This window comes from Cytobacillus sp. BC1816 (assembly GCF_051353635.1).
Classification (GTDB): Bacteria; Bacillota; Bacilli; order Bacillales; family Cytobacillaceae; genus Cytobacillus; species Cytobacillus oceanisediminis_C.
In genome coordinates this window covers 3993580-4051250 of record NZ_CP195611.1, presented here as the reverse complement: position 1 = coordinate 4051250, position 57671 = coordinate 3993580, and the positions used below count along the sequence as shown (strand labels likewise).

At 40.5% G+C, this 57671-nt stretch carries 63 protein-coding genes and 1 tRNA gene (2 of these 64 only partly in view); 50 read left to right on the top strand and 14 right to left on the bottom strand.

The features are described 5' to 3' along the window. The 12 genes from glyQ to ACR42H_RS20610 form a co-directional block, all read left to right on the top strand. Positions 1–473 carry the 3' portion of a glycine--tRNA ligase subunit alpha gene (gene glyQ, locus ACR42H_RS20665; protein WP_113882800.1) on the top strand. Its footprint begins 418 nt before the window's first position, so 473 of the gene's 891 nt are visible here — the last part of the coding sequence; the start codon falls outside the window, past its left edge; its stop codon occupies positions 471–473. Then, positions 466–2538, top strand: a complete 2073-nt coding sequence (glyS, locus tag ACR42H_RS20660) for a glycine--tRNA ligase subunit beta (RefSeq protein ID WP_436372992.1) — start codon at positions 466–468, stop codon at positions 2536–2538. The genes glyQ and glyS overlap by 8 nt, the downstream gene beginning before the upstream one ends. 256 nt (positions 2539–2794) lie before the next feature. Beyond that, positions 2795–3430, top strand: a complete 636-nt coding sequence (locus ACR42H_RS20655) for a helix-turn-helix transcriptional regulator (protein WP_113882802.1) — start codon at positions 2795–2797, stop codon at positions 3428–3430. A gap of 28 nt (positions 3431–3458) precedes the next feature. Continuing rightward, a complete protein-coding gene (locus tag ACR42H_RS20650; protein ID WP_436372988.1) occupies positions 3459–4277 on the top strand; it encodes a pyruvate, water dikinase regulatory protein in 819 nt (272 codons plus the stop codon). A 401-nt stretch (positions 4278–4678) separates the two neighbouring features. Beyond that, positions 4679–5116 carry a YaiI/YqxD family protein gene (locus ACR42H_RS20645; RefSeq protein WP_436372985.1) on the top strand — a complete coding sequence of 146 codons (438 nt, stop codon included), beginning with the start codon at positions 4679–4681 and terminating at the stop codon, positions 5114–5116. A gap of 39 nt (positions 5117–5155) precedes the next feature. Further along, the gene (dnaG, locus tag ACR42H_RS20640) at positions 5156–6976 is read left to right on the top strand and encodes a DNA primase (RefSeq protein ID WP_113882805.1); all 1821 of its coding nucleotides are present in this window, start codon (positions 5156–5158) and stop codon (positions 6974–6976) included. Between the two features lie 111 nt (positions 6977–7087). Beyond that, complete coding sequence (gene rpoD, locus ACR42H_RS20635) at positions 7088–8212, top strand: RNA polymerase sigma factor RpoD (RefSeq protein ID WP_009332988.1); 1125 nt, start codon at positions 7088–7090, stop codon at positions 8210–8212. Positions 8213–8285: 73 nt separating this feature from the next. Then, positions 8286–8813 carry a hypothetical protein gene (locus tag ACR42H_RS20630; RefSeq protein ID WP_436372981.1) on the top strand — a complete coding sequence of 176 codons (528 nt, stop codon included), beginning with the start codon at positions 8286–8288 and terminating at the stop codon, positions 8811–8813. A 104-nt stretch (positions 8814–8917) separates the two neighbouring features. After that, positions 8918–10057: an acyl-CoA dehydrogenase gene (locus ACR42H_RS20625; protein ID WP_436372979.1), complete on the top strand. Its 1140-nt coding sequence runs from the start codon at positions 8918–8920 to the stop codon at positions 10055–10057. 232 nt (positions 10058–10289) lie between these two features. After that, positions 10290–10655: a cytochrome c550 gene (cccA, locus tag ACR42H_RS20620; RefSeq protein WP_113882808.1), complete on the top strand. Its 366-nt coding sequence runs from the start codon at positions 10290–10292 to the stop codon at positions 10653–10655. A 156-nt stretch (positions 10656–10811) separates the two neighbouring features. Then, on the top strand, positions 10812–11519 hold the full coding sequence (locus ACR42H_RS20615; RefSeq protein ID WP_113882809.1) for a tRNA (adenine(22)-N(1))-methyltransferase: 708 nt from the start codon (positions 10812–10814) through the stop codon (positions 11517–11519). Then, positions 11516–12631, top strand: a complete 1116-nt coding sequence (locus ACR42H_RS20610) for a Nif3-like dinuclear metal center hexameric protein (RefSeq protein ID WP_436372974.1) — start codon at positions 11516–11518, stop codon at positions 12629–12631. Before ACR42H_RS20615 ends, ACR42H_RS20610 begins: the two co-directional genes overlap by 4 nt. Before the next feature lie 41 nt (positions 12632–12672). On the opposite strand, the gene ACR42H_RS20605 is transcribed toward ACR42H_RS20610, so the two are convergent. Both ACR42H_RS20605 and ACR42H_RS20600 read right to left on the bottom strand, forming a co-directional pair. Then, positions 12673–13623, bottom strand: coding sequence for a 4-hydroxy-3-methylbut-2-enyl diphosphate reductase (locus tag ACR42H_RS20605; protein ID WP_436372971.1), 951 nt, complete (start codon positions 13621–13623; stop codon positions 12673–12675). A gap of 170 nt (positions 13624–13793) precedes the next feature. Then, positions 13794–14366: a YqfQ family protein gene (locus tag ACR42H_RS20600; protein WP_243856047.1), complete on the bottom strand. Its 573-nt coding sequence runs from the start codon at positions 14364–14366 to the stop codon at positions 13794–13796. 319 nt (positions 14367–14685) lie between these two features. Here ACR42H_RS20600 and ACR42H_RS20595 point away from each other — a divergent pair, with 319 nt between their 5' ends. Further along, positions 14686–15996, top strand: coding sequence for a DEAD/DEAH box helicase (locus ACR42H_RS20595; RefSeq protein ID WP_113882813.1), 1311 nt, complete (start codon positions 14686–14688; stop codon positions 15994–15996). Between the two features lie 204 nt (positions 15997–16200). Further along, positions 16201–17094 carry a deoxyribonuclease IV gene (locus ACR42H_RS20590; protein WP_113882814.1) on the top strand — a complete coding sequence of 298 codons (894 nt, stop codon included), beginning with the start codon at positions 16201–16203 and terminating at the stop codon, positions 17092–17094. Between the two features lie 70 nt (positions 17095–17164). On the opposite strand, the gene ACR42H_RS20585 is transcribed toward ACR42H_RS20590, so the two are convergent. Continuing rightward, positions 17165–17419: a DUF2624 domain-containing protein gene (locus ACR42H_RS20585; protein ID WP_019382849.1), complete on the bottom strand. Its 255-nt coding sequence runs from the start codon at positions 17417–17419 to the stop codon at positions 17165–17167. A gap of 159 nt (positions 17420–17578) precedes the next feature. On the opposite strand from ACR42H_RS20585, the gene ACR42H_RS20580 reads away from it, so the two are divergent. Genes ACR42H_RS20580 through ACR42H_RS20570 form a run of 3 tightly spaced genes read left to right on the top strand, consistent with a single transcriptional unit; the run spans position 17579 to position 19672 of the window. Continuing rightward, positions 17579–18367: a metal ABC transporter ATP-binding protein gene (locus ACR42H_RS20580; RefSeq protein ID WP_113882815.1), complete on the top strand. Its 789-nt coding sequence runs from the start codon at positions 17579–17581 to the stop codon at positions 18365–18367. Next, positions 18364–19206, top strand: coding sequence for a metal ABC transporter permease (locus ACR42H_RS20575; RefSeq protein ID WP_436372965.1), 843 nt, complete (start codon positions 18364–18366; stop codon positions 19204–19206). The genes ACR42H_RS20580 and ACR42H_RS20575 overlap by 4 nt, the downstream gene beginning before the upstream one ends. Positions 19207–19258: 52 nt before the next feature. Next, positions 19259–19672, top strand: coding sequence for a Fur family transcriptional regulator (locus ACR42H_RS20570; RefSeq protein WP_113882817.1), 414 nt, complete (start codon positions 19259–19261; stop codon positions 19670–19672). 252 nt (positions 19673–19924) lie between these two features. Here ACR42H_RS20570 and ACR42H_RS20565 read toward each other — a convergent pair whose 3' ends face one another. Next, positions 19925–20527 (bottom strand): hypothetical protein, encoded by a 603-nt coding sequence (locus ACR42H_RS20565; protein ID WP_113882818.1) that lies wholly within the window; start codon positions 20525–20527, stop codon positions 19925–19927. 416 nt (positions 20528–20943) lie between these two features. On the opposite strand from ACR42H_RS20565, the gene ACR42H_RS20560 reads away from it, so the two are divergent. After that, positions 20944–21273, top strand: a complete 330-nt coding sequence (locus ACR42H_RS20560) for a hypothetical protein (protein WP_395858180.1) — start codon at positions 20944–20946, stop codon at positions 21271–21273. Positions 21274–21349: 76 nt separating this feature from the next. Here the strand turns inward: ACR42H_RS20560 and ispG are convergent, their stop codons facing one another. The 3 genes from ispG to ACR42H_RS20545 all read right to left on the bottom strand — a co-directional run bounded on the left by ispG (position 21350) and on the right by ACR42H_RS20545 (position 23843). Beyond that, a complete protein-coding gene (ispG, locus tag ACR42H_RS20555) occupies positions 21350–22462 on the bottom strand; it encodes a flavodoxin-dependent (E)-4-hydroxy-3-methylbut-2-enyl-diphosphate synthase (RefSeq protein WP_181782308.1) in 1113 nt (370 codons plus the stop codon). 117 nt (positions 22463–22579) lie between these two features. Continuing rightward, positions 22580–22906, bottom strand: coding sequence for a hypothetical protein (locus ACR42H_RS20550; protein ID WP_113882821.1), 327 nt, complete (start codon positions 22904–22906; stop codon positions 22580–22582). Positions 22907–23075: 169 nt separating this feature from the next. Continuing rightward, positions 23076–23843, bottom strand: coding sequence for a DUF1189 domain-containing protein (locus tag ACR42H_RS20545; RefSeq protein WP_113882822.1), 768 nt, complete (start codon positions 23841–23843; stop codon positions 23076–23078). Positions 23844–24077: 234 nt separating this feature from the next. On the opposite strand from ACR42H_RS20545, the gene ACR42H_RS20540 reads away from it, so the two are divergent. The 10 genes from ACR42H_RS20540 to phoU all read left to right on the top strand — a co-directional run bounded on the left by ACR42H_RS20540 (position 24078) and on the right by phoU (position 35455). Continuing rightward, on the top strand, positions 24078–25709 hold the full coding sequence (locus ACR42H_RS20540) for a Na/Pi cotransporter family protein (RefSeq protein WP_436372961.1): 1632 nt from the start codon (positions 24078–24080) through the stop codon (positions 25707–25709). A gap of 60 nt (positions 25710–25769) precedes the next feature. Beyond that, positions 25770–26252 carry a DUF456 domain-containing protein gene (locus ACR42H_RS20535; protein WP_436372959.1) on the top strand — a complete coding sequence of 161 codons (483 nt, stop codon included), beginning with the start codon at positions 25770–25772 and terminating at the stop codon, positions 26250–26252. A 209-nt stretch (positions 26253–26461) separates the two neighbouring features. Next, positions 26462–27070, top strand: coding sequence for a superoxide dismutase (locus tag ACR42H_RS20530; protein WP_113882824.1), 609 nt, complete (start codon positions 26462–26464; stop codon positions 27068–27070). Positions 27071–27219: 149 nt separating this feature from the next. Continuing rightward, positions 27220–28437: an MFS transporter gene (locus ACR42H_RS20525; protein WP_113882825.1), complete on the top strand. Its 1218-nt coding sequence runs from the start codon at positions 27220–27222 to the stop codon at positions 28435–28437. Positions 28438–28568: 131 nt separating this feature from the next. Next, complete coding sequence (locus ACR42H_RS20520) at positions 28569–30749, top strand: peptidoglycan D,D-transpeptidase FtsI family protein (RefSeq protein WP_436372954.1); 2181 nt, start codon at positions 28569–28571, stop codon at positions 30747–30749. Positions 30750–30948: 199 nt separating this feature from the next. Beyond that, positions 30949–31908, top strand: a complete 960-nt coding sequence (locus tag ACR42H_RS20515; RefSeq protein WP_113882827.1) for a PstS family phosphate ABC transporter substrate-binding protein — start codon at positions 30949–30951, stop codon at positions 31906–31908. A gap of 133 nt (positions 31909–32041) precedes the next feature. Next, positions 32042–32998, top strand: a complete 957-nt coding sequence (gene pstC, locus ACR42H_RS20510; protein ID WP_009332963.1) for a phosphate ABC transporter permease subunit PstC — start codon at positions 32042–32044, stop codon at positions 32996–32998. A gap of 1 nt (position 32999) precedes the next feature. Next, the gene (gene pstA, locus ACR42H_RS20505; RefSeq protein WP_436372951.1) at positions 33000–33884 is read left to right on the top strand and encodes a phosphate ABC transporter permease PstA; all 885 of its coding nucleotides are present in this window, start codon (positions 33000–33002) and stop codon (positions 33882–33884) included. Positions 33885–33929: 45 nt separating this feature from the next. Further along, positions 33930–34730 (top strand): phosphate ABC transporter ATP-binding protein PstB, encoded by an 801-nt coding sequence (pstB, locus tag ACR42H_RS20500; RefSeq protein WP_181782312.1) that lies wholly within the window; start codon positions 33930–33932, stop codon positions 34728–34730. 65 nt (positions 34731–34795) lie between these two features. Further along, a complete protein-coding gene (phoU, locus tag ACR42H_RS20495) occupies positions 34796–35455 on the top strand; it encodes a phosphate signaling complex protein PhoU (protein WP_436377036.1) in 660 nt (219 codons plus the stop codon). A 69-nt stretch (positions 35456–35524) separates the two neighbouring features. Here phoU and ACR42H_RS20490 read toward each other — a convergent pair whose 3' ends face one another. Beyond that, positions 35525–36010 (bottom strand): endolytic transglycosylase MltG, encoded by a 486-nt coding sequence (locus ACR42H_RS20490; RefSeq protein WP_436372948.1) that lies wholly within the window; start codon positions 36008–36010, stop codon positions 35525–35527. Continuing rightward, on the bottom strand, positions 36003–36395 hold the full coding sequence (locus tag ACR42H_RS20485; RefSeq protein WP_243856046.1) for a hypothetical protein: 393 nt from the start codon (positions 36393–36395) through the stop codon (positions 36003–36005). Before ACR42H_RS20485 ends, ACR42H_RS20490 begins: the two co-directional genes overlap by 8 nt. Before the next feature lie 326 nt (positions 36396–36721). Here ACR42H_RS20485 and ACR42H_RS20480 point away from each other — a divergent pair, with 326 nt between their 5' ends. The 15 genes from ACR42H_RS20480 (at position 36722) to ACR42H_RS20410 (ending at position 50209) form a co-directional block, all read left to right on the top strand. Further along, a complete protein-coding gene (locus tag ACR42H_RS20480) occupies positions 36722–37360 on the top strand; it encodes a DUF4912 domain-containing protein (protein WP_436372945.1) in 639 nt (212 codons plus the stop codon). Beyond that, a complete protein-coding gene (locus ACR42H_RS20475) occupies positions 37357–38592 on the top strand; it encodes a glycosyltransferase family 4 protein (protein WP_436372942.1) in 1236 nt (411 codons plus the stop codon). The genes ACR42H_RS20480 and ACR42H_RS20475 overlap by 4 nt, the downstream gene beginning before the upstream one ends. A 290-nt stretch (positions 38593–38882) precedes the next feature. Then, positions 38883–39524: a hypothetical protein gene (locus ACR42H_RS20470; RefSeq protein ID WP_113882834.1), complete on the top strand. Its 642-nt coding sequence runs from the start codon at positions 38883–38885 to the stop codon at positions 39522–39524. A 77-nt stretch (positions 39525–39601) separates the two neighbouring features. Then, positions 39602–39751: a 50S ribosomal protein L33 gene (gene rpmG / locus ACR42H_RS20465; RefSeq protein WP_009332954.1), complete on the top strand. Its 150-nt coding sequence runs from the start codon at positions 39602–39604 to the stop codon at positions 39749–39751. Between the two features lie 116 nt (positions 39752–39867). Continuing rightward, positions 39868–40443, top strand: coding sequence for a 5-formyltetrahydrofolate cyclo-ligase (locus ACR42H_RS20460; protein WP_436372937.1), 576 nt, complete (start codon positions 39868–39870; stop codon positions 40441–40443). Beyond that, entirely contained in the window at positions 40436–41218 is a 783-nt protein-coding gene (locus tag ACR42H_RS20455) for a DUF92 domain-containing protein (RefSeq protein WP_436372934.1), read from the top strand. Before ACR42H_RS20460 ends, ACR42H_RS20455 begins: the two co-directional genes overlap by 8 nt. 51 nt (positions 41219–41269) lie before the next feature. Beyond that, positions 41270–42220: an L-lactate dehydrogenase gene (locus ACR42H_RS20450; RefSeq protein WP_436372931.1), complete on the top strand. Its 951-nt coding sequence runs from the start codon at positions 41270–41272 to the stop codon at positions 42218–42220. 93 nt (positions 42221–42313) lie between these two features. Further along, entirely contained in the window at positions 42314–42514 is a 201-nt protein-coding gene (locus ACR42H_RS20445) for a hypothetical protein (protein ID WP_113882837.1), read from the top strand. A gap of 137 nt (positions 42515–42651) precedes the next feature. Continuing rightward, positions 42652–44172 carry a rhomboid family intramembrane serine protease gene (locus tag ACR42H_RS20440; protein WP_436377034.1) on the top strand — a complete coding sequence of 507 codons (1521 nt, stop codon included), beginning with the start codon at positions 42652–42654 and terminating at the stop codon, positions 44170–44172. A 171-nt stretch (positions 44173–44343) separates the two neighbouring features. Then, a complete protein-coding gene (locus tag ACR42H_RS20435) occupies positions 44344–45804 on the top strand; it encodes a spore germination protein (protein ID WP_113882839.1) in 1461 nt (486 codons plus the stop codon). Positions 45805–45958: 154 nt separating this feature from the next. Further along, entirely contained in the window at positions 45959–46171 is a 213-nt protein-coding gene (locus ACR42H_RS20430; RefSeq protein WP_113882840.1) for a YqgQ family protein, read from the top strand. 6 nt (positions 46172–46177) lie between these two features. Further along, the gene (locus ACR42H_RS20425) at positions 46178–47140 is read left to right on the top strand and encodes an ROK family glucokinase (RefSeq protein ID WP_436372927.1); all 963 of its coding nucleotides are present in this window, start codon (positions 46178–46180) and stop codon (positions 47138–47140) included. A gap of 163 nt (positions 47141–47303) precedes the next feature. Continuing rightward, positions 47304–48491, top strand: a complete 1188-nt coding sequence (locus ACR42H_RS20420; RefSeq protein ID WP_113882842.1) for a M14 family metallopeptidase — start codon at positions 47304–47306, stop codon at positions 48489–48491. Positions 48492–48769: 278 nt separating this feature from the next. After that, positions 48770–49879: a hypothetical protein gene (locus ACR42H_RS20415; RefSeq protein WP_436372923.1), complete on the top strand. Its 1110-nt coding sequence runs from the start codon at positions 48770–48772 to the stop codon at positions 49877–49879. 15 nt (positions 49880–49894) lie between these two features. Continuing rightward, entirely contained in the window at positions 49895–50209 is a 315-nt protein-coding gene (locus ACR42H_RS20410; RefSeq protein ID WP_113882843.1) for an MTH1187 family thiamine-binding protein, read from the top strand. Between the two features lie 98 nt (positions 50210–50307). Here the strand turns inward: ACR42H_RS20410 and ACR42H_RS20405 are convergent, their stop codons facing one another. Together ACR42H_RS20405 and ACR42H_RS20400 are read right to left on the bottom strand one after the other, a co-directional pair. After that, positions 50308–50481 (bottom strand): DUF2759 domain-containing protein, encoded by a 174-nt coding sequence (locus ACR42H_RS20405; RefSeq protein WP_009332942.1) that lies wholly within the window; start codon positions 50479–50481, stop codon positions 50308–50310. A gap of 127 nt (positions 50482–50608) precedes the next feature. Beyond that, the gene (locus ACR42H_RS20400) at positions 50609–51088 is read right to left on the bottom strand and encodes a hypothetical protein (protein ID WP_436372919.1); all 480 of its coding nucleotides are present in this window, start codon (positions 51086–51088) and stop codon (positions 50609–50611) included. A gap of 86 nt (positions 51089–51174) precedes the next feature. Between ACR42H_RS20400 and ACR42H_RS20395 the strand changes: the two genes are divergently transcribed. Both ACR42H_RS20395 and ACR42H_RS20390 read left to right on the top strand, forming a co-directional pair. Next, positions 51175–51810 (top strand): MBL fold metallo-hydrolase, encoded by a 636-nt coding sequence (locus ACR42H_RS20395; protein ID WP_113882845.1) that lies wholly within the window; start codon positions 51175–51177, stop codon positions 51808–51810. Positions 51811–52014: 204 nt separating this feature from the next. After that, positions 52015–53085: a class I SAM-dependent methyltransferase gene (locus ACR42H_RS20390; protein WP_436372916.1), complete on the top strand. Its 1071-nt coding sequence runs from the start codon at positions 52015–52017 to the stop codon at positions 53083–53085. Between the two features lie 36 nt (positions 53086–53121). Here ACR42H_RS20390 and ACR42H_RS20385 read toward each other — a convergent pair whose 3' ends face one another. After that, complete coding sequence (locus ACR42H_RS20385) at positions 53122–53367, bottom strand: DUF2626 domain-containing protein (RefSeq protein WP_009332938.1); 246 nt, start codon at positions 53365–53367, stop codon at positions 53122–53124. A 151-nt stretch (positions 53368–53518) separates the two neighbouring features. Then, complete coding sequence (locus tag ACR42H_RS20380) at positions 53519–54217, bottom strand: helix-turn-helix transcriptional regulator (protein WP_436372911.1); 699 nt, start codon at positions 54215–54217, stop codon at positions 53519–53521. Between the two features lie 246 nt (positions 54218–54463). Between ACR42H_RS20380 and ACR42H_RS20375 the strand changes: the two genes are divergently transcribed. Next, positions 54464–54817, top strand: a complete 354-nt coding sequence (locus ACR42H_RS20375; protein ID WP_113882848.1) for a Spx/MgsR family RNA polymerase-binding regulatory protein — start codon at positions 54464–54466, stop codon at positions 54815–54817. An 83-nt stretch (positions 54818–54900) separates the two neighbouring features. Here the strand turns inward: ACR42H_RS20375 and ACR42H_RS20370 are convergent. Continuing rightward, positions 54901–54972, bottom strand: a tRNA-Gln gene (locus tag ACR42H_RS20370). Positions 54973–55119: 147 nt separating this feature from the next. Here ACR42H_RS20370 and comGA point away from each other — a divergent pair. The 4 genes in view from comGA to comGD are tightly spaced (each overlapping or abutting the next) and all read left to right on the top strand, a layout consistent with a single transcriptional unit that may run on beyond the window. Beyond that, positions 55120–56190 carry a competence type IV pilus ATPase ComGA gene (gene comGA / locus ACR42H_RS20365; protein WP_436372907.1) on the top strand — a complete coding sequence of 357 codons (1071 nt, stop codon included), beginning with the start codon at positions 55120–55122 and terminating at the stop codon, positions 56188–56190. Continuing rightward, positions 56177–57208 (top strand): competence type IV pilus assembly protein ComGB, encoded by a 1032-nt coding sequence (gene comGB, locus ACR42H_RS20360; RefSeq protein ID WP_113884368.1) that lies wholly within the window; start codon positions 56177–56179, stop codon positions 57206–57208. Before comGA ends, comGB begins: the two co-directional genes overlap by 14 nt. Further along, on the top strand, positions 57208–57531 hold the full coding sequence (gene comGC / locus ACR42H_RS20355) for a competence type IV pilus major pilin ComGC (protein ID WP_113884369.1): 324 nt from the start codon (positions 57208–57210) through the stop codon (positions 57529–57531). The genes comGB and comGC overlap by 1 nt, the downstream gene beginning before the upstream one ends. Next, positions 57528–57671 carry the beginning of a competence type IV pilus minor pilin ComGD gene (gene comGD / locus ACR42H_RS20350; protein ID WP_436372903.1) on the top strand. The gene runs 297 nt beyond the window's last position, so 144 of the gene's 441 nt are visible here — the first part of the coding sequence; the start codon lies at positions 57528–57530; its stop codon lies off the right edge, out of view. Before comGC ends, comGD begins: the two co-directional genes overlap by 4 nt.

Sequence of the window (57671 nt, the reverse complement as noted above, 5' to 3'; positions counted from 1 at the left end):
CATATTTCCAGCAGGTAGGCGGATTGGAATGTAAGCCTGTGTCGGTTGAGATTACATACGGAATTGAAAGGCTTGCATCCTACATTCAGGACAAGGAAAATGTCTTTGACCTTGAATGGACTGACGGGTTTACGGTTAGAGATATCTTCCTGCAGCCTGAGTTCGAGCATTCAAAATACACATTTGAAACATCAGATCAGGAAATGCTCTTCAATTTGTTCAATATTTATGAAAAAGAAGCACATCGGCAAATGGATGAGGGACTAGTACACCCGGCATATGACTACGTATTAAAATGCTCTCATACTTTTAATCTGCTTGATGCAAGGGGAGCGATTTCTGTAACAGAAAGAACCGGCTATATCGCCCGATGCCGAAATCTGGCCAGAAAAGTAGCCAAAACTTTTTATGAAGAGAGAGAAAAACTCGGCTTCCCAATTTTAAAGGATAAGGAGGAAGGATCTCATGAATAAGAAAGATCTTCTGCTGGAAATTGGACTTGAAGAAATGCCTGCCAGATTTGTCACTAATTCAATGAATCAGCTTTCAGATAAAGTGAAATCATGGCTTTTGGAAAAGAAAATATCTTTTGACGAGATCAGCGCTTTCTCTTCTCCCCGCCGTTTGGCTGTTCTTGTAACGGGAGTAGATACCGCCCAGGAGGACATAAATGAGGAAGCGAAAGGACCTGCAAAAAAAATTGCCTTAACCGATAATGGAGAATGGTCTAAAGCTGCTGTTGGATTCAGCCGGGGCCAGGGAGCTTCTGTTGAAGATATATTCTTTAAAGAAATTAATGGGGTTGAATATGCCCATGTCAGCAAATTTATTAAAGGTAAGGAAACAGCAGCACTGCTGCCGGAACTCCAGCAGATTGTCACCTCGCTATCATTCCCGAAAAATATGCGCTGGGCAAACCAGGAGCTGCGCTTTATCAGGCCGATCAAATGGCTTATGGCATTATTCGGAAATGAAGTCATTCCTTTTGCAATTACAAATGTTCATACTTCTAACCTTACAAGGGGCCACCGGTTTCTGGGCGAAGAGATTGTAATTAACAATCCTTCTGATTATGAGAAGGCCCTGCTGGCGCAATATGTGATAACTAATCCGCAGGAAAGAAAAAGTGCTATTCTATCACAATTGGAAAAAATTGAAGAAGAAAAAGACTGGGTGATCCCTGTAGATGAAGATTTATTGGAAGAAGTAAACAATCTGGTTGAGTATCCGACAGCATTATATGGCCAGTTTGAAGAAGAATACCTGGAGCTTCCGGAAGAGGTTTTAATTACATCCATGAAAGAGCATCAGCGTTATTTTCCGGTAAAGTCCAAAGAGGGCAGGCTGCTTCCTTACTTTGTAACTGTCCGAAATGGATCCCATGAACATTTGGAGAAAGTGGCTAAAGGAAATGAGAAAGTATTGCGGGCAAGACTTTCTGATGCAGCTTTCTTCTACAGGGAGGACCAGAAAACGGAAATCGCGGCATCACTGGAAAAACTTAAAAACATTGTTTATCATGAAGAAATTGGAACTCTTGCTGAAAAGGTGGACCGTGTTCGCCATCTGGCAAGTAAATTGAGTGAAAATCTTCATTTCAGCGATGAGGCAAAGGCAGTGACAGACCGGGCTGCTGAAATCAGCAAGTTCGACCTTGTTTCACATATGGTTTATGAATTTCCAGAGCTGCAAGGCTTTATGGGGGAAAAATACGCTCTGCAAAAAGGTGAAAAAGAAGCTGTGGCGCGTGCAATCAATGAACATTATATGCCGCGCAATGCAGAGGACAAGACGCCTGCAAGTAATGCTGGTGCAGTGCTTTCCATTGCTGAAAAGCTCGACACAATTGTGTCTTCCTTTGCAATAGGGATTATCCCAAGCGGTTCCCAGGATCCATATGCCTTAAGAAGACAGGCAACGGGTGTTATCCAGACGCTGCTGGCAAAAAATTGGGATTTGAAACTCGAAGAATTGATTGCATTATCTTCTGAGACTGTTCTTAATTCGAAGATTGGAAAGAAATCAAAGAGTGAATTGATGCAGGAACTAGTTTCATTCTTTAAATTAAGAATCAAATATTTGCTGCAGGAGAAGACAGTTCGCTATGACTTAATTGAAGCCGTTTTAGGCAGTGAAATCGGTTCGGTGCCTTCACTTGTAAAAAGAGCTGAAGTATTGGAGTCCCATAAGGATGCTGCAGGCTTCAAGGAAAGCATTGAAGCTCTTAGCCGAGTTATCAACATTGCTTCTAAAGCAGAGGTCAAAGGGGATATAGACAGCAGCTTATTTGAAAATGATTACGAAAAATCTCTATTCAACAAATATTTATCAGTGAACGAGGAATTAAGAAAAGAGGTTGCAGAAGAAGCTGCCTTTAACCTGCTAATTAGCCTGAAACCAGAAATTGATCAATACTTCGAGCATACTATGGTTATGGATGAAAATCAGGAAATTCGCAGCAATAGGCTGCACCAGATGGCGAATTTGGCTGATGTGATTAAGAAATTTGCAAACATGAACGAAATTATTGTTAAATAACGAGCTTAAATTTTGCGTTTTTTTCTGGAATAGGATTAAATTTTAAGAGAGAGGACAGCAGCTTTGGCTGTCAGGAAAGAGCCTGTTATATTGCTGACGGGCTCTTTCATATTTTGGACATATTAGGCGAAGTAAAGAAAAACTATATAGGAAACACATCTTTTCATTTATGGCAAATAGTATATAATAATTATATAAAAGTATAACCTTATTATTGTGGGAAATGAGTATCATTAAAATACCCTGTTCAGATTAGGTGGTGAGGAAAATCGAATTAAATAAAAGGCAGGAAAAGATCATAGAAATCGTAAAAGAAAACGGGCCGATCACTGGTGAGAGTATAGCGGAACAGCTTAACTTAACCAGGGCAACACTTAGGCCGGACCTGGCTATATTAACGATGGCAGGCTATTTGGATGCCCGTCCGCGTGTAGGCTATTTTTATACAGGGAAAACCGGGGCACAGCTGTTGACAGAAAATCTTCAGAAGCTTTATGTAAGAGATTATCAATCCATTCCTGTAGTCGTTAATGAAAATGTATCGGTATATGATGCAATTGTGACTATGTTTCTGGAAGATGTCGGCACGCTATTTGTAGTAGACCAGAATTCGCTGCTTGTAGGGGTTTTGTCAAGGAAGGATTTGCTTAGGGCAAGTATTGGCAAGCAGGAGCTTAATTCCATCCCTGTTAATATCATTATGACAAGGATGCCTAATATTACGATGTGTGAAAAAGATGATTTGCTCATAGAAGTTGCTAAAAAGCTGATTGAAAAGCAAATCGATGCCCTGCCTGTTGTAAAAAAGACGGAGAAAGGGTTCGAAGTAAACGGCAGGATAACCAAAACAAACCTGACAAAAGCATTCTTGGCCCTGGCCGGGGAAAAGTAGCAAAGTAAGAAGGAGATGGTGTTGAAGAATGGAAAAATTGCCGATTATCTACGTCGTTTCGGACTCTGTGGGAGAAACGGCCGAACTTGTAACAAAAGCTGCCACGAGCCAGTTTAATGGCAGTGATATAACTATTAAGCGCTTTCCATATGTTGAAGAAAAAGTACATATTGATGAAGTCATTTCGCTGGCAAAGCTGGATAATGGGATGATAGCCTATACAATGGTTAAGCCGGATATGAGGAAGTATATTAACCAGAGGTCTGCAGAAGAAGGGATATATGCTTTTGATATCGTTGGCCCTTTAATGGATCAAATCCAAAGAGCATGCGGCATTACACCCCTTTTTGAACCTGGACTGGTCAGAAAGCTTGATGAGGATTATTTTAAAAAGATTGAGGCTATCGAGTTCGCTGTAAAATATGATGATGGCCGAGACCCTCGTGGAATATTAAAAGCGGATATAGTGTTAATAGGCGTTTCAAGGACATCAAAAACACCTCTTTCTCAATATCTTGCACATAAGCGCCTTAAAGTGGCTAACGTTCCCCTTGTTCCTGAAGTCGATCCTCCAGAAGAGCTGTTTCTTGTCCCGCCGGATAAGTGCTTCGGCCTGAAAATCAGTCCTGAGAAATTAAACTTTATCCGCAGAGAACGTCTAATATCGCTAGGTTTAAGCGATAATGCCAGCTATGCTAATATTGAGAGAATTAAAGAAGAAATAGGTTACTTTGAAAAGATCGTATCCAAAATTAAATGCCCGGTTATAGATGTTACCAATAAGGCAGTAGAAGAGACAGCCAATATGATCTTAAATCAATACCGTAAAAACTTTCCAAAAAGCTAGCACATAAATTTTTTATGTGCCTTTTCTTTTTTTATACTAGGCATTCATGCTGTTTAGCTTGCGGTAAAAGAGGGAGCGGGAGACCCGCTGTAACCCGGGAATAAACCTCCATTCCAAGGATGGCTTTTTTTCAGGGGAAAACCTGTAAATTAAATTATATTCATCCCAGATAAATTAATGGCAAAATAGAGATTAATGTACTATAATAAAAAATTGTGATAAAAATGTACCTGAATAGGTTTAGAGTTCATTGCGAAGGAATAAACTATTTATTGTGGCATGTCAAGCTTTCGACCAAGAAAAAATTCGACATATCTCACAATGCAAAAGTTATTCATGCAAAGAAGGATTATGCGGAGTGATGTAGAATTATTAGAACATCAGGCAAACCAAACATTATTGTGGATGCTGATTCCTGTCCCGTTAAAGAAGAAATTGTCGAAATAGCCAATTCCTTTACGATGGACGCAGTGTTTGTTGCTTCTTATGCCCATATGAAAAATGACCTGAATGGGGCTGTCTGGAAATTCGTTGACAGCAGTAAGGAAGCTGCTGATTTATTCATAATGAATTATGTGAAATCAGGAGATGTAGTTGTAACTCAAGATATTGGATTGGCATCAACTCTTTTGCTCAATGGTGTTTATGTCCTTTCTCCCAGGGGAATTTTATTTGAAGAAAATGAAATTCAGACCGCGCTTGAAGTGAGGCATCTTTCAGCGAAAGCGCGAAGAAGAGGAGTTTATGGGAAAGGACCAAAACCATACAGCAAAGAGGACAGATCCATGTTTGTGCAGCAATTGACAAAGATTTTGTCGAATCATGAAGGAATTCAGTAACGTTTATCGAATACCTGAGTAAGTAATGGAGTTGTTCATATGGCAGAACGGATCGCCGAAGAGAAAGTAAATGAGATTCGGCAAGCTGTAGATATTGTTGATGTCATTGGCGACTATATTCAATTAAACAAGCAAGGACGCAACTATTTTGGGCTTTGTCCTTTTCATGGCGAAAATACTCCTTCCTTTTCTGTATCGCCCGAAAAGCAAATCTATCATTGCTTTGGATGCGGAGCGGGAGGCAATGCCTTTTCTTTCTTAATGGAATTAGAAGGATATTCCTTTCAGGAAGCAGCCTTGAAGCTCGCTGAAAAAGGAAATGTCAAGCTTGAAATTGATGCGGCATCTGCAGCATCAGCAAAATCAATGCCTGTAGATTTACAGCAGATGATGGAAGCTCATGAGCTTCTACGTAAATTTTATCACCATCTGCTCGTAAACACAAAAGATGGTCAGCATGCACTTGAATATTTGCTTAATAGAGGCTTTACAATGGAATCGATTGAAAAATTTCAAATCGGCTATTCATTGAAGTCCTGGGATTTTGTCTTCAAGTTCCTGACTAAAAGAAAATTCCCGGCAGATGTTATGGAAAGAGCAGGACTGATCATCAAAAGGGAGAAAGATGGGAACTATTTTGACCGCTTCAGAGATAGAATCATGTTCCCGATTTTTGACCGCAGCGGAAATACGATTGCTTTTTCGGGAAGATCACTTGGGGACGATGAGCCCAAATACTTAAATAGCCCTGAAACTGCAATCTTCAATAAAAGCAAAACTTTATATAATTTTCATTTGGCAAGACCACAGATTAAAAAATTGCAGAGGGCCGTTCTTTTTGAAGGGTTTGCAGATGTAATCGCTGCTGATCGTGCGGGTGTCGGCAATGGCGTTGGTACGATGGGAACTGCTTTAACTGATGAACATGTTGCTTCTTTAAGAAGAAATGTTCAATCAATCACGATCTGCTATGATTCCGATAATGCGGGTATTGAAGCCGCATACCGGGCAGCAAACCTGCTAATGGAAGCAGGCTGCCAGATCAGAGTGGCGCTCATGCCTGACGGATATGATCCGGATGATTATATCAATGAGTTCGGCGAAGAAAAATTTCGTCATGATGTAATCGAATCCAGCATAACCTTTATGGCATTTAAGCTTCTTTATCTCCGCAGGGGCAAAAGGCTTCAAAATGAAGGAGATCGTCTCCTTTATATCGAAGAGGTATTAAAGGAAATCAGCCAGCTGGATAAAGCGGTTGAAAGAGATCATTATCTGCGCCAGCTTGCAAATGAATTCTCACTTTCTCTGGAAGCCTTGAAAGAGCAGCAAAAACAGGTCTATTATACGGAGAAGAAGCGAAGGAACACACATAAGGGGAAAGGTGCTTTCGAACCTCAAAAAAGGCTTCAAACACCAAAAAGGGCTGACAGTCTTAAACCCGCCTACCATACAGCGGAGAGAAGGCTAATCGCCCACATGCTCAGGAATAGTGACATAGCATTTAAAGTCCAGGATATGCTTCAGGGAAATACATTTAACATCGATGAACACCAGGCAATTATTACCTATCTTTTAGGTTTCTACGAAAAAGGCCATACGCCTGATCCGAGCGCATTTATAAATTTTATTAAAGATGAAAAGCTGAAGCGTATTGTGGTGGATATAGAAATGATGTCCATAAACGATGAAATAAGCGAACAGGAATTATCAGATTATCTTAAACAGGTGTTGAATTATCAAAAGATGTTAAAAATAAAGGAAAAACTAAATGAAGAAAAAGAAGCAGAGCGACAAAAGGATTATGCTAAAGCGGCTTTAATCGCAATGGAGATCCTTCATTTGCGAAAGTCACTATAAGAAGGCTGTGTGCCTTAAATAAATGTTTTTGGGGATTAAGCGTCTCCTAGGAATAGTCCCATTTGCAAGATGTATTAAGAATGTGTTTGATTTTTGGAAGGAGGGGGACATATGGCTGAAAAGTCGGCCCGTTCAAAAGAGGTTGATACAGAGTTGACCCTTGAACAAGTGAAAGATCAATTAGTTGAAATAGGAAAAAAGACAGGTGTCCTTGCCTATGATGATATAGCAGAAAGATTGTCTCAATTTGAAGTTGATTCCCACCAGATGGATGAATTCTATGAATTCCTGGGAGATCAGGGTGTTGAATTAGTCGGAGACAATGAGAATGAGGATCCGAATGTTCAGGAGCTTGCAAAAAATGAAGAGGAATTTGACCTTAATGATTTAAGTGTCCCTCCAGGTGTGAAAATTAATGATCCTGTTCGTATGTACCTAAAAGAAATTGGACGTGTTGACTTACTCTCTGCAGAGGAAGAAATCGCACTTGCCAATCGAATTGAGGAAGGCGACGAAGAAGCAAAAAGACGACTCGCTGAAGCTAACCTCCGATTGGTTGTAAGTATTGCTAAAAGGTATGTGGGACGCGGAATGCTCTTCCTTGACCTTATTCAGGAAGGAAATATGGGACTGATAAAAGCGGTTGAAAAATTTGACTACCGCAAAGGATTTAAGTTCAGTACGTATGCAACATGGTGGATACGCCAGGCCATCACGAGAGCCATTGCTGACCAGGCCAGGACCATTCGTATTCCTGTCCATATGGTTGAAACCATCAATAAGCTGATCCGTGTCCAGCGTCAGCTTCTTCAGGATCTTGGCCGCGAACCAACACCGGAAGAAATTGCTGAAGATATGGATTTAACTCCAGACAAAGTAAGAGAAATTCTTAAGATTGCACAGGAACCTGTTTCATTAGAAACACCTATTGGTGAGGAGGATGACTCTCACTTAGGTGACTTTATTGAAGATCAGGATGCCACTTCTCCATCAGAGCATGCGGCATATGAACTCCTGAAAGAACAGCTTGAAGATGTTCTTGACACACTTACTGACCGGGAAGAAAATGTTCTTCGTCTTCGATTCGGACTGGATGACGGCCGAACCAGGACTTTAGAAGAAGTTGGCAAGGTATTTGGCGTTACCCGGGAGCGTATACGTCAAATTGAAGCCAAAGCCTTAAGAAAACTGCGTCATCCCAGCAGAAGCAAGCGTTTAAAAGACTTCTTAGAATAAAAAAGAATTGCCAGTGGATAGTTTACTTCTTAAAATAGAAGTAAACTATTTTTTTTGACTGGATGTGCTTTGGTTGGATGAAAACAGAAAAAAGGTCATTGTTAACGAACTTCTGTATTGGAAGAATAGCCGAATGCTCCCTGATCGATATTGTGACTACCTGCTGGCTCTTTATACGGAAGGAAGTCAGCCGAAGGAAATAAAAAAGCATAAAAGTGTAATGGTTTTTTTTCTTGCCAACCTTATTTTCTTGCTGCTTATTCCAATTTCTGCTTTATTAATTTATTTTACTGAATTGTCTATTATTTTGCAAACTGCCATTTTGATTCTTTTTATTTTCCCATGTATTTTCTTTGGTTTTTATTTTTCCAGAAAAGCAAAATTGATGCATATTCCCATCATATCAGCAGCTTTGAATTTATTGATGGGTTCTGTTGGGCTTGTATCGGAAGTATATCCCGAAAACCAGAAAGCTCTCTATGCGGCCCTAGTAATTAATTGTGTTCTTTGGCTGTTTGCGGGTTTAAAGTTGAAGTTTCAATATTTTTGGATTTCCGGAGCAATAGGATGTGCATTAATAGTTATTTCTATATTCGTATAATAAAATATTTTAAAAAGTTTTTAAATGTTGAGAAAACTCTTGCATCCCTTATATAATAGTAATGAAAGCGTATACAACAACTTTTGTGTTTAAGGGGGATGCAAATGAATTTTGATTTGACGGCCGAACAGAATATGATCTATAAAACCATAAGGGAATTTGCCCAGGAAGAAGTGGCACCGGGGGCTTCGGAAAGAGACCGTACAAAAGAATTTCCGATAGAAGTTTTTAAAAAAATGGCAGACCTTGGTTTAATGGGACTTCCTTTCCCTGAAGAGTATGGCGGCGCAGGGGCAGATACTGTAAGTTTCGCTATTGTAACAGAAGAATTGAGCAGAGCGTGCGCTTCTACCGGAATCACATACTCGGCTCATATTTCTCTTGGCGGAGCACCGCTTTATTTATTTGGAACCGAAGAGCAGAAGCAAAAATATCTGGTGCCAATTTGTACAGGTGAGTCATTTGGAGCTTTCGGTCTGACAGAACCAAATGCAGGCTCTGATGCAGGCGGCACGAGGACAACAGCCGTTGAAAAAGATGGAGAATATATCATTAACGGAAATAAGTGTTTCATTACAAATGCAAGCTATGCTAAGCATTTAGCATTGACTGCTATCACCGGGGAAAAAGATGGCAAAAAAGAAATAAGCGCAATTATTGTTCCAACGGATGCAGAAGGATTTACAGTGATCGATAATTACGAAAAGATGGGACTCAATGCGTCAAATACTACTGAACTTGTCCTTGAAGACGTGCGCGTTCCGACTGAGCACTTGCTCGGCAAAAAAGGAGAGGGCTTTAAACAATTTTTAATTACATTGGATGGAGGCCGTATTGGAATTGGAGCCATGGCTCTGGGAATAGCACAGGCTGCCTATGACAAGGCACTCCAGTATGCAAAGGAACGCAAGCAGTTTGGCCGTTCACTATCAGATTTCCAAGCTATTCAATTTAAACTTGCAGATATGGCAATGAAAATTGAACTGGCAAGGAATCTGGTTTACAAAGCTGCATGGCTGAAAGACCAGGGTAGACCTTTCGCAAAAGAAGCATCCATGTGCAAGCTCTATGCTTCAGAAATCTGTATGGAAATCGCCGATCAGGCCGTCCAAATCCACGGAGGATACGGCTATATGAAAGACTACCATGTAGAACGCTACATGAGAGACGGAAAGCTCACAGAAATAGGTGAAGGTACCTCAGAGGTGCAAAGAATGGTCATTGCCCGCCTTATTGGGTGCTAAACACACTGAATACGAAACAGTATGCAACTTTGTTTTTGTATGGCTACCCGCTAAATTTATTATAATATGAATGACAAAAACTCCACCCTCAGGTTGGAGTTTTTGTCCATTTTATGAACAAGATTTGACAAAGTTTACAATAGGGCTTTTCCTTCTGACTTTTTTAAAGTAAAATAGAGATTGTTTGTATACTTACTTAAACTGAATGTGCTTACATAAGGGAGGTTAAATCATGAATCGCAATCCAATCATTCCATTTGTGTTAATTATGGTTTTTGGTGTGGTAGCAATGTTCCTTGTTTCTTTTAAAGGTCTTGGCGATATGGAAGAGCTTGCTAAAGAACAGGAAGGCGGCGGTGCTGAAACTGAAGAAACTGCAGCTGCAACCCCTGAAGAAATTTATCAGAAGAGCTGTATCGGATGTCACGGTGACCAGTATCAAGGTGGAGTTGGTCCTGCACTAACAGGTGTAGGCGATCGTTTATCACAAGATGAAATCGCAAATATCGTAGTAAACGGTAAAGGCTCAATGCCTCCAGGATTAGTGCCTCAAGACAAAGCTGCCGAAATGGCTGAATGGTTAGCAGGCCTTAAGTAATACCTATAATGAAAGTCCTTTGCATATGTAAAGGACTTTTTTTATACTATAAGAGAGGCTGTCGCAAATTACGATAGCTTTTTAGCTTTTCTCTCAGGAGGAGCAGATAGGCAGGCGCTCTGCGCTTGTTACAATACATATATAAGTGGTGACAGAATGAATACAGAGAAATTATCAAATCGGCTTGAAGCTGTAACAAATTATATCCCACCTGGCTCACGAGTTGCTGATATAGGCTCAGATCATGCGTATTTGCCATGCTACGCAGTAAAGAAAGGCATTGTCCCTTTTGCTGTTGCTGGTGAAGTGGTGGAAGGGCCGTTTCAATCAGCCAAAAAACAGGTGAAAATGGAAGGGCTCGAAAAACAGATTTCTGTTAGAAAAGGCAGCGGCCTTGAAGTAATTGAACCAGGTGAAGTTGACTGTATAACCATTGCGGGCATGGGAGGCGCTTTAATTGCGAGCATTCTTGAAGATGGGAAGAGGAAGCTTGCTTCTGTGCAGAGGCTTATCCTCCAGCCGAATTTAAGTGCCATCTCGATTAGAACCTGGCTGATTGCAAATGGCTGGGAGCTAATCGCTGAAGAAATTCTTGAAGAAGACGGAAAGATTTATGAAATCCTTGCAGCTGAAAAAGGAGAGCCTTTAAAACCTTATAAGAATAAAGAACAAGGTTTGCTGATGGGCCCGTTTCTTATGGAACAAAAATCCGAAGTATTTCGAAACAAGTGGATTGGTGAAAGGGAGAATTGGGAGAGAATCCTTTTGCAGCTTGGTAAAGCCGCATACTCCAGCGAAACAGAAAAGAGAAAACAGGAGCTGAAGGAGAAAATCAAAATGGCAGAGGAGGTACTCGAAAAGTGAAAAAAATAAATGGACATGAAATTATCCAATTATTTGAGCAGTTCTCCCCAAAAGGATATGCGATGGAAGGAGACAAAATCGGCCTCCAGATTGGCAGGCTTAACACCCCCGTCGAAAATGTCATGATTGCCCTTGATGTGCTGGAAGAAGTCGTTGATGAGGCAATTGAAAAGGAGGTACAGCTGATTATTGCTCATCATCCGCTAATCTACAGGCCGCTGCAAAAAATTTCAACGGATACTCCATCAGGAAGAATTATTGAAAAGCTTATCAAACATGATATAGCCGTATATGCAGCACATACCAATTTGGATATCGCCAAAGGCGGGGTCAATGATATGCTTGCTGATGCACTGAAGCTTACCGAAACAGAGGTATTATATCCAACATATGAAACTGAATTGAAAAAGCTCGCTGTGTTTGTACCTGAAGAAAATGCTGAGTCACTAAGGCAAGCGATTGGGAAAGCAGGGGCAGGTTCAATTGGCAATTATAGTCATTGTTCGTTTGCCTCCCGTGGAACAGGGCAGTTTAAGCCTAATGGGGAGGCCAATCCGCATATCGGCCAGCAGGGTAAGCTTGAGACAGTTGAAGAAGTCTGCATTGAGACCATTTATCCTGAACATATAGAAAAGAAAGTGCTTTCGGCTATGTTCAAAAACCATCCTTATGAAGAAGTTGCTTATGATATTTATAAGCTGGAAAACAAGGGGGAAGTTCTGGGGCTTGGCAAAATTGGAAAAATCAGCGAGATGACTCTAGAGGAATTTGCAGAGCATGTAAAACGTACACTCCAAGTGGATGGGGTTCGGGTAGTAGGTGATCTCTCATCCAAAATCAGGAAAGTTGCTGTTCTTGGCGGAGATGGAAATAAATACTTCATGTCAGCAAAAATGAAGGGGGCTGATGTGTATGTTACGGGTGACATGTATTATCATGTGGCACATGATGCCATGATGATGGGCCTCAATATTGTTGATCCAGGACATAATGTGGAAAAAATAATGAAAAAGGGAGTTACCCAAAAATTAGTACAGATGTGTTCTGACAAAGGGTATAGCGTATCCATTTTCCCTTCTGAAATTCATACAGATCCATTTAAGTTTGTTTGACTCAAAAAGAACCGGTCTCCAATTGGGACCGGTTCTTTTGATTATAGCTTTGCAGGCTTCTTCACTTTAGGAAGTATTTTATTTAATGGCACTTTTTTCTCGCGTGACCATGTGGATTCATCAATGGGATTAAATTGTTCCAGGAACGTGATGACTTCCTTTGTGATCGGTGTCGGTGTAGAGGCTCCTGCTGTGACTGCAACTGTCGTTGCATCTTTTATCCAATTTACATCCAGTTCAGTTATATCAGCAATGCGGTAGGCTTTTGTACCGGCAATTTCTTCTGATACCTGTGCAAGACGATTGGAGTTATTGCTCATCGGATCCCCTACAACGATTAAAACGTCAGCCTGGCCAGCTTGTTCCGCAACAGCTTCCTGGCGCACCTGGGTAGCCATGCAGATTTCTTTGTGGAACTCTGCGTGTGGATACTTTTCCTTTATCTGATCCATCACATGTACGACATCCCATTGGCTCATTGTAGTCTGATTAGTCACCAGTATTTTATCAGCCTGTATGCTAAGTTCATTTACATCCTCAATGGTCTGCACTAAATGGACTGCATGAGGAGCTACACCTACTGCACCTTCAGGTTCTGGATGGCCTTTTTTGCCAATGTAAATGATTTGAAAACCTTCCTTTTCCATTTCCCTGATTAAATCATGTGTTCTTGTTACGTCAGGGCACGTAGCATCGATTGTCACAAGGCCTTTTTGTTTGGCTGCTTCACGCACTTCAGGCGAGATGCCATGTGCTGTAAAAATGACAGTGCCTTTATCGACTTTATCTAAGATTTCTTTCCGGTCTTTCCCATCAAGTGTAATAATGCCTTCCTCTTCAAAAGCATCTGTTACATGTTTGTTATGAACGATCATACCCAAAATATAGATGGGTCTTGGCAATGACGGATCAAGTGCAGCGTTTCTGGCAATAACCATTGCATCCACCACACCGTAACAATACCCCCGAGGAGAGATTTTTATGACATTCATCTGCTTATCCTCCCTAATGAAAGCTTATATCTGAATTGAAGTGAGTTCTATTTCAATTGCGGAAAAATCCCATATTGCATTTCTATTATATAAGAGATAAACCGATATTACAAAAGGAGTAATTCTTCTTAAAAGAAAAGCAAAAAAAGAATGCCTCAGCATCCTTTTCTTTAAATATATAATTTCGGTTTGGAAATACCTTCTGCTGAAGATGATTTGACGGCTGGTTTTTCAGAGACAGGTGCCTTTTTGGTTTTTTTGCTCTGAGAATCTGGTTTCTTTTTTTCTGCTTTCGTCTGATTGGATTCCTCTTTAGATTCAGAAGCAGCCTCATCAGCTTCAGGGGCATCTTTCAAACCTCTATAAAGTTTCCACATAGCAGGAAGATTTCTGACCAGCGGACCATACTGCTGAACCATTGGTCCAATTTGCTGTGCTGTATTTAGAACCTTTTGAGTGTTCGTTAAAAAGCCGTTTATGGAAGAAGGATTGCTTATTGCCTGCAATATGCCTCCTCCGCCTGCGGGGGAGCCTCCTGCTGCTCTTGCTGCCCCCATTCCAGCTGCAGGCTGTGCATTGCCTTTTCCCAATATTTTAGAGAGCAATCCTCCCCTGCCTCCACCGCGTTTCATTCCCGGGGGACCGCTCATCATTGGCCCCATGGGAGGTCTTCCCTGCATCGGTGTCATAAAAGGATGGGGAGGCATTCCTCCGCGCATAGGGGGTCTTGATCCTGGCATCATATCTATTGGCCTCCTTTCTTTGCACATTTCTGCTTCTTAATAAAATTTCATATAATAAAGTATGCTTTTATCCCATTTTGGTTTAGGCATAAAGCAGAAGAAACTAATTTATTTATTAAAATCGCCCAAAAAGCTTATCATAAAAATATAAATGCCTGTATGAGTGGTTATTTCCAGGAAACTTTATTATAATAACAGGATGTAAGAAAAGCTCGGAACCAGCAAGTTGTCAGTTGATGCTAGTAGATCTTACTTCACTAATATATGTTTCGGATGCAGCCTGAACAGGGGTGAATCTGAATAATTGAGGAGTTTTAATATGAACGAAACGAAATTTGACCGATTTAATTTAAAGCCATTTATTATAGAAGCGGTTAAAGACTTTGGCTTTTTTGAGCCGACAGAAATTCAGGAAAGAATGATCCCTGCAGTGCTGAAGGGTGAAAGCGCCATTGGCCAGTCACAGACAGGGACAGGAAAGACTCATTCATACGTACTGCCTATTCTTCAAAAAGTTGATCCATCCCGCCAGGAGGTTCAGGCCATTATTACGGCACCGACACGTGAGCTGGCCAACCAGATTTATCATGAAATTCTCAAAGTTACAGAGCATTGTCCTGAAGGAGAAGAGATAACTGCCCGCTGCTATATCGGCGGAACAGATAAGCAAAGAACGATTGAAAAACTGAAAAGACAGCCTCATGTGGTTGTAGGGACCCCTGGAAGAATTAATGACCTGGTAAAGGAACATGCGCTGTTTGTGCATACCGCAGAAATTCTTATTGTGGATGAAGCTGATTTAATGCTTGATATGGGATTCATTGAAGATGTTGATCAGATTGCAGCAAGGATGCCGGAAAAGCTGCAGATGCTAGTGTTCTCAGCTACCATTCCAGAGAAGCTAAAGCCTTTTTTGAAGAAATATATGGAAAATCCAAAGTATGTTCACGTTGAGCCGAAGCAGGCAGCTGCAGCTAATATCGAGCACTGGCTTTTGCCGTCCAGGCATCGGAACAAAGTGGAACTTGTCTATCAAGCATTGACTTCTTTAAATCCTTACTTAGCCATTGTTTTTACCAACACCAAGAAAAAGGCAGATGAAGTGGCAGACGGATTAATCAGCAAAGGCCTAAAAGTCGGACGGATTCACGGAGACCTTAACCCTCGTGAGCGAAAGAAAATGATGAAGCAGATTCTCGATCTCGAGTTTCAATATATTGTGGCAACAGACCTGGCAGCCCGGGGCATTGACATACAGGGAATCAGCCATGTAATCAACTATGAACTTCCGACAGATCTTGATTTTTATATACACCGGGTTGGCCGGACAGCGCGTGCTGGATTCTCGGGAATTGCTGTAACGGTGTATGAGACTTCAGATGAAGATGCATTAAACAGACTTGAAAAAATGGGATTAGAATTCCAGCACAAAGATCTGCAAAATGGTGAATGGACAGACCTGGATAATCGCAATAAGAGAAAAACAAGACAGAAACAAACAAATGACATCGATAAAAAAGCCGCATCACTAGTAAAAAAACCAAAAAAAGTAAAACCAGGCTATAAAAAGAAAATGAAATGGGAAATGGATAAAATAAAAAAACGCGAAAGAAGAATAAAGCGTAAATAAATAAAGGGTTTTTGCAAGATTTCTGACAGGCTAACTCGTCTTAACCACTGCGTTGATTGGAGCAGAGGGAGTGAGAGACCCCCCAAGCGGAGCCGGGGAGGCTCTCGTTCCTCCCCGCGGAAAGCAAATGCATGCAGTGGAAACCAGGCATGCTTTATAAGTAAAACAATTTTTAAAAGAAATATTAAAGGGAGAGGTATCGTCATGCTGAAAATTGGATCACATGTGTCCATGAGCGGAAAAAAAATGCTTTTAGCAGCAAGTGAAGAAGCTGTTTCATATGGCTCCAATACATTTATGATCTATACAGGAGCCCCTCAAAACACAAGAAGAAAAAAAATCGAAGATCTGAACATTGAGGCCGGGCTGAAGCATATGGCAGAGAACGGGATTACTGATATTGTTGTACATGCTCCTTATATTATCAATATCGGAAATACTTCAAATCCTTCAACATTTGAATTAGGCGTTAATTTCCTTCGCTCTGAAATCGACCGCACCGAAGCGATTGGAGCTAAACAAATTGTTCTTCATCCAGGTGCACATGTAGGAGCAGGAACAGAGGCCGGCATCAAAAAAATCGTGGAGGGCTTGAATGAAGTCCTAAATGGCGAAGAAAATGTGCAGATCGCACTTGAAACCATGGCCGGAAAAGGCTCGGAGTGCGGGAAATCCTTTGAAGAGCTGGCTATGATCATAGAGGGAGTCAATTATAACAACCATTTATCTGTATGCTTTGATACTTGCCATACGCATGATGCAGGATATGATATTGTGAATGATTTCGATGGTGTGTTGGAAGAATTCGATAAGATTATTGGTCTTGATCGCCTGAAAGTGCTCCATATTAATGACAGTAAGAATGAGCGCGGAATGCGTAAAGACCGTCATGCGAATATCGGATTTGGCCACATTGGCTTCAGTGCGTTAAACTGCATTGTTCATCATCCGCAATTACAGGATATCCCTAAAATTCTGGAGACTCCTTATGTTGGCGAAGATAAAAACAATAAAAAAGCGCCTTATAAGCATGAAATTAATATGCTGCGCAGCCAGGAATTCAATGAAAATCTATTAGAAGCCATTACGGCTGGATAACCATAATAAAAAGCTGTGCCCGAGTTTGCACAGCTTTTTGCATGAGAAATTAAGTATTAGAAGCTAAGTCCTATTTTGTAAATTGCAAAAACAGCCTGTTTACTTCTCTTGCTGTTTCCGGGCCGGCAATCCTGGCTATTTCTTTTATAATTTTTGTCCGTTCCCGATCATCAAAGATATTTACTTGCTTACCTCTCAAATGGTCTGCAATTTTCTGCGCCTGTGCTTTTGTAATCCTGATGTTGAACTGCTCACCATATTTTAATAATTCGTCTGCTGTAATATTGCTTAGTTTGTGATTAATGATGTTTTCGAATATTTTCATGTTCATCACTCCTCCTCAGTACTTTATGAGTTAAGAATGTGAATAGTGACAATAAGTTTTGAAATGCCGATAAATAAGCATGTACCTTTACTTTAAATGCAAGTTCCTGTATACTGTGTTAGTAAATCGTAATGATTCTTAATATGTAAGGTGATAAAAATGGCACAGCCAATTATTGAAATAAATCATGTTTCTTATAGATATGAGAAAGAAAATGTCCTTGAGGATATTAATCTGACCATTAATTCAGGAGATTTCCTCGGAATCGTCGGGCCGAATGGTTCGGGAAAATCAACCCTGCTAAAGCTTATCCTGAATTTGCTTAAAGTGCAGAAGGGGAGCGTCAAACTGTTTGGCCAGGAAATAAGCCGCTTTAAGGATTGGCAGAACATTGGGTTTGTTTCTCAAAAGGCAAATTCATTTAACACAGGATTCCCGGCAACGGTCTTTGAAGTCGTTTCAAGCGGCCTTACAAAGAAGCTGGGTCTTTTTAAATTTATGGGCAAGGCCGATCAGGCAAAAGTTCTGCACGCTATTGAATCAGTTGGCATGCAAGAGTTTGCCGGACGCAATATAGGCGAGCTTTCAGGCGGGCAGCAGCAGCGTGTTTTCATTGCACGCGCATTGGTAAGCGATCCAAAATTATTAATATTGGATGAACCCACAGTAGGAGTAGATGTAAAAAATGTCCAGTCTTTCTACGAGATGCTTGATGATTTAAATAAGAAGCTTGGTATTACTCTATTGCTGGTTACACACGACATTGGCACAATTTCTGATAAAGTCACCCATGTGGCTTGCCTGAATAAGAATTTGCATTTCCATGGAAATACAGCAGAATTTGAAAGCTTAAATATAAATGAAATGTCAGAGATCTATGGGCATGATGTACATGTTCTGACACATAATCATGACCATCACCACCACGATAAAGGAGCAGGCAGATGATTGCAGGAATCCTTCAATATGAATTTTTACAAAATGCTTTTTTAACGGGAATAATCATCGGAATCATTGCTCCTCTACTGGGTGTGTTCATTGTTGTCAGGAGGCTGTCTTTAATTGCCGATGCTTTAAGTCATGTAACACTTGCTGGCATCGCTGCAAGCCTGCTGCTTGAAAAGAAATTTATCGGATTGAGCGGGTTGAATCCGTTATATATGGGGATGGCCTTTTCAGTAGCCGGGTCATTGTTTATTGAAAAATTAAGGGCTGTTTATAAACATTATCAGGAGCTTGCTATTCCTATTATTTTATCTGGAGGCATTGGGCTTGGAGTGATATTCATTTCTCTCGCTGACGGGTTCAATACTGATTTATTCAGTTATCTGTTTGGCAGTGTCAGTGCAGTCAGCCGGCTGGATTTATGGACGATTTTAATCATCAGCGTGTTTGTTATAGCACTTGTGGTGCTTCTCTATAAAGAATTGTTTCTGCTGTCATTTGATGAAGAGCATGCCAAGGCATCTGGAATAGCTGCTAAAAGTGTCCACTTTATATTTATTGTCATGGTAGCTTTGGTCATAGCTGCTTCCATGAGAATAGTGGGTATTTTATTGGTTTCATCACTTATGACTTTGCCGGTTGCTGCCAGCATCAGAATCGCAAAAGGATTCAAACAGACGATTTTCCTGTCCATGCTTTTCGGTGAAATTTCAGTTTTAGGCGGACTGACGATTTCTTATTATATAGATTTAGCTCCAGGCGGAACTATCGTCATGATTGCCGTGTTAATATTGATTGTGACAATCTTCCTTAAAAAGATGGCAGGCCTGAGGCCAGCATAAATGATGACTTCTATCCGAGGTTATTTCAGAGCAGAAAAATGAGGTGAAAAGTATGAATGTTGATGAAGCCATGCAGCTTTTAAAGGATAAAGGCTATAAGCATACAGGGAAGAGGGAAGAAATGCTTCAGCTATTTGCTGACAGCGATAAATATTTAACGGCAAAAGATGTGCTGGAAATAATGAAGGATAACTACCCTGGACTCAGCTTTGATACTATCTACAGAAACTTATCTTTATTTGTGGATCTTGATATTTTTGAAATGACAGAGCTATCAGGGGAAAAACACTTCCGCTTTACTTGCTCACATGAACATCATCATCATCATTTTATATGTCTGGATTGCGGCAAGACGAAAGAAATCGAAGTCTGTCCCATGAAGCAGGTACAGGAAAATCTGAAGGGCTATGACGTTTCTGGGCATAAGTTCGAAATATATGGGAAGTGCCCGGAGTGTTTTCAATAAAAAACTAAAAAAGAAGCATGGAAGCTATTTATTATAGCCCATGCTTCTTTTTGTAATTTAGGAAATAATAAAATATAACGATGTTAATAACTTTGTGGAGAAATAATCTGCATCAAGCTACAACGCCTAGCCCCTTGGGTCATAAGCCAAATCACTCCAGAAATCAGGATTTCCTGCGTGATTCGTCTTTATGCCTGTCGGACTTGCACAAGTTGGGCTGGCTTTAACGTTCGCCACTGGACGTGGAGGTCTTTAGTTGGAGTTCATCTGATCAATGCGCTTTCGCTTTTGTTCCTGCAGCCAGTCTTCCACCCATGCATTCGCTTCCTTCCAATTTCTAACTCTAATGACACCATTGGGAAGGGGTTCCTGGTTATAGGGTGTATCAAATAAGATGACAGGAATTCCACAGGCCTCATGAATCATGACTGCATTATCATGTTTATCTTCAAAAAAGATATCCACCTCATATTTTTTTGCAGCTTCGATTTTATCATGGCTCCCGATCAGTTCAATATGATCGAACTCCAATGTGTTTTCTAGAAACCATTCCTCTGTTATTTGCTGCAGGTGAGAACCCCTGGCACTTATAAAGTACAATTCATGCATGCGTTTCCAGTTGGTCAAAACTTCCTTCGCGCCTTCCGCAATTGGAGATTCTTTGTAAATGAGGGGCTCATTTTCATAAAACCAATGTGCAAATTGTTCTTCTGAAATCGTCACCAAAGGTGTTAAATCATATTGCTTAATATCATTTAAAGTAATATTCAGATTAAATGCTTCATTTAAATACGGAACCATGGCTTCAGGGCAAGTAACTGTTCCGTCTATATCAATGCCAAAACGCTTCTTCATCATTATGATCTCCTTTAATGCATATATCCCTTATCTTAACAAAAGTCCCGGCCTTGCAAAAGGGTGATGCCTGAGCAGGTATGAAAGTAAAACATTTACATCTTAAAAAAGGCTTATAACGCAAACACTATAAATGCTCCATTAAGCAGTACTTTTTAGTAACACAGCTAAGGAAGCGAGGGATCATGATGGCAGACCAAGAGCGCAGGAATGAAGAGTATGACCTTCGATACAGTGAGAGGATTGGCGAAGCAGATGCGGATTATTCCGAAGAAGCCTCTGCAGAAATAGCAGCTCCAGGTGTCTACGGCAGACCGCAGGATCAGGACGAGGAAAACGAAACAGCTGCAGTTCATGCAGGTTATTCTGAGGAAACCTCTGCCGAAATAGCAGCGCCTGGTGTTTACAGCAGATCGCTGGATCGGGACGAGGAAAACGAAACAGCTGCAGTTCATGCAGATTATTCTGAGGAAACCTCTGCCGAAATAGCAGCGCCTGGTGTCTATAATAGATCAGTGAACAGGGATGAAGAAGATGAAACAGCTGCAGCCGGCAGAGGAGTCGGATATGCTGCCCTGGCACTTTCCATTTTATCTTTGTTTGTGCTGCCGGTTCTTTTTGGAGCAACAGGAATTGTCCTTGGTTTTATCGCACGCCGCAGGGGTTCAGAAAGCCTTGGGGGCTGGGCGATTGCAATAGGGGCTATATCCATTATCGTCGGTATGTTTATTCTGCCGTTTTTTTAGAAAAAGAAAAAAAGCCTGGCCCCCAAAATTATTTGGTGCCAGGCTTTTTCTAATTCGGAAAGAGGCAATTATCGCATTATGGCAGCAGGCCTTCTGCTTGTGCTTTTTCCTCTTCCTGTTTGGCAAAATATTCTTCAGCGATTTTGTCGATTTCAATCTTAAGTTCTTCAACCATTGTTTCTTCTGGAACTTTCCTTACAATCTGGCCTTTGCGGAACAGAAGGCCTTCTCCGCGGGCGCCTGCAATGCCGATATCAGCTTCCCTGGCTTCACCAGGTCCGTTAACAGCACAGCCCAATACAGCAACCTTAATTGGTGCTTTAATTTTTTGAATATATTCTTCCACTTCATTTGCGATGCTGATTAAGTCAATCTCGATCCTTCCGCATGTTGGACAGGAAATCAGTGTTGCAGCATTGGAGGATAAACCAAACACTTTAAGAAGTTCACGGGCAACCTTAACTTCCTCAACGGGATCTGCGCTAAGTGAAATTCTTAACGTATTTCCTATTCCTTTGCTTAAGATTGCACCAAGTCCAGCGGCACTTTTTACAGTACCGGCAAAAAGTGTGCCTGATTCTGTTATACCCAAATGGAGAGGGTAGTCAAATGCTTGTGCTGCTTTCTCATAAGCCTCAATGGCCAAATTAACATCAGATGCTTTCATAGAAACGATGATGTCATGGAAATCAAGGTCTTCTAAAATTTTGATATGATGCAGGGCGCTTTCAACCATGCCATCTGCTGTAGGGTATCCATATTTCTCAAGGATTCTTTTTTCAAGGGAACCTGCATTTACACCAATGCGGATAGGGATGCCTTTTTCTTTTGCAGCCTTGACGACTGCTTCCACTTTTTCACGTTTGCCAATATTCCCCGGATTAATGCGGATTTTATCCGCTCCGCCTTCGATTGCCTTCAATGCCAGTTTGTAGTCAAAGTGGATATCAACAACAAGCGGTATATTAATTTGTCTTTTAATATCTGCTATGGCATTTGCAGCTCTTTCATCCGGGCAGGCAACACGCACGATTTGACATCCTGCTTCTTCCAGCCTTTTTATTTCAGCTACAGTCGCATCAACGTCATGTGTTTTCGTAGTGGTCATACTCTGGATGAACAGCTCATTGCTTCCGCCAATTGTTAAAGGCCCAACTTTAACAGGCCTTGTTTTAGTGCGATGTATAATTTCACTCAATGGAGATTCGCTCCTTTTTATCTTTTCATATAACAGCTGAGATGTATGCTGTTAGAGAAGGTTCACTTTATTGTATCAATGAACCGCTGAAGTTGACAAGAATGATGATTAGTTGTTCTGAGTATATTTTGGAAATTTATAGGTCTCCCCTGACTTAATGTCTTCAGGCTGCATTCCATTATTTAATTCCGTGAAGTCTGACACTACCTGGTCTATGCCAACAGGAATTGGGCCATCAAGGTTTAGTTCTATAATTGAAAGAACTGTTTCTCCAGGATTGACCTTTTTTTCAAAATAGGGTTCACCTGTTTCTGTGGGCAGCGTACTAGCCTCCAATGCTTGCTTTTGTCCAGCGGGCAATGTCCCATGATTAAGATCATAATAGATTACATATATAACTAGAATTGAAAGTATTACGCCCGCAAGCTTCTTCATACTGGCAAACCCCCTGCAAATAGCATGTTTACCCAATATGTATGCTTGTCCAAATATGATTAGACCAAAAAAGCCCTCTATTTTTATTATTCTGCATTAATAACTGCTTTGTTTATGAAATAACTCCTCTTTTTAATTGCAAAAATAAAAACGCGCAATTGGCACGCTTTTATTTAGAGTTATGAGATGCAACTTCCTTTATGGACAAGAGGAGGATGATAAGAGAAACAAACCAGTTAATAATCGCCCCGTTTTGCACTGAAGTATGCAGGGCTGACATGATAGCAAAGAAAATGGCTGGCAAAGTAATGCTGTAGGCAGACATACGCCATAAATGACGATACTCCAATTTTTTTACCAGAGCCTTTTTGATAAGCAGACCTGCAAATGCTAACAGGGAAATCTCGATAAATCGAATGCCCGCTGCAAAAATATAAATGACAATCGCTATTATGGGAACAATAATCGGCATAAGGGATTCTGCTGAAGCAAGGAAGTCTGATAAGTCATTTTTGGTTGTGCCGCTTGTCAGCAATGTGTATGGATATGTCTGTTCCTGTCCTTCAGCATGTATGTAGACCTCATTTTTTAATAAGGCAATCGTATTACCGCTTTCGGATAAAACAGAAGGGTTAACTGCTCCTGTCGAATCAACAATGATTGTAAAGTTATCTTTATTGATGGTTACAGGTACTTCCTCCTCTGTGTGAAGCTGTCCTTCTGCAATTTCAAAATCCGGTAAATCACTGTCAATTGTTTCATCAATAGCATTTAAGCCATTAATAATTGCCGATCCGGAATAAAAAACGGTTGGAAGTACTGATAGCAGGGTAAGGAAAAACACATACAAAATAGTTTTTCCTATACCCTGATGACGAAATAAAGCGATATCTTTTGGAGAATACAAGCTTTTATAAAACTGAAGAAAAAGATTCATTTGGACACACCCTTTTTGAGATTCACTATTATATTTTAGCCAAATATCCAGATGTTACAAGACAAACTTGTTTGCAAGTTTTTCAGGTATTTGTAACAAAAATGTAATATAAGTATGTAATGTTAAGGAATTGTAAAATTAGTTCGTAACAGGTTTACATTTCTATAGGTTTCCATTAATAATTGTATGGGGTTTGATGAATCATGTCGAATAAACATTTATAGGGGTTGGATAATGGTGGAACTTAATGTTCAGCAAATGCTTTTTGAGTTTTTGGGCGGGCTTGGTATTTTCCTTTATGGAATCAAGTTCATGGGTGATGGGCTCCAAAAATCAGCTGGTGACCGGCTGAGGGATTTATTAGATCGCTTTACTACGAATCCTTTAATGGGAGTGCTGGCAGGTATTCTTGTCACCATTCTTATACAGAGCAGCTCTGCAACCACTGTTATTACAGTTGGATTAGTATCTGCCGGATTCATGACATTGCGCCAGGCAATAGGTGTTATTATGGGAGCCAATATTGGAACCACGGTAACTGCTTTCATCATCGGGATTGATATCGGGGAATACGCTTTGCCGATTATTGCTTTAGGCTCTATCCTATTGTTTTTCTTTAAAAATAAAAAAGTTAATAATTTCGGTCAAATTGTCTTTGGCTTTGGTGCCTTATTCTATGGACTTGAATTAATGAGCGGGGGGATGAAGCCTCTGCGTTCTTTGGAAGCTTTTCATGACTTGACTGTAAGCATGAGTTCAAATCCAATTCTAGGTGTGGTCGTCGGGACAGTGTTTACTGTTATTGTTCAGAGCTCAAGTGCCACAATCGGCATTCTTCAAGGTTTGTTTTCTGAAGAACTTATTAACCTGGATGCGGCATTGCCAGTTCTGTTTGGAGATAATATTGGAACGACCATTACAGCGGTATTAGCTGCTATTGGAGCGTCTGTTGCTGCAAGAAGAGCCGCAGCCGTGCATGTATTGTTTAACTTAATTGGTACTACTATCTTCTTAATTTTATTAAAGCCATTTACATTATTAATTGAAACACTGCAGGGGAATATAGATCTAAATCCTGAAATGACCATTGCCTTTGCACATGGAATTTTTAATAGTACTAATACACTTTTACAGCTGCCATTTGTAGCAGCACTAGCATGGATTGTAACAAAGCTTATTCCGGGTGAAGATGCAGTTGCTGAATATAAAGCAAAACATTTGGATCCTGTTTTTATAGAACAATCACCCTCGATTGCACTTGGACAAGCTAAAGAAGAAGTGCTTCGGATGGGAACATTCTCTGTAAGAGGACTTGAAGAAACGGTTCAATATTTGAAAACAGGCAATCAAAAACATTCAGAAAGTGCATACCAGCTAGAGGACGCGATCAATAACCTTGACCGTAAAATTACGGACTACCTAATAAAGTTATCTACTAGTTCACTTTCAGCACATGAATCTGCTGAGCACACTGTGCTGATGGATACGGTAAGAGATATTGAGCGTATTGGTGATCATTTCGAAAATGTAATAGAACTGATTGATTATAAACAGGCAAATAAAGTGTCCATTACTGATTCAGCCATGGCTGATTTAGAACAGATGTTCAAATTAACCATATATACTGTAAAAGAAGCCCTTCAGGCACTGGATCACAGTGATAAAATTGCAGCCGAGCATGTGGTGAAAAAAGAAGAAGAAATAGATAAAATGGAAAGAAAGCTCCGCAAACAGCATATTCTTCGGTTAAATGAAGGAGTCTGCTCTGGCCAGGCCGGCATTGTATATGTAGACATTGTCAGCAACCTTGAGCGTATCGGTGATCACGCGGTGAATATTGCTGAAGCTGTTTTAGGAGAAGATTAAGTGGTAAAATAAGCAAGGGGGAATCCCTTGCTTATTTAATTTGATAAAAGGATGCTGATCATGGAAATCATTTATTGGACACTGATCATTCTGTTATTTATTATCGCTTTTGCGGGCCTGGTTTTTCCGATTATTCCAAGTGTGCTGTTTTTGATGGGCGGTTTTATCCTGTATGGAATTCTTTTTTCTTTCGAACCTTTTAACTGGCTTTTCTGGACGATACAGGTGCTATTTGTCCTGCTGCTATTTGGTGCAGACTACGTAGCAAATATGATTGGGGTAAAAAAGTATGGCGGATCAAAAGCGGGTATCTGGGGAAGCACAATCGGCCTGCTGGCAGGTCCATTTGTCATCCCTGTATTGGGAATATTAATTGGGCCTTTTTTGGGAGCATTCATTGCTGAACTCGCAGTAAATAAGGCCAGCTTCAATGATGCATTGAAGATCGGTTTCGGATCGGTAATAGGCTTTGTCAGCAGTGCAGCAGCCAAAGCGGTGATACAAGGGGTAATGATTATTTATTTTCTATTTGCAGTCCTTTGATGGCCCGCTCGAATGTTTGAATTTAATGGAATAATAAAAACAAATTAGGATATTGTATATATGTAGCAAAGCATTTTGTTTGAAACAAAAAACCAACTTTGGTAATCTTAAACTAAAGACCTTAGAAACATTCTAAAATCAGAATTTTATAAATGATTGGAGTGTTTCAGAGGGCTTACTAAAACAGATACATAGGGAGGAATTTTATTATGGCTTTCGAATTACCGCAATTACCTTACGCTTATGATGCATTGGAGCCAAACATCGACAAAGAAACGATGAATATTCATCATACAAAGCATCACAATACTTATGTAACCAACCTTAACAATGCTTTAGAAGGAAACGAAGAGCTTCTTTCTAAAACTGTTGAAGAAGTTATTTCTAACCTGGATGCCGTACCAGAAGCTGCTCGCACTGCAGTACGAAATAACGGCGGCGGCCATGCAAACCATTCTCTATTCTGGCAGATCATTTCTCCAAATGGCGGTGGCGAGCCTACAGGTGAATTAGCAGACGCTATCAGCAGCAAATTCGGAAGCTATGACAGCTTCAAAGAAGAATTTGCTAAAGCAGCTACAACTCGCTTCGGTTCTGGATGGGCTTGGCTGGCAGTAAACAATGGCGAATTGGAAGTTACAAGCACACCTAACCAGGATTCTCCTTTAATGGAAGGCAAGACTCCAATCCTTGGCCTTGATGTCTGGGAGCATGCTTATTACTTAAAATATCAAAACCGCCGTCCTGAATACATCAATTCTTTCTGGAATGTTGTTAACTGGGATGAGGTTTCTAAGCGTTACAGCGCTGCAAAATAAAATGAAACAGCACGGCAGATTACATCTGCCGTGTTTTTTTGCTTTAAATTAAATTGAATTTCCGGAGGCTTTCCCCTAATTTCTAAATCATTGCATAACCGAACTGTCTTTGTAGGAGACTACCCTTAGAACCAAAGGGGAGTTTTTTTATGAGCAGATTTAAAAAACTGATCGGTGATGTCGATTTAACCAAAGACTTAACATTGCTATTATTTATAGGGGGGCTTTATTCTTTAAGTGCTGCCCTTTCAAACACATTTGTTAATATTTATCTCTGGAAGCAGTCTGGTGAGTTCAGCGATCTGGCTTTATATAACCTGGCCATTGTAGTGCTTCAGCCTTTGACGTTTATCCTGGCAGGGAGATGGGCGAAAAAAATTGACCGTGTCATTGTGCTGAGAATCGGCGTGATTTTTTTGGCTCTATTTTATCTGACAGTGCTTTTCATTGGAACGAATGCCTCAAAATTTCTATTGCTTCTTGGGGCTCTGCTGGGGGTCGGGTATGGTTTCTACTGGCTTGCATTCAATGTTCTTACTTTTGAAATAACTGAGCCGGAGAATCGCGATTTCTTTAATGGCTTCCTTGGAATACTAACATCCGTTGGGGGTATGATCGGACCGATAGCAGCGGGTTTCATTATTTCAAGGATGGAAAAGTTCACGGGCTATTCCGTTATCTTCGGCATCTCCCTGACCCTTTTTTCAATAGCCGTATTTTTAAGCTTTTTTCTTAAAAGGAGGCCAGCTGACGGAAGGTATTTGTTTGGAAGAATCCTTGCAGAACGTAAAAACAGCCTGAACTGGCGTATGATTACTAATGCCCATTTTTTTCAGGGACTCAGAGAGGGAACCTTTATTTTTGTCATATCAGTTTATGTTTTTATTTCAACTGGCAGTGAATTGGCTCTTGGTACATACGGACTGGTCAACTCAAGTATATCTTTTTTGGGGTATTTTCTTGTATCAAGGCTTTTAAAGAAAGAGTATCGGAAAAGGGCCATTCTTATTGGCGGGTTATTACTGTATGGTGCCATATTCTTTATCGTCTTTGAGGTTACGTATCAAAAGCTGCTGATGTATGCAGCCACTATTGCTATTGCGTATCCTCTCCTGCTAGTGCCTTATATCTCATTAACATATGATGTCATTGGCAGAGGCTGGAAGGCTGCAGAGATGAGAATTGAGTATATCGTAGTAAGGGAAATCTTCTTAAATGCAGGACGTATAGTATCCATTTTAGGTTTTTTAGCTGTGGTATCTTTTTTCAATGAAGAAAAAAGCATCCCTATTCTTCTCTTAATCATTGGGGCCGGACATTCGGTTATATATTTCTTCGTCAGGAAAATACAATTTCAGTCTGCATGAGAGAGGGGAAATCCTCTCTCTTTTTTTACCAGTAAAAATATCTCTGTCGAAAAAGGGTTCTTTATAGAATTTATTGTTATTTTCTTTTAGAATGGGATTATGAGACTTTTTTAAAGGAAGTGTGCTTAATTTTGAATAGGAAAAAAAAGAAGAAGACCCATGTTCCTTTCCGTCTGAATATGCTCTTCTTTGCTGTGTTTTTATTGTTTTCCATGCTGATCCTCAGGCTTGGAATGGTTCAGATAGTATATGGTGATGATTATAAGCGAGAGATTGAAAGAACGGAAGATGTTACAGTCAACAGCCCGGTGCCGAGAGGAAAGATGTTTGACAGAAATGGCCAGGTGATTGTCGATAATACTCCGCAAAATGCCATTACATTTACTAATAATGGATACAAGCAGGACGAAATGCTTGAGGTGGCAGAAAGGCTGGCCAAGCTCATACACAAAGACACCGAAAAAGTTCAGGAACGCGATAAGAAAGATTACTGGATTATGAAAAATCCAGAAGAGGCTGAAAAAAAGATCTCAAAAAAAGACAAGGAAAAGTTTGAAAAAAAGTATGAAGGCGACCAGAAAGAATTGGACAAAGCCATCTATCAGCTCACATTGGATCGAATTACAGAAGATGAATTAAGCGAATTGACAAAAGATGATCTAGAAGTACTTGCCATCTACAGAGAGTTTACAAGCGGATACGCATTAACACCGCAAATTGTCAAAAATAAAGAAGTCACTCCTGAGGAATTCGCAGTTGTCAGTGAAAATCTTCAAATACTTCAGGGGGTGGATACAACAACCGACTGGGAAAGGTATTACGCCTTCGGGGATACATTGAAATCAGTGCTGGGTAATGTGACAAGCTCTGATGAAGGGCTGCCGGCTGAACAGCTTGAATACTATATGGCCCGTGATTACAGCCGTAATGACCGTGTTGGAAAGAGTTATATTGAGATGCAATACGAAGAAGTGCTTCACGGCCAAAAGGCAAAAGTGAAAAATGTTACAGATAAAGCCGGGAATGTCCTTGAAACTGTACCCATCACTGATGGACAAAGAGGAAAGGACCTTGTGCTGAGCATTGATATGGATCTTCAGAAGGAAGTAGAGAAAATCATTGAAGAGGAATTGCGTGAAGCCAAGGCATCAGCTGGGACTGCATTATTGGACAGAGCATACGTAGTGCTGATGGATCCTCATACCGGAGAGGTTCTTTCAATGGCTGGCAAAAAGATTGTGAAGGATAAAGAGACAGGCCAATCAGTCATGCAGGACGATGCATTGGGCAATATCACTACTACTTATAATGTGGGTTCTGCTGTGAAGGGTGCTACAATTCTTACCGGATATAAGACGGGCGCCATTAACCCAGGAACCGTTTTTTATGATAGGCCTCTAAAAATTAAAGGCACACCTGTAAAAAAATCCTGGAGAAATTTTGGTCCTTTAAATGATATTAATGCGCTTAAATTTTCTTCCAACGTTTATATGTTTGAAACTGTCATCAATATAGGCGGCGGAAAATATGAGTATGAGCAGCCGTTGCGGATAAATGAAAAAGCTTTTAGTACTGTAAGGGATTCCTTCGCTCAATTCGGGCTTGGGGTACGGACAGGAATTGATTTGCCGAATGAGCAAACGGGCTTTAAAGGAATGAGTACATTGCCAGGTTTCATGCTTGACCTTTCGATTGGCCAGTATGATACTTATTCCAACATGCAGCTTGCCCAATATGTTTCGGTCATAGCCAATGGCGGAAACAGAATGGAGCCTCATATAGTAAAGGAAATCCGCGAGCCATTGATGGAAAATAATGAACTTGGTCCTATTGTCCAGGAAATGGAGCCGAAAGTCCTTAATCGGGTAGAACTTGAAGATGGCTGGATGGACCGTGTCCAAGAAGGCTTCCGCAAAGTCATGCAGGAAAAAGGCGGAACAGCTTACGGTTTGTTTGGCAATAAGGACTATAAGCCCGCAGGAAAAACCGGTACTGCCGAGGCATTTTATGATGGACCGGAACGAAGCAAGTTTGGCAAAGAGCCGCCAGAAGTGATGAACCTTAGTCTTGTAAGCTATGCGCCGTCTGAAAACCCCGAGGTTGCTATGGCAGTTTTAGTTCCATGGGCTTACCAGGGAAGCGTAGACCACGGTGCCAATAAAGAAATTGGACAGCGAGTCCTGGACGCTTATTTTGATCTTAAAAAGGAACGTCATAAAAAGGGCGATGATGCTAAAGAATCTGTTCAAAAAGTGGAAAATATAGATGAAGTACTTGAAGGGCAGGAAGATGCCCGTAAAGAAGATGAATGAGTCTCCCTTGATGGGAGGCTTTTTTTTTATACCCGCTTTCTTTTACTGAACTTAATATATTCCCCAACTGCCGACAAATTTACACAAATATCGCCTACATTTACAAAAGCTTTACATTCGGTTAAAACCGGGTTAATAGTCAACCCTTATTCTAAACACGTAGGACAAAACAACCAAATTTCTTAGGGGGAATTCAGGAATGAAACGTCTTAAAAAAATGAGCCTATTACTAATGCTGTCAGCTGTAATGGCATTCACTGCAGCATGCGGAGGCGATGAAGGCACTAGTGCAAATGGAGATAAAAGTGAAGAGTTAGAAGGCAGTGTGGTTATAGACGGTTCTGGTACAGTTTATCCATTCATGGCCCGCATGGCTGAGAATTATATGGGAGAACAGGAAAATGTATCAGTTGAAGTAAGCCGTTCCGGAACATCAGCTGGCTTTAAGAAATTCCTTGCAGAAGACGGAACAGATTTTAATGATGCTTCCCGCCAAATCAAAGATGAAGAGAAAGCTTCAGCTGAAGATCTTGGCATTGATGTACAGGAAATGAAGGTTGCTTTGGATGGCATCACGATTGTAATAAATAAGGAAAATGACTGGGCTGCTGAACTTACTCAGCAAGAAGTTATCGATATTTTCCTTGCCAGCGCTGGAAAGAAAAAATGGTCAGATGTTCGCCCTGACTTCCCGGATGAAGAAATTCAAACCTATGGCCCGAATGAAAACCATGGCACTTATGAATTTATGTTTGAAAATATCCTAGAAGAACAGGACCTTCCTGAAAATATCAACTTACAGCAGGACTACTCAACTTTAGTTGATCTTGTCTCAAAAGATAAAAACGCCATCGGTTTCTTTGGCTACGGATACTATGACAGCAACAAAGATAAATTGACTGCAGTAAAAGTAGACTTTGGCAACGGACCTGTTGAGCCATCATTAGATACAATCAAAGAAGACGGAGATTATGCTCCATTTACTCGACCGGTATTCACATACTTGAATACAAATATGGCTAAAGAAAAGCCTCAAGTGCTTGATTATGCTATCTATACAATGGAAAATGCACAGGATGTTGCAGCAGAAACTGGATTTGCGCCATTATCCGATGAAGATATCCAGGCTTCTCTAGATGCTTTGAACGGATTGAAGTAAGTGATTGAAAGTATTGTCATGGGAAGATGAGAAGTTTGCCTTCTCATCTTCTTGTGATGATACTTGTTTTTTCCTTTGTAGTATGAGCTAAAGAGTACTTCTTTGGATGAGAAGGCTGAAAGGGGTTTTACACTTGGCAAAAAGTGCTGTTCAACACGATAACAAAAAGCTGAATGTACGTGAAATCATTCAACAAAAGAAAAAATCTCGAAGTGTTAATAATTACACTGAAAAATTAATACCAAAAATTTTATTCGGCATAGCCGCAATATCAGTTTTCACTACTATTGGTATTGTACTTACCTTAATAACGGAAACAATCGCCTTTTTTAAAGACGTTCCTTTTATAGATTTCTTTACAGGCACTGAATTAAAGCCTTTAGGAGAAAATGCTGTTTTTGGTGTACTTCCCTTACTGACGGGAACAATCATTTCCACACTAATCGCCATGCTTGTTGCGATTCCGGTGGGACTGATGACAGCGATATTTTTAAGTGAATACGCATCTGAAAAAACAAGAAAGGCATTAAAGCCTCTTCTTGAAATCCTGGCAGGTATCCCTACTATTGTCTATGGATTTTTTGCTTTTACATTTGTAACACCTTTACTGAGATCCTTTATTCCAGGACTTGAACCTACGAATATTTTGAGCCCTGGGATTGTAATGGGAATTATGATTATTCCGATGGTAGCGTCACTTTCAGAAGATGCGATGAGTTCTGTGCCAAATGCAATGAGGGAAGGTGCCCTTGCATTAGGTGCCACTAAGCTGGAAGTAACCTGGAAGGTAGTTGTTCCGGCAGCTATTTCAGGTATCATTGCTTCTTTTGTGCTCGGTATATCAAGAGCAATCGGGGAGACGATGATCGTTACCATTGCAAGCGGAAGTTCAAAGAACTTTACATTTGACGTAACACAGTCCATGCAGACCATGACTGCTTATATCGTGGAAGTTACAGGTGGGGAAGCGGCAGCTGGAACAACATTATATTATAGTCTTTATGCTGTTGCTATGACCTTGTTTGTGTTTACGCTGATTATGAACCTGCTCGCTCAGTATATCTCTCGCAAGTTCAGGGAGGAATATTAATATGAAATATGTGGATTCAGAACAAGTGCATAAAAAGATGGGCAGCCGCCTGCTAGCCAATAACCTTGCTAAAACACTCTTCTTTATGGCCACTTTATTTGGCCTTGTCGTATTAATTGTTTTGATCTATCGGGTTCTTGCTGATGGTTTAGGCTGGATCAACATGGATTTTCTGATGAATCGTTTATCGACGGATCCTGAAAGAGCCGGTATCTGGGGAGCAATAACAGGAACACTATGGCTGATGCTTGTTGTTGCACCTGTCACGATGATTTTAGGAGTAGGCACAGCAATTTATCTTGAAGAATATGCAGCTAAGGGACGCATTTCTTCATTTATTAAAACGAATATCTCCAACCTGGCGGGCGTTCCGTCAGTTGTATTTGGAATCCTTGGTTTAACTGTTTTTGCAAGAGCAATGGATTTGGGTTCTGTAGTTCTGGCAGGAGGTCTTACGATGGCACTGCTGGTTCTTCCTGTTGTAGTAGTTGCAAGCCAGGAAGCCATTCGTGCAGTTCCTCAATTCTTAAGAGAAGCCTCTTACGGTATGGGTGCGACAAAGTGGCAAACTATTAAAAATGTGGTCCTTCCCGCAGCTCTGCCGGGAATTCTTACGGGTGTTATTCTTGCACTGTCCCGGGCAATCGGGGAAACAGCGCCATTGGTTGTTATCGGTATTCCGGCATTGTTAATTCCCGTTCCTGATGGAATTTTTGATAAATTTACGATTTTGCCGGTTCAGATTTATTATTGGACAATTGACTCTGCTCTTGTTGCAGAATATGCCAACCTGGCAGCAGCAACGATCGTTATATTATTGATTGTATTGTTTGCGATGAATTCAATCGCTATTTTAATCCGCAATAAATTCCAAAAAAGATATTAGTCTGGGAGGTTTAATAAAATGCCTGTAGTTACAGAAAAAGCCAATCTGAATACTAAAACAGCTAATCTAGTCCAAAAAGCAAAAGAGAATAAAAAAGTTGTTTATCATACAAAAGATCTTAACCTTTGGTACGGGGAAGGCCATGCGTTAAAAAATATAAATCTGGCCATTAATGAAAATGAAGTAACGGCCATTATCGGACCATCCGGATGTGGAAAGTCCACATATATCAAAACCCTGAACCGCATGGTCGAGCTTGTTCCTTCTGTGAAGATTTCCGGTGAAATTTTATACCGCGAGCGTAATATTCTTGATAAATCATTTAAAGTGGAGGATTTAAGAACAAGTGTAGGAATGGTTTTCCAAAAGCCTAATCCTTTTCCAAAGTCCATTTATGAAAATGTGGCATATGGACCGAAAATACACGGAATCCGTGATAAAAAAACCCTGGATGAAATTGTTGAAAAAAGCTTAAGGGGAGCGGCAATCTGGGATGAAGTAAAGGATCGCCTGAACCAGAATGCGTACGGCTTATCAGGCGGGCAGCAGCAGCGTCTTTGCATTGCACGCTGTCTTGCAATTGAACCGGATGTCATTTTAATGGATGAACCTACTTCTGCACTTGACCCCATTTCCACTTTAAAGGTAGAGGAGCTGGTGCAGGAGCTTAAGGAAGAATTCAGCATCATCATCGTTACGCATAATATGCAGCAGGCAGCCCGTATTTCTGATAAAACAGCTTTCTTTTTAAATGGTGAAGTAATCGAGTTTGCCGAAACTGATAAGATTTTCTCCACTCCTTCAGATAAGCGAACTGAAGATTATATCACAGGAAGATTCGGTTAATTATTGTGTGCAGGTTTTATGAAAGAATAGAATCATTCTTGAATGGATGAAGGGGGATTACCATGATGGCAGTACGTGAAAGGTTTGAATATGATCTGCAGGAGCTTCAAAAGAAACTGATTGAAATTGGCAATTTTGCAGTAGAGGCCCTGCATAGATCGGTTGAAGCGCTTGAAACACAAAATATAGAATTGGCACTAGAGATCATTGATGACGATAATCAGGCTGATATTTTATATGAGGAAATAAATGATTTAGCCATTCTGCTAATTGCCAAACAGCAGCCTGTGGCCATTGACCTTCGCCGCATCATTGTCGCTATAAAAATCGCAACGGACATTGAACGGATTGCTGACTTTGGAGTGAATATTGCAAAGTCTACCATACGGATTGGATCAGAGCCTCTTATTAAGCCGATTGAACATATAAAAGAAATGTACGAAATTTCTACAGAAATGCTGCGTCTATCCCTGGAGGCTTTCACTGATGAAGATATTGCAAAGGCAAAAAAAGTTGCTGATATGGATGATCAGGTAGACGACCTATATGGTGAAACAATTAAAGAGCTGCTGCAGATCAACCTGCAGAAACCGGAATATCTTCCTCAGATCACTCAGCTGTCTTTTGTTTGCCGATATTTAGAAAGAGCAGCTGATCATGTTACCAATATCTCAGAACATATTTTTTACCTGGTTAAAGGGCGTCAGTATGATTTGAATAATTAAACAAGAAAGCAGAAGCGCCTTGCCGCGCTGGAGCTAGACAGTAAAAAGGCTAAAAGGATTCAGCTCCTTTTAGCTTTTTGTTATGATTTTTGCGATTTCTTTATAGCTCATATCAGTGGTCAGTTCAAATGTGCCCTGTTGTATTTTTTTGCTGTATCCGTATTCTTCAAGGTAAATGCCAAAATCTGCTGCCTGATCGATTACATTTGCCTTTTCAAGCTGTGCTGCGATTTCCCCAGGTGTCATGCCGCTCTCAATTGTAAGCTGATAGAATTCCTGTGAACCTTCTTCCGGCTTCGTATTTTTTTCAGCAGGTTCTTCTTTTTCTTCCGTATTCTTATTTGCCGGATCCTCGGCTTTAGTCTGCTGCAATAGAGTATATTCTTCGTCTGTCATAACAGTATAGCCGTTTGCCTGAAGAAACTCTTTCGCGCTGTTATCATCAATTTTTCTATATTCAGACTGCTTCGGTTTTATGAAAAAATAGGGTGTACCGAAGGCTATGACAGCCGTAAGGATGCCAAATGCAAATGCCCGGGTATTTCTTTTATTCATGGCCATGACCTCTAAATTTCATTTCTGTTTGAATAGTCCTTACTTCATCAGGAGAGAGTGATGATTGTCTGGCAATTTGATCTACTGACAATCCTTGTCTGGTAAGCAGCATCACCTGATTTTTTATAATTTCGTGAACTTCCCTTTTCACTAAGGAATGAGCAGAAGAGTCTGCAGGAACGTGCTGAATAAAGGGTTCTTCAGCCACCAGCAGTTCTTCTTCCAATACTTTTAATTTCTTTTTAATCTGATACATTTCCTGAATCTGCTGCATGGACATTTGGTCCATTTCTTCTCGCAGCTCTTTATAAGGATCTTTCAAGAACACTGAAAGAATAAATAGCCCTATAGAAAAGATCAATAATGCCAGGATGATTGATTCCAAAAAAAGTCACCTCATATTCATTGAACAGAAATATTTTACCATCAAAATTGACAAATTTCGATATGTAATCCATAAACAGGTGAAAATTAAAGATATTTGTCGCTGGAGCTCTGTCGAAAAAGCTTCCCGGCAAACTTTGAAAAAATTTTTTCTGATTTATATTCAAGCAGGCATGTGCATTCGCAAGAAGCGACAATTTCCGTTCATTGTAGGCTATCCATATCAGTGATAACATTGAGTTATATAAATAGTCATAAAATTTTGCTTTTTGACATATATATCCCTTTTTTAATGGCTTATGAAACTAAATCCAAGAGGTGCCGGGTATGATCGATGAAATTATTAAGCTTCGCCGCAGGGGGCTTTCATTTCGCAAAATTGCCAGTGAGCTTGAGACAACAGTAGGAAAAGTGCAATACCAATGGACCAAACTTATCCAAAATAAAGCAAAACACGACAGCGAGGAGTCTGCCGAGAATAATTTGACAGCTGAAGAAAATGCCGTTCCCAAACAGCCGAAAGATCAATTGATATTATCACGATTAACATCTGATAAGGTAAAAGTACTATGGAAATTATCTAATCATAAGGAGAAAATGGCTTCACGTTATTTACACGAGCCTGTCACTTCCATGAGAAAATCTTTAAGAATCTATGATGTTAGCGGGATTAATTTTCATGGCGCCAATGCGGTCTCTGATCATGAAGTAATCCTGTCCCATCAATCAGAATGGATCTTCAAAGGGCTCAAACCTGGCAAGGTGTATTGTGTAGAGCTGGGCATAAAATTGACAGAAACTCATTTCTTCCCATTTCTTCGCTCAGAAGCAATTCATACTTCTGAGGAAATGCTTTATCAATCATCCGGAAATGGCGAAGCTGAGAGGCAGCCTGCTGAATGGACTGTGAATGTGAGTACATACACTTATTATGAATCAATGAGTGAAGGAGAAGGTAAAGAATGATGGAAACGGCAACTGCTGAGCGAAATAAAAGTAACTGCCATAAAGGTTTACCTAAGATCCTCCTCCTTACGTGGGAATATCCTCCACATGTTGTAGGAGGCCTATCAAGACATGTACATGGGCTCGCAGGAGGCTTGAAACAGGATTATGAAGTCCATATTCTGACAGCTAATCCGGGGGGTCTTTCCAGTTCTGAACTTAAAGATGGTATCTATATACACCGGGTTAAGCCGCTTAATGAAAAAGATCCTAACTTTTTGCATTGGATATTAGGATTGAATTTGGCGATGGAGCAAAAGGCCAATGAACTGTCATCCTTCCACCACTTCAAGCTCATCCACGCACATGACTGGCTTGTAGGAGCATGCGGCCTGTCACTAAAGGAGAGTTTACAGTGTCCTCTAATAACGACTATACATGCAACCGAATATGGAAGAAATAATGGGATTTACACAGAATTGCAGAAGTTTATCCATAGAAAAGAAGAACAGCTGATACTAGGGTCAGATCAGGTTATTGTCTGCAGTGACTATATGAAGGAAGAAGTACTTCAGCAATTTGCTGTCGAAAGCGAAAAAATGTCTGTTATCGCAAACGGAATCAGCAAAGAAACCCTGCTTGATGACCCTGACTCTTTATTGGAGGGGCTTCAGGTGAAACCAGGAGGAAGGCTGATATTTTCGATTGGGAGGATGGTCAGAGAAAAAGGGTTTGATACCTTAATTGAGGCAGCGCCTATTATTAAAGAAAAGCACCCGGATACTTATTTGATTATAGCCGGCAAAGGACCTATGCTTGAAGCGCACAGAAAAAGAGCGAAAGAACTGAATGTTGACGATGTAATTCATTTTCCGGGATTTATTAATGATATGCAGAGAGTAGCTCTCTTTATGAAGTGTGAGTTCGCTGTTTTTCCAAGTCATTATGAGCCATTTGGCATTGTTGCCCTTGAAGCAATGATTGCCGGAAAACCGGCGATAGTATCGAACACGGGCGGGCTAAAGGGGATAGTAAAACATGGATTTTCCGGCTTGTTCATGACCCCTGGAGATCCTGGCAGTTTCGCAGAGCAGGCATCCGCTCTCCTTGAAGATCCCAAAGCAGCCCTTACAATTGGCAGACAAGGTCAAAGGGTCGCAGAAAGCCTATTCAGCTGGGGACGCATTGCGGAGGAAACCAAAAGAGTATTCCAAGAAACCCTAATTAGCCAGAAGCTTGAAGACCTTGTTTAAAGCTTTTGCAGTATTAGCAGTTTTAAACCACTAAGCATTGAGTTGATTGCAGCTGAGGGCCTTAATCCTAGAAAATGCATTAGCATTTTCTTCGAGCGCTGTTGATTCCCGGGAAGAGTAATCAATGTCTTAGGGGAGGATATGGAGCGGAGACCCTGCAGACAGAGCCGAGGAGGCTCTCGTTCCTCCCCGCGGAAACCAAGTGACCCGTGCTGAAATCTACGGGTAAAATATAAGTACAAACCTTTTATTAAAATTCTTAAAAAATATAAAGAAAAAGGTGCATGAAGATGAATACATTAAATTGGATTCAATCTGATTTTTATGAAGAAATGGAGAAAGCGCCGATTGGGAAATTGAAGATGATTCCGGGTTTATGGATAGACGGGAAAACTTTCTGGATGGAGAACGGAAGTAAAGAGGTATTTCCTGATGAGAAAATTTCTGTCCAAATTAAGACAGAAAAAATACACTCGAAAATTTCATATTTTAAAAGCTATATCACTAACCATGTGGACGAGCCCAGAATGATTAAGCTCTTATTGCAGCACAGACATGAGTATTCATCCCGTGAACATCTTTCGTTCATTTCTCCCGCAGAGAATGTCATCTTTCATTTGGCTGATTCCAAGCTGTTTTTGGTTAATGGCCAGCTAAACGGCAAAAAGATGGAAGAGTGTACAATTCAGCCTTATTGGAACGTATACAGTGACCAAATTTGGAACTGCAGAAAGAAAGGAACATTGAAATACCACCCTATGGTCCAGGGAAATGCAATAAGCGTCTTCTCGCTTAGTGCAGTATTCAATGGCAGAGGGACAATTGAAGGGGAATCATGGATTATTAAAGGGGACAGCAAATCAGAAATCCTTCAATATAACAACCTGCTAATAGGCAGGGTTAAAGAGGATACTTTTAAAAAAACGTACTAGCATTTCGATTTAAAAAGTGATATTATAGAAAAGTCGTATGAACGAACTAGTTTGAACATAGTTTGGAGGGAAATTACATGCGTGTAAACATTACGTTAGCTTGCACAGAATGTGGAGATCGTAACTATATTTCTAAAAAAAATAAACGAAATAATCCAGATCGTCTTGAGCTTAAAAAATATTGCCCAAGAGATAAGCGTTCGACTACACATCGTGAAACAAAATAAGCGGTAGGATCATTCCTACTGCTTTTTTTGTTGACTTTTTTCATGGGTATACTTCCCTTTTTTGGATAAATTATTGAGGGGAATTGCATATGTCATCTTCTGTTGGAGGGTTTGATATGAAAATGGATAAAAAGACGCTTAGAAAGCAAATGCTGGATAGAATGAAGGAATTGAGCAAACCTGAGTATGAACAGCTATCCTATGAAATTGCCAGCAGCCTTTATAGCAGTCCTTTATGGCTTCAGGCTAAAACGATAGGAATAACGGTTTCAAAGCCGCCTGAGGCGGATACGTGGCAGATTATCAGAAAAGCATGGGAAGATGGAAAGAGGGTTGCTGTCCCGAAGTGCATTCCTAAAGCAAAGCAAATGGTGTTCCGTGAACTGAAAAGCTTCAGGGAATTGGAGTCTGTGTACTATGGATTATGGGAGCCAAATCCAGAAAAGACAGATGAAGTTCGCAGTGAGGAAATCGAAACTTTAATCGTACCCGGGCTGGCATACATGAAGAATGGCTTCCGCCTGGGGTTTGGAGGAGGCTATTATGATCGTTTTCTCGAGCAATATAAAGGAAGAACCGTTTCACTGGCTTTTGAACTGCAGGTCATAACCGGCTTTCAAGTGGAAAACCATGACAAGCCGGTGGAAATGATTATTACCGAACAGCAGGTTTGGGCATCCGGCAATGCTTGAATCTATTGTTATTTTAATATTGATCACAGCGCTATCTGGATATTATTTCCGATTACTGACCTTTTCAGGCAGTATAGCCGCATTCATTGTGGGTGCTGCAACAGGATGGGGATTTGGTTTTTACGGTCTCCTTGTGCTGGGGTTCTTTTTTGGGAGCTCAAGCTTTTGGTCAAAATTTAAAAGCCCTAGAAAAGAGACATTAGAAAATAAGCATGCAAAAGGGTCAAGAAGGGATTGGCAGCAGGTGGCAGCAAATGGAGGAATAGCAGCTATTGCCAGTATATTCCATCTTTTGATACCATCACCGGTTTGGCTGTTAGCATTTCTAATTGGCCTGGCTGCAGCGAACTCGGACACCTGGGCATCAGAAATTGGCTCATTAAGTCGAAAACCTCCCATTTCGTTAAGGACCTGGAAGCCAGTAGAGACTGGAACTTCAGGTGCTGTCAGCATTCTGGGCACAATTGCAGCTTTGTCAGGTTCTTTTACTATAGCTCTTCAGTCATTTATGTTGTTCAGCGTTTCACTTTATGAAGGTTTGCTGATTGGGATCTTTGGATTTGCGGGAAATCTGATTGATTCCATATTAGGTGCTTTTTTTCAGGCTGAATACAAGTGCCTGGTGTGCAAAGAAAATGTTGAAAAAACCGAACATTGCGGGCAGCCTGCCTTTTTGGTAAAAGGCAGGCGTTTTGCAGATAATGACTTTGTTAATTTTTGTTCAGGTTTAGCTTCTGCCACGGTGGGAATGCTTCTATATATTCTATTAACATAGAGGGACTAAGTGGTTGCGGTTCCTTACCTTAAAGTGAAAAGGGGAGTTGTAATGAAAAGTCGGGTGAACAGAGTCGTGCTTATTGGAACTGGCTTTGTGGGCTCAAGCTATGCCTTTGCACTATTAAATCAGGGTGTTACAGAGGAAATGGTTCTGATTGATTTAAATAAGGATAAATCTGAAGGAGATGCGATGGACTTGAATCATGGCATGCCATTTGCTCCTTCCCCAACATCGATCTGGTTTGGAGATTATTCCGATTGCAAAGAGGCTGATTTGGTTGTCATAACTGCTGGAGCAAATCAAAAGCCTGGAGAGACTCGTCTGGATCTTGTGGAAAAAAATGCAAAAATCTTTAAAGGCATTGTGAATCATGTTATGGACAGCGGTTTTGATGGCATTTTCCTGGTTGCGACAAATCCAGTAGATATTCTCACCTATGCTGTCTGGAAATTCTCCGGACTGCCAAAAGATAGAGTAATCGGATCCGGAACGATTTTGGATACGGCCAGATTCAGGTTTCTGCTTGGAGAGTATTTCAAAGTCGATACGCGTAATGTTCATGCATATATTATAGGTGAACACGGGGATACTGAATTGCCTGTATGGAGCCATGCTGATATTGCAGGGAAAAACATTGATGACTGGATAAGAAAAGAAGAGAATTTTAGGAAGGAAGATCTTAATTCGATATTCCTCAATGTCAGAGATGCCGCTTATCAGATTATTGAGCGAAAAGGGGCGACTTATTATGGAATAGCCATGGGGCTGGTCAGGCTGACGAAAGCCATCCTTCAGAACGAGAATTCGGTCCTTACGGTCTCAGCTTACTTAGATGGAGAGTATGGTCATGATGATGTTTACATTGGGGTACCTGCTATAGTCAATAGAAATGGCATTCGTGACATTGTTGAACTTGACTTAAACAGCGAAGAGAAAGATCAGTTTTCCCAATCAGTAAATGTTCTCAAGAAAACGCTTGAACCAATAAGGAAGGATTAGCCAGCTTGCATTGGGCGGCGGATTTTATTTTGTTCTGAAGCATGGATAAAAATTATTTCCTCTTCTCACAATAAGGAAGAGGAGGGATTTTTAATGTCTCGATTACTATCCATATTTATGATAGGGCTTGGCACTTATTTTGCCTATCATAACCGTTATCGATTGATTAATGTTATTTTTGGGAACGTCTTTTTGCGTAAACTGCTAGTCACTTCAATAATGAGTTTTCCGCTTGTCCGCGACAGGATGATGAGCTCTGTTTTCTCTTCTGGGCCATCGGAAGGGCGGCAATAAAGAAGTAAAAAGACCGTAATGGTCTTTTTATTTTGGATAAATATTTAGGTGCTTTTTCTTTTACAAAAGGTTTCCTTTTTGCCTATAGTTAGATAAGTATTTTAATTCATTGCAACATATAGAGAGTGGGGGAAGAATTGGCCGTTCAAGAGGATTATTTATTTTGGAAACTTGCGGATTATTTCATATCTGATCAGGGGTACAGAATGATTCAGCTATCTGGAGATCATGATGAATTATGGCTTGAAAAGATGGAGCATAAAACGATTAAGGCAATCAGGCTCTTAAAATATAATCTTGACTGGAGCAATTGGATGCAGCGGGATATTGAGGTTACTGCCCAAAAAGCAGAATCTGTGAGGAAGCAGCTTGGCAATAGGGAGATGCCGGTATTAAATATCTATGTCTCTTCGTACCTGCCTGTAGATGACTATGAATTCCGCATCAGAGTCCCCTTCATGCCTGAAAATGCGAAAGCCTCTGTCCAAACCCTAATAATTGAGCCTGGAAAACCGGATAGCCTAAGTGCTGTTGAGGCCATTTTTGAAAAGCCGTTAACGCTTCTGTCCGGAAATTATACGGAGATGGATGTTGATTCACTGAAACATGCTGCTCTTTCTAAAGCAGTAAAAACAGCAAAGAAAGAAAAGGAAATGTTTAATTTTGGGAAGCCCCTTTTTACGTATATATTCATTTTTATTCAAGTTGCTGTTTTTTTAGTTTTGGAAGCAATGGGCGGGAGCACGGATACATCGACTTTAATTAGGTATGGAGCTAAATTTAACCCATTAATTCTTGATGGGGAATGGTGGAGATTTTTGACCCCGATTGTTCTTCATATTGGGCTGCTGCATTTATTAATGAATACACTTGCCTTATTTTATCTTGGTTCGGCAGTAGAACGCGTCTATGGAAATATAAGGTTCCTGTTTATCTATTTGGCAGCTGGTTTTGGCGGGACATTAGCCAGTTTCATTTTTAGCCCTACCCTTTCAGCTGGGGCAAGCGGAGCTATTTTTGGCTGCTTTGGAGCACTTTTATATTTTGGGCTCATTTATCCAAGCCTTTTCTTCCGAACAATAGGATTTAATATACTTGTCGTATTGGGAATCAACCTTGCATTTGGGTTTACCATTCCAGGAATTGATAACGCAGGCCATATCGGCGGGCTGATTGGCGGATTTCTTGCTACTGGCATTGTGCATTTTCCCAAGAAGAAACGGCCATTGCTCCAGTTCCTGTTTTTAGCAGCATCATTCTGTCTGGCGGCTGGATTGTTGAAATATGGTTTTAATGATCCTGGAAGGCTTTTAAATGAACAGACTGCAATAGTGATGGCCCAGGAACATATTAGTGCTGAAGAGTATGAAAAGGCTCGTTCAATGCTTGCTGATTTTGTTAACGAAGGGAATGCCTCTCCAGAGGCTTATTTTCTGTTATCATATGCGGAAATAAAAGCGGGACAACTGGAGGAAGCAAAAGAACATCTTCTCCATGTCGTTAAGGAAGAAGGTTCTTTCCACGAAGCACATTATAATCTGGCACTGATCTATTTAGAAGAAGATAACACGAAAAAAGCAAGGCATCATGCTCAAATAGCCGCTGGTCTTAAACCGGAACAGAAAGAGTATCAAAAGCTATTAAACCAAATAGAATAGAGTACAGCTAATATTATACTGAATATTCAGCTTACTACCCGGGAAATAATTCTTCATTTCCGGCTAATTTTCATGAATCATGCCAATCATTGGTATGATTTTTTTTTTGCATGTCTATGATGTTGAATAGTATGCAAGGAAAAGAATGGAACAGAATGCTGAGGTGGGATTTTGGAGAAAGTCAGAAGAGAGCCTGTAAAGGTTTCGCTGAAAGAAAATATAGAATATCTTAGAGATGCACTTGGAGTAGAAAAAAGCTTTGATGTGATTCAGCTGGATGTTGAATATGCAGAAAGGGAAATGGCTCTATATCTTGTAGATGGCTTTGTAAAAGATGATATATTGCACTATTTGATGAAAATGCTTGCTGGATTGGATGCCGGCCAGCTGGAAGGGGATACACTTTCCCGGCTAATAAAAACGTATATACCCTATGTAGAGGTTGAAACCTCTGATGATCTGGATAAAGTTGTGGATACGGTGCTGGCTGGCCCAACTGCATTGGTCGTGGATGGTGTCGATGAAGTGATTCTCATTGATGCACGTACATATCCCGTGAGAGGACCACAGGAGCCTGATATCGAACGTGTTGTCCGCGGTTCAAGGGATGGTTTTGTAGAAACACTCGTCTTTAATACGGCTTTAACAAGGAGAAGAATTAGAGACCGGACACTTCGCATGGAATATATGCAAGTGGGAAGACGTTCTAAAACAGATATTGTTGTCAGTTATATTGAAGACATTGCCGATCCTGAAATGGTCAAAAAAATAAAGGAATCAATTTCTAAGATTGACACTGATGGATTGCCAATGGCCGAAAAATCAATAGAGGAATTCATTTCTGGCCGGCATTGGAATCCATATCCAATGGTGAGATATACCGAAAGGCCTGATACAGCTGCAACCCATCTTTATGAAGGGCATGTCTGCATCATCGTTGATGGTTCACCCAGTGTGATCATAACACCGACAACCTTCTGGCATCACCTGCAGCATGCTGAGGAATACCGAAATAAGCCTCTTGTGGGTGCTTATTTGCGATTTGTCCGATTTTTGGCTGTCTGGGCTTCCATTTTTCTTTTGCCTTTATGGTACTTATTTGCAATACAGCCACAGCTATTGCCTGATGCATTATCATATATTGGACCGAATGAAACAGGACAGCTGCCATTAGTCATTCAGTTTCTTATGATAGAGCTCGGTTTGGATATGCTGAGGATGGCTGCGATCCATACTCCATCCGCGCTGGCTACTGCACTCGGACTGGTGGCTGCCCTTATGATTGGACAGGTAGCTGTTGAAGTTGGATTGTTCATAAATGAAGTAATTCTTTATTTAGCAATAGCAGCAATTGGAACATTTTCAACACCAAGCTATGAAATGAGCCTGGCCAACAGGCTGATAAGAATCGCTCTGTTGATTTCAACCAGTATTTTCCATACCTATGGTTATGTAGCCGGCATCCTGCTGCTGATAATCATGCTGGCTAGAATGAAGTCTTTTGGAGTGCCATACCTGTGGCCATTCATCCCTTTTAATCTGAGAGCATTCAGGGATGTATTGCTCAGGTCGCCAATACCATTAAAGAACAGGCGGCCGCGTTTCCTGCATCCAAAAGATCCGGATCGCTAAATGTAAAAATCCCTCAATGGCTGCTGTGCCTGGAAGGGATTTTTTACATTAGTCCAGGAATCTTACTTCAGGAAGCTTGTCCATCTTGAGAAGGGTAGAAATTTAGATTATACTTTATGGTGGTATAAACTTATCGAAAAAGCAGAGGTACAGAATGAAAACCATTTATGATATACAGCAATTCCTGAAGAAATATGGGACAATCATCTACATAGGGGATCGTGAAGCTGATTTGGAGCTTATGGCTGCCGAATTAAAAGAGCTATATGATTCTCAGCTTATTGATGTGAAAGATTACCAGAGCAGCATCTTGATTTTACGGACTGAAATTCAGAATCTTAAAGAGAAAAATAGACAGAAAAGGTGATGGAGTTTGGCAGAAAAATGGCTGGTTGGGGTAGATTTAGGCGGAACAACTACAAAACTTGCTTTTATCAACTACTATGGGGAAATCATTCATAAATGGGAAATTCCCACTGACAATAGTGAAGAAGGAAAAAATATTACCATAAATATAGCTAAAGCCATCGATCATAAATTGGAGGAACTGGATTTAAGCAAGGATAAAATCCTCGGTATTGGCATGGGTGCCCCAGGTCCTGTAAATCTGGCAACAGGTGTTGTATATAACACTGTTAATTTGGGCTGGAAAGATAATTACCCTCTGAAGGATTTGCTTGAAGTGGAAACATCGCTTTCAGTCATTATTGATAATGATGCTAACTGCGCTGCTCTGGGCGAAATGTGGAAGGGAGCAGGAAATGGCGCTAAAGATCTTGTATGTGTCACACTTGGCACAGGTGTCGGCGGCGGCGTAATTGCCAACGGAGATATTGTGCAGGGAGTCAGCGGAGCTGCTGGTGAGATTGGCCACATTACTTCCGTTCCTTTTGGCGGGGCTCAGTGCAATTGCGGAAAAACGGGCTGTCTTGAAACAATAGCATCAGCTACAGGCATTGTCCGGCAGGCTCTTGAAAACCTAAAATCGGGTGGAGAAGGGGGCCTTTCCAATTTATATAAGGAGAATGGATTTATCACAGCAAAAGATGTTTTCGATTCAGCAAGGAATGGGGATGAAGCATCTCTTCTGGTAGTCAATGAAACAGCTATGCATCTGGGACTGGCATTGGCAAACATTGCAAATACCTTAAATCCGGAAAAAATAGTATTAGGCGGAGGAGTGTCCAAAGCAGGGGATGTACTGCTGAAGCCTGTTATTGAAAACTTCCTTAAATTTGCGTTTCCAGGAGTGAAGGAATCCACCGTCATTGATATTGCAAAATTGGGCAATGACGCCGGCGTAATTGGAGCAGCCTGGCTTGCTAAAAATAAATAAATTGAAAAAAAAGTGCCTGATTGCGTGCAGGTGCTTTTTTCTTTACCCTAAAACTGCGAGAGCCTTTAGACACTGCCGATACGGATTTCATATTTTACACAGGTAAACAGTCATCTTTTTTTCTTTTTCTCATAAAATTAAAATGATGGAAAGGGGGAGAAAGATGAAAGTCAAAGTCCGGTCCGGTGACTCCATCTGGTATTACAGTCAGCTCTTTATGGTTCCAATCAATCTCATTGCTGATTCCAATCCCGGCGTTAATCCTGTATCGCTGCAGATAGGCCAGGAAATTAATATTCCCGGCTTTACACGGCAAAATTATACGGTAAGACCAGGAGACACCTTTTGGAAGCTGAGTTCTTCCCGAAACCTCTCTGTAGATGCTCTTCTCCTGGTTAATCAATCCCTTAACCCAAATAGTCTGGTCCCTGGTACAGCCATAAATCTGCCAAGGCGGGTAATAACTCCAATTGTATCAGGCAGGAGAAATTATGATTACAAAGCTTTAACAGCTGATATTACCATGCTGTCGGATATTTATCCGTTCATAAAGGTAAATACAATTGGCAAAAGTGTCCTTGGGAAGCCAATTCAGGAGATACGTCTGGGAAAAGGGAATAAGAAAGTGCAAATTAATGCATCCTTTCATGCAAATGAATGGATTACAACCCCTATATTAATGGCTTTGCTGAACAGCTTTCTCTTATCCATTACAAATGTCCGGCCGATAAGAGGGGTGTCAACCATGCCTTTATATAATTCAGTTGACCTTTCCATAGTTCCAATGGTGAATCCTGATGGAGTAGATCTTGTCTTGAATGGGCCACCTCCAGAACTCAGGGAAGAAGTGATTGCCATAAATAGGGGAAGCACTGATTTCACAGGCTGGAAGGCAAATATTAGGGGTGTAGATTTAAATAATCAGTATCCTGCTAAATGGGATTTTGAGAAAGAGAGAACTGAACAAAATGCTCCGGCACCAAGAGATTATCTTGGGGAAGCCCCATTAACGGAACCAGAAGCTATAGCAATGGCAGAACTGGCAAAAGATAATCAATTCGATCGAATGCTTGCCTTTCATACACAAGGAGCTGAATTTTATTGGGGATTCGAGGGATTGGAGCCGCCGGAATCACAGGTACTCGCACTTGAGTTCGAGCGTGTCAGCGGGTATAAAGCAGTTCAATATATTGATAGTTTTGCGGGTTATAAGGATTGGTTCATACAGGACTTCCGGAGACCGGGATTCACCATTGAACTTGGAAGAGGCGTCAATCCGCTGCCCCTGTCACAATATGATGATATTTATGAAGAAGTGCTGGGCATTTTTCTTGCATCGCTTTATATGTGAAAAATTAACCTTGAATATGTTTCTTTATTGTATTTTAATTAAACAGACATTAAAATAACTATCATACTAACTTCATAAGCCAATAGTTCTATGGTAACCAGCCGCTTTTCCAAATCGAAGACGGAAAAACGGCTTTTTCCTATTAAACACATTAATTCTATTATTTTTGAAACATTTTCATGCTGTTTACGTACTTATATTTAGGGAGAAAAGGAGGTGCGGATTTGTTGGACACACAATCTACATATATAGGGAAGTTTCTTTTTTTATTTTTTATTATGATGGTTTCCCTATTTTTAATAACCGGCTGTGAACAGCCGGAAAAAGCAGAGATGCAGCAGAAGAAGAATCAAGAAACAGAAACCTCTGAACCGTCCGCACCACCTGACAATGCTGAAAATAAGAGCGTTAAGCCTATACAGATTAAAGAAGGGGAATTTCAGGGAGCAAATGGCTGGCTCAGCGATGATAAAATTGTTTACACTGTAAATGAGGGAACAGCTTCCAGGGTTTTTTCTTATAACCTTTTTTCAGGCGATCAAAATCTTCTCTATGAAAGTTCGCATCCGATTGCGTCCGTAACGGTCAGTCCAACTGGGAAATACATTCTGATTCGAACATCACCTGGAACTTATGAAGGAACTTTAACCGCTATAAAAGCAAATGGGAAAGTTGTTTGGCAGAAAAATATTTCAGGCTTTGACTTTGCTGTTGAGTGGAACCCTTATCATGAAGAATCATTATTAATTGCTTCATTTACTGAGGACTGGGATTTTACTTCCTATTATATCGACATCGCAAAAGGAACATTAGAAGAATTAAACCTAAGGGAGCCTTTTGCCAAATGGGGGGATTCAAATCATCTTTACTTCCTTGATTGGGACAATGAAAACCCGTCACTTTTTGCACCGCTGGTTAAACAATCTATTGATGGAAATAATGAAACCATGGTTAAGGCAGACATTTTTCAATTCGATGCTGCCAAAGACAGGCTAATGACCATCACTGTGCCGGCAGATCAGTCAGACCAGGCTATGTATACTTTTATGGATAAGGATTTCAGAAAGTTATCTTCAATCTCGGTACCTCATTTGACAAGGTTTTCGGATTGGCTGGTACCGTATTATGACTGGACTCCTCAGGGCATCATAACTTTTCAGCCATTGTACAGCACTGAAAGTGATATGTATGCAGGGGGATTTCAGCTTATATCCGTTGACAGTGAAACAGGAGATAAGGAAGTGCTTCTGGAGGACATGGAAAATGCGCCGCTCAGCTGCTCACCCAATGGGACAGCCTGTTTAGCGGGTTTTTATCTCGAAAAATTAATAATGCCTGACAGAAGAGAGATCTTTGGGTTAGTAGAACATAACGATAAATCAAGTTAGATAGAGGGGTAAGATATGGCTATTGCAGACGTTACTGTTATTCCAATTGGAACGGAAACTCCGAGTGTCAGCAGTTATGTGGCAGACATTCAGCGTGTATTAAAAAAATATGAAGAAAGCGGAAAAATCCGATTTCAGCTGACACCCATGAATACCATTATTGAAGGGGAGCTTCCTGATTTGTTTGAGGTCATCCAGGCAATGCATGAAGTCCCTTTTGAAAAAGGCCTAATGAGGGTGGCGACCAATATCCGCATTGATGACAGACGTGATGTCAAAAGGAAAATGGAAGAAAAGGTAAGAAGGGTTGAAAGCCAGTTAAATCGCTAAAATAAAAGGGCTCCCCATTGAGGGAAGCCCTTTTATTTTTTTAAAAGTCAAGCTCCAAGTGCCGTCTGCTAATGCTTAGCGGGCACGTTGCGCTTTCCTTAGTGAACAGCAGGATATCCACTATTAATTATGGTCATTACAGAGAACCATCCGAAAACGGCAAGTGTTCCTACAGCAAAAACCAAGCCAAGGAAGTTCTTGTTTTTTAGTGCGCTAAACGCACCAAAAGCTGCAAGAACTGCGACTAATGCAAAAATGATTGGTAGTCCCATTAAAACAGCCCCCTTTAATTTCGTGATCAGCAGGCAAAAAGCCATATCAAAATCATTCTTCAGGTTATATACCCATTATGTAAAACCCAAGTATATACATTCGTCCTTTATTTTATATTTTTTTCTTCTATTTGTCGAGGTCTAAAAATGACACTTGTATGTCATATGCTTCAGCAATGCCGATTATTAAATCCTTTAGGTGAAGTTCTGAAAAATAAACCAATGGCACTTCCTCTTCTTTTGCCGTAAAGACCAAATGTTCCTGAAATTGATAGACAGCCATCCGGATATCTTCCGCAATTCCCCCGGTTATAGTAAAGGCGCTAAGGAACTCAGTGAACAAGCAGAATCCGCTGTCTGTTTCTAAGGCAAAGTCATCAAAAGTTTCTCCCTTTACACCAGATTTTATGTACCAGAGGGTAAAAAACTCTTCGAAAAGCCCGGCTTCGGCAAGTACACTTCTTGTAAATTCTGCATGAGCCATCTGCTCAAACAGAAAGGTGCTCTGCTGAAAATCGAACAGTTCGGTCTCTCTTTTTATTAGATTCATGAATTCGGGCACATCTTGAATAATATAGCTGGCTTCAACGCCAAATAGGATTTTCATCTTATTCTCCTTTGCAGATTTAAGGCATTCTATTCTGATATAGTGTAAAATAATAAACAATTAAACCAATACTGGAGGTGTAAGCAATGGAATGGAATCAGATCCCTCTTGGCCCATTGCAAACAAATTGTTATGTTCTTTCGAATGAAAACAAAGATTGTTTAATCTTCGATCCGGGTGAAGAGAGCGGGAAACTAAGCGGTATTATTGAACAAAAAGGACTAAAACCTCAAGCTGTTATTCTTACTCATGCTCACTTTGATCATATTGGCGCTGTAGACGAAATAAGGGATACATTTTCTATTCCTGTATACATACATGAAAAAGAAGCAGCATGGCTTCCAGATCCAGCCTTAAATGGTTCTCATCTTTTTAAAATAGGCAAGCTGATAAAAGCAAGGCCCGCCGACCATATTATAACAGGGGAACAAGAGTTGAATATAGGTGAATTTCACTTTAAAATTTTAGAGACACCAGGCCATTCTCCGGGCAGTATTTCATTATATTTTGAAGAGGCTGATCTCGTGGTTGCCGGAGATGCTTTATTCAGCGGGAGCATTGGACGCACAGACCTGCCGGGCGGCAATCATCAGCAGCTTCTTGAAAGTATACATAATAAGCTTTTAACATTGCCTGAACAAACAGAAGTACTCCCTGGACACGGACCGGTAACGACAATTGGGCAGGAAATGGATTCAAATCCCTTCCTGAATGGGTTCTGAATGTAAAATAGAAAAGCCCTTCTCCAATGAGAAGGGCTTTTCTGGGGGATGTTTTATTCATATAAAAATGGGAGGGGATATAGTTAAGCTACTACATTAACAATATAACAGAGAAAACACTATGTCAATAGTGAAAACAGGGATCAAAACTAGATAAAATGGCTGTTTTCAATAAGCTGGAATTTTTTAATAAAGGGAGTTCTTATGCGGAATTTTATAATGGATTTTATAGAAAATACTCCTCAACAAATGATCAGCTATGCTGAATATATCCAGCAGGCCTTGTATCATTCCGAATATGGTTATTATATGAAAAACACGCCAAAAATTGGGCCGGCAGGAGATTTTATAACAAGCAGCAATATTTCTGATATATATGGAAGGACGATTTCAAAGTGGTTTTTTCAGAAGGCAAAGGAGTATAAGCTGCCTTTTCAGGTCTGCGAAATAGGGGGCGGAAATGGGCGTTTCGCCAGAGCTTTCATTGATGAATGGAAGGTTATTGCTGATGAAGAGATTCATTACTGCATTTTTGAAACAAGTCCCTATCACAGAAAGCTGCAGCAGGAACAGATTGCATTTTCTGAAAATATAAGACAAATAGATAGCTGGAATGAAATCATCCCATTTTGCGGCATGATTTTTTCAAATGAGCTGTTTGATGCCTTGCCCGTGCATGTGGTGGAGAAAAAGAATGATCAATTGCATGAAATTATGGTAACCGTAAAAGAAGGAGAGCTGGCAGAGAAAGCTGTGCCATTAACAAATGGAGATATCTGCTTATTTCTTGAAGAAAGCGGTCTGTCACTTAGCAATGGCCAAAGAATAGAAATTCCTCTGCAAATGGAACAGATGATCCAGAGCTTGTCGGCTGCTCTGAATAAAGGCATTGTACTGACTGCAGATTATGGGTATACAGATGAGGAATGGCAAGAGCCGATGAGAAGGGATGGGAGTCTAAGAGGTTATTACAAGCATTCCTTAATGAGTAATGTACTCGAGCAACCTGGAAAGATGGATATAACCAGCCATATCCATTTCGATTCCCTGATCCGCATTGGAGAAAAAGAAGGGCTGAACTTCCATTTTAAAATGAGGCAGGACGAATTCTTGCTTTCTGCGGGCATTTTACAGGAACTTGAAGATCATTATGATCCTAACCCGTTTTCTCCTATCAGCAAAAGAAACAGGGCAATCAGAAGTCTGATTATGCCTTCAGGCATGAGTTCAGCATTTCACCTAGTTCTTCAGGCAAAGAAAATATGTGAAAAATAAAAAAGCGATGGTTTCATCGCTTTTTTATATCGGCAATTAGTGGCCGCCCGCGCCAGGTGTCATCATAAATGTTGACCAATAAGTGAAGCCTACGAAGAAAACAGTCAAGTATGCTCCAAAAACATAAATATACATACGTTCGGAAAGCTTTAAGTAGCTTAAAAGCAGGAAAAATCCTGTTTGGCCGAAGAAAATCAAGGACGTTGTATACATGTCGCCAAGGTAAAACATAACGGCGAAAATTCCCGTCCAGAAGCCTAATACTCTGTACATACGATCCATATGTATCCCTCCTTTTACCCTTACAAGTCCATCACTACAATATTATAAAGTAAATGCTTAATAAAAGTAAATAATGGTTTCAAAATAGTCCAGAAAAGAGCAGGAAAAAACAATATGCTTCTTGAGCTGGTTTTTCTTATTCAAGTGTTCTTTAGTTTCCAACAATTGCCTGATAGGAGCATGCGTCACAGCCAGTCAGCATATTTTGCTTTTCCACCAGCTGAATAGAATCAAACAAACTTTCGAACATACCCTTCAAATATTCATAATGCATATTGCACACAGGCTCTGCGTGGCGAGCTGCAACCTCTTTAAATGGGCAATTATAAATTTGAAAATAGACAATAGTCTTTTCGGCATTTGCATCAAATTCAGGGTGAAAACCTGACATATCAGCAGCATGCTTTAGGATGTTTAATTTCTGGTCAAAGGTAAGTTTTTCTGTCCCTGCAAATCTTTTAAGCTCTTGCTGGATCAGTTCTCTGCCAAATTTCTTTCCTGTTGAATATAGTGCCTTTCTGCCTTCTTCACCTAACTCCAGCATTGTCTCCATAGCTATTTTGGCAAGCAGCTGATAATCCCTGTAAGGAAAATGCAGCTGAATCACATCATCAGATAAACGATATAACCGGCTTGGCCTTCCGCCTTTGCCTGTTTTTTTTGTTTCAGATACAAGCATGTTGACATCTTCAAGCTTCGATAAATGCAATCTTGCAACATTGGGATGAATGCTGAAATTATCTGCAATCTCCTGTACGGTCACATCTTTATGTCTTTTTGTAATGTATTGATAAATATAATAGCGGGTTGGATCGGATAACACATTAGTTATTTTTAATGTTTGCTCCATTTATTGTCACCTCAGAAGGGTTATTTATTCCCGAGGCCATCAGCTGTCACTTATATGAATGAGCTGGCGCCTTCCTGGCCTGCTTCCATTATAATACAGTCGATAGAGGTTAACACTGTAATCACTATAAGTTTAGAAAATGTTCACAAATTAAGTTTAATCACTTATACGAATGTGTATACATTTATTGTACAAATATTGTACAATAAGGGTGAAATAATATTGAATTTTGTGAGGTGAAGAGGTATGAGCCAATTGACATTTTTCACATATCCCAGCTGTACTTCCTGCAGAAAGACGAAAAAATGGCTGACAGCCCATTCAATTGATTTTGAAGAAAGGCATCTCTTCAGGGAGACTCCATCATCAAGAGAATTACTAAAAATACTTTCCTTAACAACAAGCGGCCTTGATGAGCTGCTCGCTACCCGCAGCCAGACCTATAAAAAACTGGAACAGAACCTTGAGGAATTATCTTTATCAGAAGTGGTGCAAATGGTAATAAAGGAGCCAAAACTGCTGCGGAGGCCCATACTGACAAATGGAGATAAAATTGTCATAGGCTACAATCCGGATGCATTTAAGAATATTGCCAAATAGATTATATGAGAATGCGCATAAATTGCGCATTCTCTTTTTTTGAGGTAAAAAAGGAAGGAACAACTGGTGTCCTTCCATAATTACTGGGCTAGCAGGATTCGAACCTGCGCATGACGGAGTCAAAGTCCGGTGCCTTACCGCTTGGCTATAGCCCATCAATTCATTTGGTACACTTTTATTATGAAAAGAAAAGAATTATTTATTCACAAATTCGTCAAAAAGATTTGCCGGAATATGGAGGTTATACTCGGGATTAGTCGAATTATTATCTATAACAATTAATAAAGGTGGTGCATAATTAGTTGAGTATAATTGAAAGAATGGCAGAACGAATTATCAAAGACGCCGTCAGGAGCCATGCTTCCGACATCCACATTATTCCCCGAAGAAAAGACACTCTAATTCAGCTGAGGTTCGGCAGCCAATTGACTCCCAGGCTTTATCTTCCCAAAGAAGAGTGCGACAGACTGATTTCTCATTTTAAATTTACCGCTTCGATGGACATTGGTGAAAAAAGACGGCCGCAAAGCGGTGCTTATTCCCTTGAAGTGGATGGACAAATGATTGGACTGCGGTTTTCAACCCTTCCATCAAGCCACAGCGAAAGCCTCGTTATCAGAATTCTGCCCCAGCAAGAACAGATTCCTTTTTTTCAAATCAGCCTTTTTCCAGACATGACAAGAAAAATGCTAGCATTACTGAAACATGCTCATGGATTAATTATTTTCACAGGCCCAACCGGAAGCGGAAAAACCACCACATTGTATTCTCTGCTGAATGAAACCTCTCATATGTTCCATCGCAATGTGATCACCCTGGAAGATCCGATTGAAAAAGAAAATGACTTGGTCCTTCAAGTTCAAGTTAATGAAAAAGCAGGCGTATCTTATTCCGCAGGCTTGAAAGCAATCCTTCGCCATGACCCCGATATCATTATGGTGGGTGAAATCAGGGATGCGGAAACTGCGAAGATTGCTGTTAGAGCAGCGCTTACAGGTCACCTTGTCTTAAGCACGATGCATACTCGGGATGCTCAGGGGGCTGTATATCGTTTAGCTGAGTTTGGGGTGAATATGATGGAAATTGAGCAGACACTAGTAGCTGTCACGGCTCAGCGCCTTGTCGAATTGAATTGCCCTTATTGTGAAGGGGAATGTTCTCCATTCTGCTATGGATACGGCAGGTGGAAAAGGGCAAGTGTGTTTGAACTTCTTGCAGGAAGAGCGCTTAATGCCTCCATCAAGAAGGCGAGAGGTGAAGGAAGTCTTGTTAAGTATCGCACACTTAAAGAGGTAATAACTAAAGGGATTGCTCTGGGATATATAAAGGACACTGAGTACAGCAGGTGGGTGCAAGACAATGCAGAAATATAAATGGACCATTCAAGAACAGGGCTTGTTTCTGAAAAATACTGGTGAACTGCTGTCCAGAGGGTACCCCTTATCTGAGGCACTGGAATCACTGATGCATCAGCTGCCGCCAAAACGAAAACATGAAATCAGCCAGTGCCTCTCTCAATTGAAAGAAGGATTTCCATTTTATCAAATCCTTGCAAACATGAACTTTAATAATAATCTGATCGGCTATGTATTTTTTGCTGAACAGCATGGCGGCCTTGCTTCAGCATTTCTTGAAGGAAGTGAAATGGTGCTGAGAAAAGGAAAGGACATTGAAAAATTGCAAAAACTGATGGCCTATCCTATTTTTCTGATGTTCATTACCGCATTCCTATTTGTCTTCGTTGATAAAGTCCTGCTTCCCCGTTTCTCCTCCTTATTCGTTTCCATGCATCTTAAGCCTAATTTCTTCACGAAAGCCGTTTATTTGTTTGGGGACCTTCTCCCATTATTCATTCTGACTGTACTCTTCGGTTTAGTCACTTTGCTTATATACTATTTTTTTAGATTCAGAAAGCTTTCCCCTATCCAGCAAAAGAAGGTCATGGTAAAAATTCCTGCGGGAGGCCATTTTCTTCGCCTTTACTATACCCATTTCTTTGCTGTACAGCTCAGTCACCTCTTAAATGGCGGCCTATCCATATATGAGGCGCTTAGTCTTTTTGAGAAAAATGATAAGCAGCCTTTTTACAGTGCCCTCGGTGAAGCCGTGAAAATCAAACTCCGTGAGGGGAATAAACTTGAGGATATACTAATTAGTTATCCTTTTTTTGAAAGGGAACTGGCCAATATTATCAGACATGGTCAAAAAAATGGGAGGCTGGACCAGGAATTATCTTTTTTCAGCAGGCATTGTTTAAATAAACTGGAGGAAAAGACAGAAAAACTTCTTAAAGTGATTCAGCCTATTTTATATATGTTTATCGGTTTTTTAATAGTCTCAATGTATTTGGCGGTTCTGCTGCCTATGTTTCATCTATTGGAGGGATTTTAATGAAATGGCGCACAGTAAATAATGACAAAGGGTTCACGCTCATTGAAATGATGATTGTTTTATTGGTGATTTCCGTGCTCTTAATCATCACCATTCCGAATGTAACGAAACACAATTCAAAAATAAACAGCAAGGGATGCGATGCGTTTGTTAAAATGGTGCAGGCCCAGGTTCAGGCATATGAAATTGACAATAAAGAGCTTCCTTCAGGTATACAGGATTTAGTGGATTCCGAATACCTCAATGCTGAAACCACGACTTGTCCAAATGGAGATGCCATTAAGATTTCTGCAGAAGGGAAGGTTGAATCTTCAGGGTCATGATAAAGAACAAAGAAGGCTTTACATTAATAGAAACTCTTTTCGTTTTCAGTATTTTCCTTATGATTGCCACGATTACAGCTATTCTTCTTAAACCGCAATTCCTCAATCTTGAAAAGAGAATGTTCTTTTCCCAATTAAAG

Excerpts from the sequence above, each read along its gene's own strand:
- glyS (WP_436372992.1), top strand. The coding sequence starts at position 466 with ATGAATAAGAAAGATCTTCTGCTGGAAATTGGACTTGAAGAAATGCCT.
- ACR42H_RS20650 (WP_436372988.1), top strand. The coding sequence starts at position 3,459 with ATGGAAAAATTGCCGATTATCTACGTCGTTTCGGACTCTGTGGGAGAA.
- dnaG (WP_113882805.1), top strand. The coding sequence starts at position 5,156 with ATGGCAGAACGGATCGCCGAAGAGAAAGTAAATGAGATTCGGCAAGCT.
- rpoD (WP_009332988.1), top strand. The coding sequence starts at position 7,088 with ATGGCTGAAAAGTCGGCCCGTTCAAAAGAGGTTGATACAGAGTTGACC.
- ACR42H_RS20625 (WP_436372979.1), top strand. The coding sequence starts at position 8,918 with ATGAATTTTGATTTGACGGCCGAACAGAATATGATCTATAAAACCATA.
- cccA (WP_113882808.1), top strand. The coding sequence starts at position 10,290 with ATGAATCGCAATCCAATCATTCCATTTGTGTTAATTATGGTTTTTGGT.
- ACR42H_RS20615 (WP_113882809.1), top strand. The coding sequence starts at position 10,812 with ATGAATACAGAGAAATTATCAAATCGGCTTGAAGCTGTAACAAATTAT.
- ACR42H_RS20605 (WP_436372971.1), bottom strand. The coding sequence starts at position 13,623 with ATGAATGTCATAAAAATCTCTCCTCGGGGGTATTGTTACGGTGTGGTG.
- ACR42H_RS20600 (WP_243856047.1), bottom strand. The coding sequence starts at position 14,366 with ATGATGCCAGGATCAAGACCCCCTATGCGCGGAGGAATGCCTCCCCAT.
- ACR42H_RS20595 (WP_113882813.1), top strand. The coding sequence starts at position 14,686 with ATGAACGAAACGAAATTTGACCGATTTAATTTAAAGCCATTTATTATA.
- ACR42H_RS20590 (WP_113882814.1), top strand. The coding sequence starts at position 16,201 with ATGCTGAAAATTGGATCACATGTGTCCATGAGCGGAAAAAAAATGCTT.
- ACR42H_RS20585 (WP_019382849.1), bottom strand. The coding sequence starts at position 17,419 with ATGAAAATATTCGAAAACATCATTAATCACAAACTAAGCAATATTACA.
- ACR42H_RS20580 (WP_113882815.1), top strand. The coding sequence starts at position 17,579 with ATGGCACAGCCAATTATTGAAATAAATCATGTTTCTTATAGATATGAG.
- ACR42H_RS20575 (WP_436372965.1), top strand. The coding sequence starts at position 18,364 with ATGATTGCAGGAATCCTTCAATATGAATTTTTACAAAATGCTTTTTTA.
- ACR42H_RS20570 (WP_113882817.1), top strand. The coding sequence starts at position 19,259 with ATGAATGTTGATGAAGCCATGCAGCTTTTAAAGGATAAAGGCTATAAG.
- ACR42H_RS20565 (WP_113882818.1), bottom strand. The coding sequence starts at position 20,527 with ATGAAGAAGCGTTTTGGCATTGATATAGACGGAACAGTTACTTGCCCT.
- ACR42H_RS20550 (WP_113882821.1), bottom strand. The coding sequence starts at position 22,906 with ATGAAGAAGCTTGCGGGCGTAATACTTTCAATTCTAGTTATATATGTA.
- ACR42H_RS20545 (WP_113882822.1), bottom strand. The coding sequence starts at position 23,843 with ATGAATCTTTTTCTTCAGTTTTATAAAAGCTTGTATTCTCCAAAAGAT.
- ACR42H_RS20540 (WP_436372961.1), top strand. The coding sequence starts at position 24,078 with ATGGTGGAACTTAATGTTCAGCAAATGCTTTTTGAGTTTTTGGGCGGG.
- ACR42H_RS20535 (WP_436372959.1), top strand. The coding sequence starts at position 25,770 with ATGGAAATCATTTATTGGACACTGATCATTCTGTTATTTATTATCGCT.
- ACR42H_RS20530 (WP_113882824.1), top strand. The coding sequence starts at position 26,462 with ATGGCTTTCGAATTACCGCAATTACCTTACGCTTATGATGCATTGGAG.
- ACR42H_RS20525 (WP_113882825.1), top strand. The coding sequence starts at position 27,220 with ATGAGCAGATTTAAAAAACTGATCGGTGATGTCGATTTAACCAAAGAC.
- ACR42H_RS20515 (WP_113882827.1), top strand. The coding sequence starts at position 30,949 with ATGAAACGTCTTAAAAAAATGAGCCTATTACTAATGCTGTCAGCTGTA.
- pstA (WP_436372951.1), top strand. The coding sequence starts at position 33,000 with ATGAAATATGTGGATTCAGAACAAGTGCATAAAAAGATGGGCAGCCGC.
- phoU (WP_436377036.1), top strand. The coding sequence starts at position 34,796 with ATGGCAGTACGTGAAAGGTTTGAATATGATCTGCAGGAGCTTCAAAAG.
- ACR42H_RS20490 (WP_436372948.1), bottom strand. The coding sequence starts at position 36,010 with ATGAATAAAAGAAATACCCGGGCATTTGCATTTGGCATCCTTACGGCT.
- ACR42H_RS20480 (WP_436372945.1), top strand. The coding sequence starts at position 36,722 with ATGATCGATGAAATTATTAAGCTTCGCCGCAGGGGGCTTTCATTTCGC.
- ACR42H_RS20475 (WP_436372942.1), top strand. The coding sequence starts at position 37,357 with ATGATGGAAACGGCAACTGCTGAGCGAAATAAAAGTAACTGCCATAAA.
- ACR42H_RS20470 (WP_113882834.1), top strand. The coding sequence starts at position 38,883 with ATGAATACATTAAATTGGATTCAATCTGATTTTTATGAAGAAATGGAG.
- rpmG (WP_009332954.1), top strand. The coding sequence starts at position 39,602 with ATGCGTGTAAACATTACGTTAGCTTGCACAGAATGTGGAGATCGTAAC.
- ACR42H_RS20460 (WP_436372937.1), top strand. The coding sequence starts at position 39,868 with ATGAAAATGGATAAAAAGACGCTTAGAAAGCAAATGCTGGATAGAATG.
- ACR42H_RS20455 (WP_436372934.1), top strand. The coding sequence starts at position 40,436 with ATGCTTGAATCTATTGTTATTTTAATATTGATCACAGCGCTATCTGGA.
- ACR42H_RS20450 (WP_436372931.1), top strand. The coding sequence starts at position 41,270 with ATGAAAAGTCGGGTGAACAGAGTCGTGCTTATTGGAACTGGCTTTGTG.
- ACR42H_RS20445 (WP_113882837.1), top strand. The coding sequence starts at position 42,314 with ATGTCTCGATTACTATCCATATTTATGATAGGGCTTGGCACTTATTTT.
- ACR42H_RS20430 (WP_113882840.1), top strand. The coding sequence starts at position 45,959 with ATGAAAACCATTTATGATATACAGCAATTCCTGAAGAAATATGGGACA.
- ACR42H_RS20420 (WP_113882842.1), top strand. The coding sequence starts at position 47,304 with ATGAAAGTCAAAGTCCGGTCCGGTGACTCCATCTGGTATTACAGTCAG.
- ACR42H_RS20415 (WP_436372923.1), top strand. The coding sequence starts at position 48,770 with ATGATGGTTTCCCTATTTTTAATAACCGGCTGTGAACAGCCGGAAAAA.
- ACR42H_RS20410 (WP_113882843.1), top strand. The coding sequence starts at position 49,895 with ATGGCTATTGCAGACGTTACTGTTATTCCAATTGGAACGGAAACTCCG.
- ACR42H_RS20405 (WP_009332942.1), bottom strand. The coding sequence starts at position 50,481 with ATGGGACTACCAATCATTTTTGCATTAGTCGCAGTTCTTGCAGCTTTT.
- ACR42H_RS20400 (WP_436372919.1), bottom strand. The coding sequence starts at position 51,088 with ATGAAAATCCTATTTGGCGTTGAAGCCAGCTATATTATTCAAGATGTG.
- ACR42H_RS20395 (WP_113882845.1), top strand. The coding sequence starts at position 51,175 with ATGGAATGGAATCAGATCCCTCTTGGCCCATTGCAAACAAATTGTTAT.
- ACR42H_RS20390 (WP_436372916.1), top strand. The coding sequence starts at position 52,015 with ATGCGGAATTTTATAATGGATTTTATAGAAAATACTCCTCAACAAATG.
- ACR42H_RS20385 (WP_009332938.1), bottom strand. The coding sequence starts at position 53,367 with ATGGATCGTATGTACAGAGTATTAGGCTTCTGGACGGGAATTTTCGCC.
- ACR42H_RS20380 (WP_436372911.1), bottom strand. The coding sequence starts at position 54,217 with ATGGAGCAAACATTAAAAATAACTAATGTGTTATCCGATCCAACCCGC.
- ACR42H_RS20375 (WP_113882848.1), top strand. The coding sequence starts at position 54,464 with ATGAGCCAATTGACATTTTTCACATATCCCAGCTGTACTTCCTGCAGA.
- comGB (WP_113884368.1), top strand. The coding sequence starts at position 56,177 with ATGCAGAAATATAAATGGACCATTCAAGAACAGGGCTTGTTTCTGAAA.
- comGC (WP_113884369.1), top strand. The coding sequence starts at position 57,208 with ATGAAATGGCGCACAGTAAATAATGACAAAGGGTTCACGCTCATTGAA.